Annotated in this window: 54 protein-coding genes (2 of these 54 cut by a window edge); 19 read left to right on the forward strand and 35 right to left on the reverse strand. The window is 40.1% G+C overall.

Annotation, left to right across the window (positions count from 1 at the left end; translation table 11 throughout):
- The 3 genes in view from ACRRSQ_RS19025 to ACRRSQ_RS19035 are tightly spaced (at most 14 nt apart) and all read left to right on the forward strand, a layout consistent with a single transcriptional unit that may run on beyond the window.
- Positions 1-566, forward strand: partial view of a metalloregulator ArsR/SmtB family transcription factor gene (locus ACRRSQ_RS19025; RefSeq protein ID WP_440877362.1) — the 3' portion only. It extends 196 nt beyond the left edge of the window; only the last 566 of its 762 coding nucleotides appear in the window; its start codon lies off the left edge, out of view; its stop codon occupies positions 564-566.
- A 10-nt stretch (positions 567-576) separates the two neighbouring features.
- Complete coding sequence (gene arsB, locus ACRRSQ_RS19030) at positions 577-1,599, forward strand: ACR3 family arsenite efflux transporter (RefSeq protein ID WP_440877363.1); 1,023 nt, start codon at positions 577-579, stop codon at positions 1,597-1,599.
- Between the two features lie 14 nt (positions 1,600-1,613).
- On the forward strand, positions 1,614-2,117 hold the full coding sequence (locus ACRRSQ_RS19035) for a phosphatase domain-containing protein (protein ID WP_440877364.1): 504 nt from the start codon (positions 1,614-1,616) through the stop codon (positions 2,115-2,117).
- A 204-nt stretch (positions 2,118-2,321) separates the two neighbouring features.
- On the opposite strand, the gene glmS is transcribed toward ACRRSQ_RS19035, so the two are convergent.
- The 27 genes from glmS to rpmH form a co-directional block, all read right to left on the reverse strand.
- Positions 2,322-4,154, reverse strand: a complete 1,833-nt coding sequence (glmS, locus tag ACRRSQ_RS19040; protein ID WP_440877365.1) for a glutamine--fructose-6-phosphate transaminase (isomerizing) — start codon at positions 4,152-4,154, stop codon at positions 2,322-2,324.
- 15 nt (positions 4,155-4,169) lie between these two features.
- Positions 4,170-4,937, reverse strand: a complete 768-nt coding sequence (locus ACRRSQ_RS19045) for a DeoR/GlpR family DNA-binding transcription regulator (protein ID WP_440877366.1) — start codon at positions 4,935-4,937, stop codon at positions 4,170-4,172.
- A gap of 94 nt (positions 4,938-5,031) precedes the next feature.
- Entirely contained in the window at positions 5,032-5,784 is a 753-nt protein-coding gene (locus tag ACRRSQ_RS19050) for a substrate-binding periplasmic protein (protein ID WP_440877367.1), read from the reverse strand.
- Positions 5,785-5,792: 8 nt separating this feature from the next.
- Entirely contained in the window at positions 5,793-7,154 is a 1,362-nt protein-coding gene (glmU, locus tag ACRRSQ_RS19055; RefSeq protein ID WP_440877368.1) for a bifunctional UDP-N-acetylglucosamine diphosphorylase/glucosamine-1-phosphate N-acetyltransferase GlmU, read from the reverse strand.
- Between the two features lie 113 nt (positions 7,155-7,267).
- Entirely contained in the window at positions 7,268-7,993 is a 726-nt protein-coding gene (locus ACRRSQ_RS19060) for a hypothetical protein (protein ID WP_440877369.1), read from the reverse strand.
- Positions 7,994-8,085: 92 nt separating this feature from the next.
- Positions 8,086-9,993, reverse strand: a complete 1,908-nt coding sequence (locus ACRRSQ_RS19065; RefSeq protein ID WP_440877370.1) for an alkaline phosphatase — start codon at positions 9,991-9,993, stop codon at positions 8,086-8,088.
- 36 nt (positions 9,994-10,029) lie between these two features.
- On the reverse strand, positions 10,030-11,610 hold the full coding sequence (locus tag ACRRSQ_RS19070; RefSeq protein ID WP_440877371.1) for an alkaline phosphatase: 1,581 nt from the start codon (positions 11,608-11,610) through the stop codon (positions 10,030-10,032).
- Between the two features lie 214 nt (positions 11,611-11,824).
- Positions 11,825-12,754, reverse strand: coding sequence for a hypothetical protein (locus ACRRSQ_RS19075; RefSeq protein ID WP_440877372.1), 930 nt, complete (start codon positions 12,752-12,754; stop codon positions 11,825-11,827).
- Between the two features lie 150 nt (positions 12,755-12,904).
- Complete coding sequence (locus ACRRSQ_RS19080) at positions 12,905-13,327, reverse strand: F0F1 ATP synthase subunit epsilon (RefSeq protein ID WP_440877373.1); 423 nt, start codon at positions 13,325-13,327, stop codon at positions 12,905-12,907.
- 55 nt (positions 13,328-13,382) lie between these two features.
- On the reverse strand, positions 13,383-14,768 hold the full coding sequence (gene atpD, locus ACRRSQ_RS19085; protein WP_440877374.1) for a F0F1 ATP synthase subunit beta: 1,386 nt from the start codon (positions 14,766-14,768) through the stop codon (positions 13,383-13,385).
- Between the two features lie 44 nt (positions 14,769-14,812).
- A complete protein-coding gene (gene atpG / locus ACRRSQ_RS19090; protein ID WP_440877375.1) occupies positions 14,813-15,673 on the reverse strand; it encodes a F0F1 ATP synthase subunit gamma in 861 nt (286 codons plus the stop codon).
- Positions 15,674-15,702: 29 nt separating this feature from the next.
- Positions 15,703-17,244: a F0F1 ATP synthase subunit alpha gene (atpA, locus tag ACRRSQ_RS19095; RefSeq protein ID WP_440877376.1), complete on the reverse strand. Its 1,542-nt coding sequence runs from the start codon at positions 17,242-17,244 to the stop codon at positions 15,703-15,705.
- Between the two features lie 13 nt (positions 17,245-17,257).
- The gene (gene atpH, locus ACRRSQ_RS19100) at positions 17,258-17,791 is read right to left on the reverse strand and encodes a F0F1 ATP synthase subunit delta (RefSeq protein WP_440877377.1); all 534 of its coding nucleotides are present in this window, start codon (positions 17,789-17,791) and stop codon (positions 17,258-17,260) included.
- A 14-nt stretch (positions 17,792-17,805) separates the two neighbouring features.
- On the reverse strand, positions 17,806-18,276 hold the full coding sequence (atpF, locus tag ACRRSQ_RS19105) for a F0F1 ATP synthase subunit B (RefSeq protein ID WP_440877378.1): 471 nt from the start codon (positions 18,274-18,276) through the stop codon (positions 17,806-17,808).
- A 48-nt stretch (positions 18,277-18,324) separates the two neighbouring features.
- A complete protein-coding gene (atpE, locus tag ACRRSQ_RS19110) occupies positions 18,325-18,546 on the reverse strand; it encodes a F0F1 ATP synthase subunit C (protein ID WP_076417406.1) in 222 nt (73 codons plus the stop codon).
- Between the two features lie 52 nt (positions 18,547-18,598).
- Positions 18,599-19,369 (reverse strand): F0F1 ATP synthase subunit A, encoded by a 771-nt coding sequence (gene atpB / locus ACRRSQ_RS19115; RefSeq protein WP_440877379.1) that lies wholly within the window; start codon positions 19,367-19,369, stop codon positions 18,599-18,601.
- 24 nt (positions 19,370-19,393) lie between these two features.
- The gene (locus ACRRSQ_RS19120; protein ID WP_440877380.1) at positions 19,394-19,786 is read right to left on the reverse strand and encodes an ATP synthase subunit I; all 393 of its coding nucleotides are present in this window, start codon (positions 19,784-19,786) and stop codon (positions 19,394-19,396) included.
- Between the two features lie 303 nt (positions 19,787-20,089).
- Entirely contained in the window at positions 20,090-20,977 is an 888-nt protein-coding gene (locus ACRRSQ_RS19125) for a ParB/RepB/Spo0J family partition protein (RefSeq protein ID WP_440877381.1), read from the reverse strand.
- A 14-nt stretch (positions 20,978-20,991) separates the two neighbouring features.
- Entirely contained in the window at positions 20,992-21,786 is a 795-nt protein-coding gene (locus tag ACRRSQ_RS19130; RefSeq protein ID WP_440877382.1) for a ParA family protein, read from the reverse strand.
- 26 nt (positions 21,787-21,812) lie between these two features.
- Positions 21,813-22,439, reverse strand: a complete 627-nt coding sequence (gene rsmG / locus ACRRSQ_RS19135) for a 16S rRNA (guanine(527)-N(7))-methyltransferase RsmG (RefSeq protein ID WP_440877383.1) — start codon at positions 22,437-22,439, stop codon at positions 21,813-21,815.
- Between the two features lie 18 nt (positions 22,440-22,457).
- The gene (gene mnmG / locus ACRRSQ_RS19140; protein WP_440877384.1) at positions 22,458-24,347 is read right to left on the reverse strand and encodes a tRNA uridine-5-carboxymethylaminomethyl(34) synthesis enzyme MnmG; all 1,890 of its coding nucleotides are present in this window, start codon (positions 24,345-24,347) and stop codon (positions 22,458-22,460) included.
- A 451-nt stretch (positions 24,348-24,798) separates the two neighbouring features.
- Positions 24,799-25,242, reverse strand: a complete 444-nt coding sequence (locus tag ACRRSQ_RS19145) for a flavodoxin domain-containing protein (protein ID WP_440877385.1) — start codon at positions 25,240-25,242, stop codon at positions 24,799-24,801.
- A 93-nt stretch (positions 25,243-25,335) separates the two neighbouring features.
- Positions 25,336-26,721 carry a tRNA uridine-5-carboxymethylaminomethyl(34) synthesis GTPase MnmE gene (gene mnmE, locus ACRRSQ_RS19150; protein WP_440877386.1) on the reverse strand — a complete coding sequence of 462 codons (1,386 nt, stop codon included), beginning with the start codon at positions 26,719-26,721 and terminating at the stop codon, positions 25,336-25,338.
- A 143-nt stretch (positions 26,722-26,864) separates the two neighbouring features.
- Positions 26,865-28,493, reverse strand: coding sequence for a membrane protein insertase YidC (gene yidC, locus ACRRSQ_RS19155; RefSeq protein ID WP_440877387.1), 1,629 nt, complete (start codon positions 28,491-28,493; stop codon positions 26,865-26,867).
- Between the two features lie 5 nt (positions 28,494-28,498).
- Positions 28,499-28,747, reverse strand: a complete 249-nt coding sequence (gene yidD / locus ACRRSQ_RS19160) for a membrane protein insertion efficiency factor YidD (RefSeq protein WP_440877388.1) — start codon at positions 28,745-28,747, stop codon at positions 28,499-28,501.
- On the reverse strand, positions 28,714-29,070 hold the full coding sequence (rnpA, locus tag ACRRSQ_RS19165) for a ribonuclease P protein component (protein WP_440877389.1): 357 nt from the start codon (positions 29,068-29,070) through the stop codon (positions 28,714-28,716). The genes yidD and rnpA overlap by 34 nt, the downstream gene beginning before the upstream one ends.
- A 38-nt stretch (positions 29,071-29,108) precedes the next feature.
- A complete protein-coding gene (gene rpmH, locus ACRRSQ_RS19170; RefSeq protein ID WP_033080930.1) occupies positions 29,109-29,243 on the reverse strand; it encodes a 50S ribosomal protein L34 in 135 nt (44 codons plus the stop codon).
- Between the two features lie 473 nt (positions 29,244-29,716).
- Here rpmH and dnaA point away from each other — a divergent pair, with 473 nt between their 5' ends.
- The 6 genes from dnaA (at position 29,717) to glyS (ending at position 38,966) form a co-directional block, all read left to right on the forward strand.
- A complete protein-coding gene (dnaA, locus tag ACRRSQ_RS19175) occupies positions 29,717-31,078 on the forward strand; it encodes a chromosomal replication initiator protein DnaA (protein ID WP_440877390.1) in 1,362 nt (453 codons plus the stop codon).
- A gap of 37 nt (positions 31,079-31,115) precedes the next feature.
- Complete coding sequence (gene dnaN / locus ACRRSQ_RS19180; RefSeq protein WP_440877391.1) at positions 31,116-32,219, forward strand: DNA polymerase III subunit beta; 1,104 nt, start codon at positions 31,116-31,118, stop codon at positions 32,217-32,219.
- 8 nt (positions 32,220-32,227) lie between these two features.
- Positions 32,228-33,316: a DNA replication/repair protein RecF gene (gene recF, locus ACRRSQ_RS19185; protein WP_440877392.1), complete on the forward strand. Its 1,089-nt coding sequence runs from the start codon at positions 32,228-32,230 to the stop codon at positions 33,314-33,316.
- 10 nt (positions 33,317-33,326) lie between these two features.
- Positions 33,327-35,768, forward strand: a complete 2,442-nt coding sequence (gene gyrB / locus ACRRSQ_RS19190) for a DNA topoisomerase (ATP-hydrolyzing) subunit B (RefSeq protein WP_440877393.1) — start codon at positions 33,327-33,329, stop codon at positions 35,766-35,768.
- 205 nt (positions 35,769-35,973) lie between these two features.
- Positions 35,974-36,900, forward strand: coding sequence for a glycine--tRNA ligase subunit alpha (gene glyQ, locus ACRRSQ_RS19195; RefSeq protein WP_440877394.1), 927 nt, complete (start codon positions 35,974-35,976; stop codon positions 36,898-36,900).
- Positions 36,900-38,966, forward strand: a complete 2,067-nt coding sequence (glyS, locus tag ACRRSQ_RS19200) for a glycine--tRNA ligase subunit beta (RefSeq protein WP_440877395.1) — start codon at positions 36,900-36,902, stop codon at positions 38,964-38,966. Before glyQ ends, glyS begins: the two co-directional genes overlap by 1 nt.
- A gap of 79 nt (positions 38,967-39,045) precedes the next feature.
- Here glyS and ACRRSQ_RS19205 read toward each other — a convergent pair whose 3' ends face one another.
- Positions 39,046-40,014: a porin gene (locus ACRRSQ_RS19205; protein WP_440877396.1), complete on the reverse strand. Its 969-nt coding sequence runs from the start codon at positions 40,012-40,014 to the stop codon at positions 39,046-39,048.
- 180 nt (positions 40,015-40,194) lie between these two features.
- Positions 40,195-40,443, reverse strand: a complete 249-nt coding sequence (gene tusA, locus ACRRSQ_RS19210; RefSeq protein WP_440877397.1) for a sulfurtransferase TusA — start codon at positions 40,441-40,443, stop codon at positions 40,195-40,197.
- Between the two features lie 428 nt (positions 40,444-40,871).
- Here tusA and ACRRSQ_RS19215 point away from each other — a divergent pair, with 428 nt between their 5' ends.
- The 4 genes from ACRRSQ_RS19215 to ACRRSQ_RS19230 all read left to right on the forward strand — a co-directional run bounded on the left by ACRRSQ_RS19215 (position 40,872) and on the right by ACRRSQ_RS19230 (position 46,350).
- On the forward strand, positions 40,872-42,782 hold the full coding sequence (locus ACRRSQ_RS19215; RefSeq protein ID WP_440877398.1) for a transglycosylase SLT domain-containing protein: 1,911 nt from the start codon (positions 40,872-40,874) through the stop codon (positions 42,780-42,782).
- Between the two features lie 106 nt (positions 42,783-42,888).
- Positions 42,889-44,208, forward strand: a complete 1,320-nt coding sequence (gene pepQ / locus ACRRSQ_RS19220; protein ID WP_440877399.1) for a Xaa-Pro dipeptidase — start codon at positions 42,889-42,891, stop codon at positions 44,206-44,208.
- Entirely contained in the window at positions 44,209-44,826 is a 618-nt protein-coding gene (locus ACRRSQ_RS19225; RefSeq protein ID WP_440877400.1) for a YigZ family protein, read from the forward strand.
- A gap of 72 nt (positions 44,827-44,898) precedes the next feature.
- Complete coding sequence (locus ACRRSQ_RS19230; protein ID WP_440877401.1) at positions 44,899-46,350, forward strand: TrkH family potassium uptake protein; 1,452 nt, start codon at positions 44,899-44,901, stop codon at positions 46,348-46,350.
- A 317-nt stretch (positions 46,351-46,667) separates the two neighbouring features.
- Here the strand turns inward: ACRRSQ_RS19230 and trkA are convergent, their stop codons facing one another.
- From trkA to def, 4 genes are read right to left on the reverse strand one after another with little or no spacing between them, the layout of a single operon-like run.
- Positions 46,668-48,047, reverse strand: a complete 1,380-nt coding sequence (gene trkA / locus ACRRSQ_RS19235; RefSeq protein ID WP_440877402.1) for a Trk system potassium transporter TrkA — start codon at positions 48,045-48,047, stop codon at positions 46,668-46,670.
- Positions 48,048-48,072: 25 nt separating this feature from the next.
- Complete coding sequence (gene rsmB / locus ACRRSQ_RS19240) at positions 48,073-49,377, reverse strand: 16S rRNA (cytosine(967)-C(5))-methyltransferase RsmB (RefSeq protein WP_440877403.1); 1,305 nt, start codon at positions 49,375-49,377, stop codon at positions 48,073-48,075.
- A gap of 2 nt (positions 49,378-49,379) precedes the next feature.
- The gene (gene fmt / locus ACRRSQ_RS19245) at positions 49,380-50,360 is read right to left on the reverse strand and encodes a methionyl-tRNA formyltransferase (RefSeq protein WP_440877404.1); all 981 of its coding nucleotides are present in this window, start codon (positions 50,358-50,360) and stop codon (positions 49,380-49,382) included.
- Between the two features lie 22 nt (positions 50,361-50,382).
- A complete protein-coding gene (gene def, locus ACRRSQ_RS19250; RefSeq protein ID WP_440877405.1) occupies positions 50,383-50,898 on the reverse strand; it encodes a peptide deformylase in 516 nt (171 codons plus the stop codon).
- 116 nt (positions 50,899-51,014) lie between these two features.
- Here def and ACRRSQ_RS19255 point away from each other — a divergent pair, with 116 nt between their 5' ends.
- From ACRRSQ_RS19255 to ACRRSQ_RS19270, 4 genes are all read left to right on the forward strand, one after another.
- A complete protein-coding gene (locus ACRRSQ_RS19255; protein ID WP_440877406.1) occupies positions 51,015-52,106 on the forward strand; it encodes a LysM peptidoglycan-binding domain-containing protein in 1,092 nt (363 codons plus the stop codon).
- Positions 52,107-52,169: 63 nt separating this feature from the next.
- A complete protein-coding gene (gene dprA, locus ACRRSQ_RS19260; RefSeq protein ID WP_440877407.1) occupies positions 52,170-53,294 on the forward strand; it encodes a DNA-processing protein DprA in 1,125 nt (374 codons plus the stop codon).
- Positions 53,295-53,304: 10 nt separating this feature from the next.
- Entirely contained in the window at positions 53,305-53,778 is a 474-nt protein-coding gene (locus tag ACRRSQ_RS19265; protein WP_440877408.1) for a DUF494 family protein, read from the forward strand.
- Between the two features lie 163 nt (positions 53,779-53,941).
- Positions 53,942-54,499, forward strand: a complete 558-nt coding sequence (locus ACRRSQ_RS19270) for a topoisomerase DNA-binding C4 zinc finger domain-containing protein (RefSeq protein WP_440877409.1) — start codon at positions 53,942-53,944, stop codon at positions 54,497-54,499.
- Positions 54,500-54,546: 47 nt separating this feature from the next.
- Here ACRRSQ_RS19270 and ACRRSQ_RS19275 read toward each other — a convergent pair whose 3' ends face one another.
- A complete protein-coding gene (locus ACRRSQ_RS19275; protein WP_440877410.1) occupies positions 54,547-55,689 on the reverse strand; it encodes a 5-(carboxyamino)imidazole ribonucleotide synthase in 1,143 nt (380 codons plus the stop codon).
- A gap of 9 nt (positions 55,690-55,698) precedes the next feature.
- Entirely contained in the window at positions 55,699-56,181 is a 483-nt protein-coding gene (purE, locus tag ACRRSQ_RS19280) for a 5-(carboxyamino)imidazole ribonucleotide mutase (RefSeq protein ID WP_440877411.1), read from the reverse strand.
- 223 nt (positions 56,182-56,404) lie between these two features.
- Between purE and ACRRSQ_RS19285 the strand changes: the two genes are divergently transcribed.
- Together ACRRSQ_RS19285 and ACRRSQ_RS19290 are read left to right on the forward strand one after the other, a co-directional pair.
- Positions 56,405-56,953 carry an L-threonylcarbamoyladenylate synthase gene (locus ACRRSQ_RS19285; RefSeq protein WP_440877412.1) on the forward strand — a complete coding sequence of 183 codons (549 nt, stop codon included), beginning with the start codon at positions 56,405-56,407 and terminating at the stop codon, positions 56,951-56,953.
- 141 nt (positions 56,954-57,094) lie between these two features.
- Positions 57,095-57,671: the 5' portion of an OmpW/AlkL family protein gene (locus ACRRSQ_RS19290; protein WP_440877413.1), read on the forward strand. Its footprint extends 107 nt past the window's final position; 577 of the gene's 684 nt are visible here — the first part of the coding sequence; its start codon is at positions 57,095-57,097; its stop codon lies off the right edge, out of view.

Raw genomic sequence — 57,671 nt, forward strand, 5'->3', positions numbered from 1 at the left:
AAATAAGCAGTATTCATTTCGACTTTGTGATCACGCTGTGTGATAAAGCAGCAAAAGAATGCCATAACCAAGTTAGCGGCACAAATAGCATCGCTTGGGATTTTCCTGAGCCTCGTTCTCGCAAAGATGCCAACCCGTTTGAAAAAACACTACAAGAGTTAAACGCGCGAATAAAAATGTTTTTACTGATACAGGAAAAGCAAAAACCCGCACCGATAACACCCACAACATTTTACAAAGCACTGGCAGATGATATTCGCTTGAAAACGCTATTGATAATTGCCGTTGAAAAAGAGGCATGTGTTTGTGAGCTAATGACCGCACTTGATGAAGAAAGCCAACCTAAAGTATCTCGTCATCTAGCACAGCTTCGAAAAACAGGTATTTTGTCTGGTAGAAAGCACCAACAATGGGTATTTTATTCAATCAATCCAACACTACCTGAGTGGATGAAGCAAACGATTACTTCAACGGTAGTCAATGAACCTATTTTTATTGAACAAGAATTGGCAAAGCTAAACGCAATGGGTGATCGCCCAACGCGCGTAGCAAGCTGCTGTAATTAAGGTATTAACCATGGGAATTTTTGAACGTTATTTAACACTTTGGGTCGCAATAGCTATTGCTGCTGGTGTCGCGCTAGGTGTTGTTTATCCGCCGCTTTTTGAAACGGTTGCAATGCTTGAGGTTGCCCATGTTAACGTGGTGGTTGCGGTGTTCATCTGGGTGATGATCTACCCCATGATGGTACAAGTGGATTTTTCAACTATCAAAGAAGTGGGCAAAAACCCACAAGGGTTAGTACTAACATTAGTGATCAACTGGCTTATTAAACCATTTTCTATGGCGGCATTAGGCTGGCTTTTCTTTGAAGGATTATTTGCCGACTTTGTTTCACCTGAAACTGCGCAAGAATATATTGCAGGCATGATTTTACTTGGTGTCGCTCCTTGTACGGCGATGGTATTTGTTTGGTCGCAACTAACAAAAGGCGATGCTAATTACACCTTGGTTCAGGTTTCGGTTAACGACATTATCATGATTTTTGCCTTCGCCCCAATTGCAGGATTATTGCTAGGGGTATCAGACATTCATGTCCCTTGGGGAACCTTGGTAATATCTGTGGTACTTTACGTATTGTTGCCTTTAATTGCAGGAATAATCACGCGAAAAACGTTAAATAGATCAGGTCGTGATGAAGCGGCTATCACTAGCTTGTTAGAGAAGTTAAAACCTTTTTCTGTTATTGGTTTACTAGCGACTGTGGTGCTGCTGTTTGGGTTTCAAGCGAATACCATTTTAGCGCAACCGATAAATATTGTCTTAATTGCTATCCCGCTGATTATTCAATCGTATGGTATTTTCATTATTGCTTATTTTATCGCTGTTAAACTTAAACTCAAACACAACATCGCTGCCCCTGCTAGTTTAATTGGTACATCAAACTTCTTTGAAATGGCAGTTGCTGTGGCAATTTCCCTTTTTGGCCTTCATTCAGGAGCGGCGTTAGCAACGGTGGTTGGCGTACTTGTTGAAGTACCCGTTATGCTGTCTCTTGTGGCGATAGTGAACAGAACAACACATTGGTTTAACGAATAATTAAGAGGTTTTTTATGCAAACTCACCCATATGACACATTATCGCTTGATAATGGCGCAAGCTTTATTTTTACACCTTGCCCTGGCACGAAAGGCGTTGATTTAACAACCTCTGTAGAGCAATTAAAAGCTGCAGGGGCACGCGCTATTGTCACGCTTATGTACGAAGCCGAGATGAAGAAAAATGCAGCCAATGCACTTCCAAACATCTGTAACGAGCAAGGAGTAAAATGGTTTCAATTACCCATTTTAGATGACGATGCACCCAATGAAGATTTTGCCGCAGCACTCAAATCTCACCTTGAAGACCTGCTAGCTATTTTGCGTGATCAAGGCACTATTGCTGTACATTGCAAAGGCGGCTCAGGTCGCACGGGATTGGTGATTGGCATACTGATGTATGAGCTAGGTTACAGCAAAGCAGAAATAATTAAGCAAGTGCAGAAAATTCGCCCTAAGGCGCTTTCCCATTCTGTACAACTTTCATTTTTCAATGGCTTTCAAAAAGTAGGGGCATAAATAAGCCCCTTAAAATTGGTATTAACGATTTTAGCTGCATGGGTATTTAACACTCATGCGGCTTTTCGTTGACTAGAAATTGAGCTTGTCAAATTGTAGAAGTTTTTAGGACGGGTCAGATTAAATAAAAAAGGCACTAAACTAAGTTTAGTGCCTTTAAAGTTTCGAACTTTATTTTAGAATTCAAAAAATCTAAGTTTTTGATTATTCTACAGTTACTGACTTGGCAAGGTTACGAGGTTGGTCAACATCAGTACCTTTAATTATCGCCACATAATAAGAAAGTAATTGTAATGGCAAGGTGTAAACGATTGGTGCGATCACTTCGTCACATAGTGGCACGTTTATCACTTTCATGGTTTCATCGCTGGTAAATTTGGCGTTGCTATCGGCAAAAACATACATTAAACCGCCACGAGCACGCACTTCTTCAACGTTTGATTTTAATTTTTCAATTAAGTCGTTTTGCGGCGCAACAACAATTACTGGCATTTCAGCGTCGATTAGCGCTAGTGGGCCATGTTTTAACTCGCCAGCTGCGTATGCTTCAGCGTGAATGTATGAAATTTCTTTTAGTTTAAGCGCGCCTTCCATTGCGATAGGGTATTGATCGCCACGACCTAAAAATAAAGCGTGATGTTTATCGGCAAAATCTTCTGCTAAATCTTCAATCGAATCAGCAAGCGCTAACACTTCTTCTAATTTGTTAGGCAGCGTCATTAATGATTGTGAAATGCTAGTTTGTTGTTCATCGCTCATGCCTTTGTGCTTACCAAGGGCTAAGGTCATCATTAATAAACCAACCAATTGCGTGGTAAAGGCTTTAGTTGATGCAACACCAATTTCAGCGCCAGCTTTGGTCATAAACGCCAGATCAGATTCACGAACGAGTGATGAACCCGGTACATTACAAATCGTTAAGCTTGAGCGATAACCTAGCTCTTTTGCTAATCGTAATGCGGCAAGTGTATCGGCAGTTTCACCTGATTGAGAAATAGTCACTAATAAGGCATTTTTGGGGACAAACGATTTACGGTATCTAAATTCACTCGCAATTTCGATATTACATGAAACGCCAGCCAATGCTTCTAACCAATAGCGTGCCACCATGCCTGAGTGATAACTGGTACCACAAGCGATAATTTGCACGTGCTCGATGTCTTTGAAGATTTCATCTGCACCTTCGCCAAAGGTATTAATATCTAATACGTTGTTGGTTAAACGACCTTCTAATGAGTTACGAATAGCAGTAGGTTGTTCGTAAGTTTCTTTGAGCATGTAATGGCGGTATTCACCTTTATCGCCAGCGTCGTGGCTCACTTCCGACTCTTTCGCTTCACGCTCTACTTTTAAGCCATTTTTATCAACAATGTTAACTTCAAAACGAGTAACTTCAGCAACATCACCTTCTTCAAGGTAAGAGAATTTACGGGTAACCGGTAATAGTGCCATTAAGTCTGAAGCTATAAAATTCTCGCCTAAGCCGTAACCAATCACTAATGGGCTACCAGAACGTGCGACAACCACACGATCTTTATCACGAGTATCCATCACAACAGTGCCGTAAGCACCTTCAAGTTGTTTTACTGTGGTTTGTACAGCAGCAAGCAAGGTATCAGCACTTTTTAGTTCATGATGAACAAGGTGGGCAATAACTTCCGTATCGGTTTCAGATACAAATTCATACCCTAAACCTTGTAGTTGGCTGCGTAATTCTTCGTGGTTTTCAATAATGCCGTTATGAACAACAGCAATGGTATTAGAAGATACATGTGGGTGAGCGTTTACTTCGCTTGGTGCACCGTGTGTTGCCCAACGTGTATGCGCAATACCTGTACCACCGGCTAATGGCGTTTCGGTTAACGCATCGGCTAGTTCTTGTACTTTACCTAAACGACGGGCGCGATTTAATTGGTTATTGCTATCAATAATCGCAACACCAGCTGAATCGTAACCTCGATATTCCAATCGTTTTAGTCCTTCGACTAAAATGTCTGCCACGTCACGTTGCGCTACTGCACCTACAATGCCACACATACTCTTATCCTTTATTTATTGGGTTTGGGCGCATATTAAGTTTACGCCTTGTTCAATGAGTTTTGTTTTTAATGACGATGCTAAATCATCATCGGTAATTAGGGTATTAATTTTTTGCCAAGGTATTTCCAAATTTGGAATTTTACGACCTATTTTGTCTGACTCGACCATCACAATTACTTCACGAGATACTTCTGCCATCACTTGGCTTAAACCGATAAGCTCGTTGAAAGTTGTGGTGCCGCGCTCAATATCAATGCCGTCTGCACCGATAAAAAGCTGGTCAAAGTCATACGATTTAATCACTTGCTCTGCCACTTGCCCTTTAAATGATTCCGATTGCGGATCCCATGTGCCTCCGGTCATCAAAAGGGTAGGCTCATTTTCTAAATTTTGAATGTCATTGGCGATGGCAAGTGAATTAACCATCACTACTAAGCCTTTTTTGTCCGTTAGGTATTGGCTAAGGGCTGATGTGGTTCTGCCACTGTCAATAATAATGCGGTTATGATCTTTGATAAGTTCAGCGGCTTTTTGCGCGATAGCTAACTTTCGTTTTGAAACTTTACTCGGATTAGCTTCAATAATTTCTGCCGGTAAAGAGATTGCTCCGCCATATCGACGCAGTAATAGACCACTTTGTTCAAGCGCGGCAAGATCTTTTCGAATAGTAACTTCTGAAGTTTCAAACTGTTTGGCTAAATGCTCAACACTCACTTTCCCCATTTTATTGAGCTCAGTAATAATGGTATGACGTCGCTGTTGGGTATTTCTTTTCGACATAACTTTCGTTTGAAACTTAAACTTTCGTTTTAAAAGATAGCGTATTAAAACAGATTATTAATGCACAGGCAAATTTGATTGTTATTCAAGCAGCTTATAAATCAATATGAGCAAATAAACGTTTATATTCAGCAGTGTTTTTAACCTCACTGGCAGCGCGCATTAGCAAAGAGGTGAGTGTGCTGTCAGAGTTTTTGTTTATCGCGATGTAGCTTTTACGAATGGCTTTTTCAAGCAAGGGTGCTGCGACTAAATCACCTTTAGTCATTTGGTATTTGCCCATTTCTGCACGAATTACATTAGGTTCAGTAAAAACAAAGTCGACTTTATCTTCAAAAAACAACTTGGTTGCCACTTCCATCGAACTGGCAACATAAAGGTTGCGGGTTTCCAGAAAGCCTTCTTTTATCAACAGTTGATGACCATAGGTATTTCTTACCACCGCAGTAACACGCTCTCGAATAAAGGGTAGGGAATATTGCGCTTTGCTATAGCGACTTTTTTTACCAACAAAGGTTTGAAATAGCTGGCTAACAGGCAGAAGCCAATGAAATTGCTGCTCACGTTCATCGGTTCTAATAAGGCTGAAAATAAGGGTATTAGGGGTAGTTTGCGCTTTTTGAAAAGCGCGTGCCCAAGGCATAAAATCTACCGGAATTGACAGCTGACTTTGCTTCATCAGCATTTTGTATATTTGCGCACTTGGGCCTTTTAGCTGGCCATTTACTTGATACTGCAGCAACTTACGTTCGGTTGAGACAACTTGTACTGGATTTGCCTTAACGCTTAGCGATAAAACAAACACAGCAACAATTGTTATCCACTTCAGCCAAACATGGTTTGCCACAATAACACTTATTTATTTTTTGTTGGACGCGGCCAACCTTGAATATTGCGCTGCTTACCACGTGCTACCGCTAACTCTTCATCGGCAACATCTTTAGCAACCACAGAGCCTGCCCCAACTGTCGCAGTATTGCCAATGTTCACTGGTGCAACTAACGAGCTGTTTGAGCCAATAAAAGCATTGTCGCCAATGATGGTTTGAAACTTGTTCACGCCATCGTAGTTACAAGTAATCGTACCGGCACCAATATTTGAATAAGTGCCTACGGTGGTATCACCCAAATACGTTAAATGACCGGCTTTGCTGCCTTCACCTAAAGTTGATTTTTTCATTTCAACAAAGTTGCCAACATGAGCATTTTTTTCAATAACTGAGCCAGGGCGGATACGGGCAAATGGGCCTGCCGAGCTATCTTGTGCAAGGCTTGCTTGTTCAATAATTGAATTAGGTTTTATTTCTGCATTTTCACCGATAGTGCAGTCTTTTAAGATACAGTTAGCGCCAATTTTTACGCCATCAGCTAAGGTGACTTTACCTTCAAAAATACAGTTAACATCAATTTGCACTTCTTGACCAACGGTGAGTTCGCCGCGAATATCAATACGCGCAGGATCGCGCAAACTTGCGCCAGCGATCATTAATGCTTCTGCTTGGCGAGCTTGATAAGCGCGCTCTAACGCAGCAAGTTGCACGCGGTTATTCGCGCCTTCGACTTCAATTTCAGTGTCAGGATGCGCGGTTGCGATCACTTTTCCTTCAGCGTGACAAGCGGCAATAATATCAGTTAAATAATATTCACCTTGCGCGTTATCATTTGAAAGGTTGGCTAACCAACGTTTTAAATCGCCACCATTGGCCAATAAAATGCCAGTATTTGCTTCGTTAATTTTAAGTTGCTCTGGTGATGCATCTTTTTGTTCAATAATGCCAACAACGGTATTGTTGTCACGCACGATACGACCATAGCCAGTAGGGTTTGATAAATGTACAGTTAACAAGCCCATGCCATTATCTGGTTTTACCGCCAGCAAGCTTTCAAGGGTTGATACTTTGGTTAATGGCACGTCACCGTATAACACCAATACATCTTCATCATCTTTAAGAAAAGGCGATGCTTGGTCGACCGCATGACCGGTTCCCAATTGTTCGGTTTGTTCAACAAAAGTTAAATCATCACCAGTTATTTGCTCTTTTAAAACGTCGCCACCAAAGCCATAAACTAGGTAAATATTCTCAGCACCTAATTGGCGCGCACTGTCGATAACATGACCCACCATAGGTTTGTCTGCAACAGGGTGAAGTACTTTAGGAAGTGAAGAACGCATACGGGTGCCTTTACCCGCGGCAAGAATAACAACTGAAAGGCTCATGATATATCCATGTTAACTATGATGGGGTTATTGTAACTGGCTTTTACACTATTTTACCAATCGAAAATGAGCCTTAATTAAAATTTATTCAATGCATGCTAATCAACGAGTTATTAGTGTTGATGACCACCTGAAAGTGAATGACCTTGGCTATCGTAAAAACCACTAGCACCATGTTCAACAAAACCAAGATTAATCATTTTCACTAAAAAGGGATCTGACTCGTTATCACCAATATCGGCATAATCTGTCGCGTGGTAGTCATGCAGTTTAGCGACTATCGATTTAAAGCCTTGCTCTGCGGTGATTACCTTTTTTGCTTGCCATAAGGTTTTATCCGAAGCGGTAATTCGTTCTAACTTTTGCACTAACTGCTGGCTCGGTTGCCACCAAACCTTAAGCTTGATATTTTTATCAGTTAACTCTAGTTGCTGAACCTGTTCGCACCCTGTACCCGCAGTTGCCACTAAAGTCATCTTGTTACGTACATCATAGGTAATAATGTGAAAATTTCGCTCAAACGTTGCTAAAAGCGCAGCACTTGGCTCATATTCAATCGCACGTTCAAACTCATCAAAATAGCTGACTTTACGGATGCGGTTATTGGCGGTTTTTTGCCATTTTGTTGAAGTCGCACTTTGATGGTTAATATAAATAACCTGCTGCTGATTGCGCCAAAGCGATAATTCAAAGGTATTGCGTTTGTGCGGTTTTGACTGTGATATTTTCGAAATGACATAGTCGACGCCATAAACAGTGTCGCACTCGGCCGCAATACTAAACTGCGATACGCTCGCCATTAGCATGGCTGATAAAATAATGAATAGCTGTTTTTTCATGTTGTTCTACTTATTTCAATTTGCTTTTTTGACGAAACAAAGTTGCACAAAAGGGGAGTAATAACTCCCCATTTAAATCGTGCTGATCAAGCTTAATTAATGCTTTCAGAAGCGCTCGTTAAGCCTGCCGCATAATCCATAATATGGAAGATTAAGCTTTGCTCATTGGTGCCATTTACCAATTGCGCACCTGGGCCGCTAGCATAAACACCAACATCTTCACCGGCGTGAGTTTCAGACGATCTTGGTACTAAAGCTTCTTGGTGAAAACCCGCTGATTCAGTATCAACATCAGTTAAGTCAACTCGACCTGTGATAGGGTCACTACCGTAAACGGTATCAGCATTGGTTTCATCGCCAAAATCTCGGAAACCTCGACCATTGGTATAACCTAATGTGGTGTACGGCATACCGTCTTTTGCTAATGCTGGCTCTTCGGAGCCAATGCCAACCACTTTACCAAGAATAGGATTACCACGTTTGGGATAACCGGCAATGGTAAATACATGACTATGGTCAGCAGTTACTATGATTAAGGTATCGCTAGGGTCGGTTGCATCAATAGCTACTTGCACCGCTTTGGCAAACTCTATGGTATCGTTTAAAGCGTTATACGCGTTGCCTGCGTGATGGGCGTGGTCAATGCGACCAGACTCAACTGATAAGAAAAAACCTTGCTCGTTATTATCTAAAATATCAATCGCTTTAGACGTCATTTCACTTAAGCTCGGCTCGCCAGCAATGTCATTGCCGCGATCTGCTTCGTATTGCATATGCGATTCGTTAAACAACGCAAAAACACGCTCAGTAGTGTCTGCCGAAATTGCATCAAAACCATCTTGGTCAATAATGTATTCACCTTCTGGGTAAGCAACTTGCCATTGTGCGGTTAAGTCTTGTCCGTCTGTGCGATCACCTTCAATATCACTTTGGGCATCAATACTGTTGTACATGGCATCTTTGGGTAAGAAGTGACGACGACCGCCGCCCATCACCACTTCAATGCCATCAACATCAATACCGCTATAACGCGCTTCTAAGTTTTGTTCAAAGTTCACTAGTTGTGAGGCGATATCTTGACAACCTTCATCAATAGCATCGTCAGACATATCGGAAATATCTTCCCAATTACGATCGGCTGATTTTGCATAAGTTGCCGCAGGAGTTGCGTGAGTGATACGTGCAGTTGAAACGACACCAGTGGATTTACCGGCAATTTCAGCAAGTTCAAGTGCGGTGATCATTTCGTTGCCGGCAACGCTATTACAATCGCCGCGCACGATATTCTCATCAACACCTAATACGCCCACATCGGTTTTAACACCTGATACCATCGCCGTCATTGTACCGGCAGAATCCGGCGTTTGTGCGTCAACATTGTAGGTTTTTGCTAAACCCGCAAATGGAAAGCTTTCAAAGCTTAAGCGGTTTTCTTCACCCATCATACCTTTTTGCTGACCTTCAAGAATACGAGCAGCAGTAACGGTAGAAACACCCATGCCGTCGCCAACAAACAAGATGACGTTTTTGGCGCTACCTTTGAGTGCTTCAATATCTTTAGCTGAATGAGCAACTGCAATATTTACGTTAGCACTATTAACATTCGCTGAAGCTTGTATACCAGCATCAATATTTTGCCAAGCTTGCTCTGCTTTTTCGACACTGGCTTCGCCGGCAACATACCAAGAGTTGTTGGTGTTAGTGGCAATGTCAGACGCCTTTAGTTCTTTAACCAGTGGCGCACAAACGTATTCAGTAGCACTAAATTCATCGTCAGATAACGTACCGTCACTATTTGCATCAATACCTGAGTCGACGCGTATACCGCCATTTTTACACTCGTCATTACCAACAGCTAATTCGGTTTGTTTAATTAAACTGGTTAAGCCGTTGCTACCGTCAACACCATTTGTGCCGTTAGCACCATCGTCGCCATCATCACAACCTGTTAGCGCAACTAAAACCGACGCAGCTAATGCAGATACAATTAATTTTTTCATTATAAATTCCTTAATTTATTTGTTAGCTACACGCTATTAGTCGTTAACCAGTGAAAGTGAACGATTGATCAGGTGAAAAATAACACTTTGCTCAACACTGCCTTGGACAAGGTGGGCGCTTGGTCCCATGGCATGAACTGAAATATCTTCACCGGCATGAGTTTCGCTACTAAGCGGAACGGTCACTTCTTGGTGAAAACCAACAGTTTCAGTATCAATCGCAGTTAAATCGATACGACCAGCGACAGCATCATCAGCGTAAGTTGCATCAGCATTAGTTTCTTGGCCTAAATCACGAAAGCCACGGCCATTGGTATAACCAACCGTTGTATAAGGTAGGTCATCTGAACCAAGTGCCGGCTCAGTTTGATTTACTTCAACCACTTTACCTAGAATTGGATTACCACGTTTTGGGTAGCCTGCAATGGTAAATACATGACTATGATCAGCTGTGACGATAATAAGGGTTTCTTCAGGGTCGGTGGCGTCGACAGCTGCTTGAACCGCTTTGGCAAATTCGATGGTATCGGTCAGCGCATTACTTGCGTTACCCGCATGGTGACCATGATCAATGCGACCAGACTCAACCGTTAAGAAAAAGCCGTTGTCGTTATCTTCCATAATATCAATCGCCTTCGCTGTCATTTCACTTAGGCTAGGCTCGCCGGCGATATCATTTTCACGATCAGCTTCATACTGCATATGGGATTCATTAAATAAACCAAACACTCGGCTAGTGCTGTCGTCTAACGCATCGAAACCAGCTTGGTCAGTGATATAGGCGCCATCAGGGTAGGTGGTTTGCCATTGCGCAGTTAAATCGAGATTATCGGTGCGGTCGCCTTCAATATCGCTTTGTGCGTCGCTGCTGTTAAAGGCTGCATCTTTAGGTAAAAAGTGGCGACGACCACCGCCCATCACCACTTCAATGCCGTCAATATCAACGCCTGCGTAACGTGCTTCAACATTTTTTTCAAACTCAACCAGTTGTAAAGCTATGTCTTGGCAGTCGGCGCGTTCTGGATTTTCGTCAATCGCCATATCTGAGATATCTTCCCAGTTACGGTCGGCCGATTTTGCATAGGTTGCTGCAGGGGTTGCGTGAGTAATACGGGCAGTAGAAACAATACCTGTGGCAATACCTTTTATTTCCGCTAATTCTAATGCGGTAACGACTTCATTACCTTTGGTTGAAGCACAGTTGCCACGGACAACATCTTCATCAACACCAATTACACCAGCATCGGTTTTAAGGCCTGAAATCATCGCTGTCATCGTACCGGCAGAGTCAGGGGTTTGAGCATCAACATTGTAAGTTTTGACTAAGGCTGAATAAGGGAAAGTTTCAAAGCTTAAGTAGCCTTCTTCACCACTATTACCGGCCATTTGACCTTCAAGAATTCTTGCCGCGGTTAAGGTGGATACGCCCATGCCGTCACCGACAAATAGAATGACATTTTTTGCTTTAGTGGTTCGTTGTTGCGCTAGTTTTTCTTGAATTATTGTTTGGCCTTGACTGTACCATGCATTGGCTGTTTGGTTGCTTGGCACAGGTGCAGCAACTGCATTTGATAAAATCAAGCTGGTAATGGCTAGTGAGAGCCCTTGCTTAATCATAAACTTTTCTCCAGGTTAAATAGGGATAAATCAACGAGAGATAAGTTAGAGGTCTTAGATGACAGACCAGTTACATACTTGTTACAAGTTTTTGATGCTTATATGAAAAAGTTTTTTATTAAATTTGTACAATAAAAAAGCGACTCTCCTTGCGGATAAGTCGCTTCTAGTCACTAAAACTTAGTGTGATTTTATGAAGTTAAGTACATTATTTTTAGTTAGTGCAGCTAAAATAAAATGCACATTGGCCATCGGCACGACAAATGACTTTTTTAACTCGGCATTGAGTAGAGTCATACCCTTCAGTACTTGTGATAGTAGCTCCAATTTCAATTAAATGATCAAGTAAAAAGTTAAGTTCATTACCACTACCACTTGCTTCAGCACTAAAATTTGCTGTGCTAAATCGAGATAACGGAATACTTGAACCGCCGGAAGTTGTCATTTTATCTTTAATTAACTCAGCTCTAGCCTGAATTTGATCATTAATCATCACAAAATTTATATCAATTTCAATACTTGTATCATCAGCAAAATTTACCTGCCAAGTACTTTTTTTAACTAAATTACCTGGTATAAAAGACAAAAACTCGTAACCAACGGAAGTAAAGCTGTTAAGAAGTTCAATTTGATTTTGTAGCCTGCTAATTATTTCAACCATCTGATGATTTGCTGAATTGTTTAATTCTAGGCCAATTACGCGCTTCATATCTTTAAAAGCATTGTCGCTATCGAAACCTAAATATACAGAAGTAAAACCCGAACTTTCAGGTAAGCTAATCAGTTTTTGAGGTTTAGACTGTATTTCTATATTCAACTGCCTAATATTTATTAAAGCTTGGTTTATTGCTGCTAAATAAGATTTACGACTATCTATATTAATAATGACTTTGCTAGATTTATCTCCATTTTCTTCACTTGTGGCTAAATGGGAAACAGTTACTTCTCTAGCTGTTGCCATTATTCTATCAATAACAAGAACTTTCGCAGTATTATTCTTTGCATAATTTCTGACCAAACTTTTTATTTGATCAGTAGAACAGCCTTCACAAAACAAAAAACTTTCTTTTGTTTCCGCAGCTACTGTTTGTGAAGCAAATAAAAAAGATAATAGAGATAAATAATAAAATTTTTTGATAAGCATGATAAATCCATTTATTTAAAGAGAACACATCCATGTTATACACAACATAACACAGTGATTGTTTAAAATTCAAACAATAAAAAAGCGACTCTCCTTGCGGATAAGTCGCTTTTAGTCACTAAAACTTAGTGTAATGTTGTTTCTAACTGGCTAGAGCTTCTTCTTAGCCGCTTGAATAACACGTAATTGCGCAACAGCGCGTGCTAATTCAGCTGCAGCTTCTGCGTAATTAACATCGTCGCCATGAGCATTTAAGTGCTCTTCAGCGCGTTGTTTCGCTTCTTCTGCGGCTTGTTCATCTAAGTCACCACCACGTGTTGCTACATCAGCAAGCACAGTGACGTGATTCGGTTGAACTTCAAGCATACCGCCAGAAATGTAGATAACTTCTTCGTCTCCACCTTTCTTAACGATTCTTGCCATACCAGGTTTTAGTGAGGTCAGCAAAGGTGCGTGACCAGGCATAATACCTAATTCACCTTCGCTACCTGTGATCTGTAATGATTCGATAGCGCCAGAGAATAAGCTCTCTTCAGCACTTACCACATTCAGATTTACAGAAAGTATTGCCATGTTGACCTCCAAATAGGCGACTAATTTACCTTAAGCAGTTAGTCGCCAGCCTTCATTACATGTTTTTAGCTTTTTCAGCTGCTTCTTCAATAGAACCAACCATGTAGAAAGCTTGCTCTGGTAAATCATCATACTCACCAGCAAGAATACCTTTAAAGCCACTGATAGTGTCTTTAAGTGATACGTACTTACCAGGTGAACCTGTGAATACTTCAGCAACGAAGAACGGTTGAGATAAGAAACGTTGAATCTTACGTGCACGGTCTACAGTTTGCTTATCTTCTTCAGAAAGCTCGTCCATACCTAAGATTGCAATGATATCTTTAAGTTCTTTGTAGCGTTGTAGTGTTGATTGAACACCACGAGCTGTTTCATAGTGCTCTGCACCTACTACTAATGGATCTAATTGACGCGAAGTTGAGTCAAGTGGATCAATCGCAGGGTAGATACCTTGAGACGCGATATCACGGCTAAGTACAACAGTTGCATCTAAGTGAGCAAAGGTTGTTGCAGGTGATGGATCGGTCAAATCATCCGCTGGTACGTATACCGCTTGAATTGACGTGATTGAACCTGTCTTAGTTGATGTGATACGTTCTTGAAGTACACCCATTTCTTCAGCAAGTGTAGGTTGGTAACCTACCGCAGAAGGCATACGACCTAGAAGTGCTGATACTTCAGTACCCGCAAGTGTATAACGGTAAATGTTATCAACGAAGAAAAGTACATCGCGACCTTCGTCACGGAACTTCTCAGCCATTGTTAAACCAGTCATCGCAACACGAAGACGGTTTCCTGGAGGCTCGTTCATTTGACCGTAAACAAGCGATACTTTATCAAGTACGTTTGAATCGTTCATTTCATGGTAGAAATCGTTACCTTCACGAGTACGCTCACCTACACCAGCAAATACTGAGTAGCCGCTATGCTCGATCGCGATGTTACGAATAAGTTCCATCATGTTAACGGTTTTACCAACACCAGCACCACCGAATAAACCAACTTTACCACCCTTAGCGAATGGACATACTAAGTCGATTACTTTGATACCAGTTTCAAGAAGTTCATTAGACATCGCTTGCTCAGCATATGCTGGCGCTTCACGGTGAATTGCCCACTTCTCTTCTTCGCCGATTGGGCCAGCTTCATCGATAGGCTCACCCAATACGTTCATAATACGACCCAAAGTTGCAGTACCTACTGGAACTTGGATGTTATTACCTGTGTTTTCTACGTTCAGACCACGACGCAAACCGTCAGATGAACCCATAGCAATGGCACGAACTACGCCACCACCTAGTTGCTGTTGTACTTCTAGTACTAAACCAGCAAGATCACCTTCAGTTACATTTAATGCGTCATATACCTGAGGTACAGCATCTTGTGGGAATTCTACATCCACAACTGCGCCAATGATTTGGACGACTTTACCTGTACTCATGTTTAATCCTCTAATCTTGTGCTCTTAAAGTTAAGAACCTTTGCTTATACCGCTGCTGCGCCGGCACAAATTTCACTCAATTCTTGAGTAATACTTGCTTGACGAGCTTTGTTATATACCAATTGTAAATCATCGATTAAGTCACCCGCGTTATCTGTTGCAGCTTTCATTGCAACCATACGAGCAGCTTGTTCACATGCGAGATTTTCAACTACACCTTGATATACTTGAGACTCTGTATAACGAACTAATAACTGTTCAAGCAATGCTTGAGCGTCTGGTTCGTATAAGTAATCCCAGCGATGCTTAATTGCGTCATCATCTGACTTAGGCAAAGGTAAAAGTTGATCGATTGTCGGTTGTTGCGTCATTGTATTTACAAACTTGTTGTAAACGATGAACAACTTATCTATCTCACCATTATCGTAGGCATCTAGCATTACTTTCACACTACCAACTAAGTCAGTAAGTGAAGGGCTATCACCTAAACCAGAAACTTGTGAAACGACTTTAGCGCCCATGTTGTTGAAAAAGGCAGTGGCTTTTGAACCCACTACGGCTAAATCAACTTCAGCGCCTTCTGATTGCCATTTACCGGCATCAGCAAGTACTTGTTTAAATAAGTTAATATTTAAACCACCACACAAACCTCGGTCTGTTGAGACAACGATATAACCTACGCGCTTAACTTCACGTTCTTCCATATAAGGATGACGATATTCTAAGTTACCAAGCGCGATGTGACCGATCACATTTCGCATATTTTCAGCGTATGGGCGAGATGCAGCCATGCTATCTTGCGCTCTGCGCATTTTACTAGCTGCAACCATTTCCATCGCGCTGGTGATCTTCTGTGTATTTTGTACACTTCCGATCTTTGATTTAATCTCTTTACCACCAGCCATGACTAATTCTCCGCGAAAAGGTTAACTAATTACCAAGTTTGGGTAGCTTTGAAAGCTTCAATCGCTTTAGCTAAACCAGACTCGATATCTTTGTTATAGTCACCCTTTTCGTTGATAGTAGCCATCAACTCAGCGTGGTCATTGTTTACGTATGAACGTAATGCGTCTTCAAAATCAACAACTTTGTTGATCTCAACATCGTTTAAGTAGCCTTTTTCAGCGGCAAATAACGATACTGCAGTTTCAGCAATTGACAATGGGCTGTATTGCTTTTGCTTCATCAATTCTGTTACACGTTGACCATGCTCTAATTGAGCACGAGTTGCATCGTCTAAGTCAGAAGCGAATTGAGCGAAAGCGGCAAGCTCTGCATATTGAGCTAATGCTAAACGGATACCACCACCAAGTTTCTTGATGATTTTCGTTTGAGCAGCACCACCAACACGAGATACAGAAATACCAGCGTTAACCGCAGGACGAATACCTGAGTTAAATAGGTTAGATTCTAAGAAGATCTGACCATCGGTAATTGAGATTACGTTAGTTGGTACGAAAGCAGATACGTCACCCGCTTGCGTTTCGATGATAGGTAATGCAGTTAATGAACCTGTTTTACCTTTAACTTCACCGTTAGTGAATTTCTCAACATAGTCTTCGTTTACACGAGCAGCACGCTCTAGTAGACGACTGTGAAGATAGAAAACGTCACCTGGGTATGCTTCACGGCCTGGCGGACGACGTAAAAGTAATGAGATTTGACGGTAAGCAACAGCTTGCTTAGATAAATCATCATATACGATTAGTGCATCTTCACCGCGGTCACGGAAGTATTCACCCATAGTACAACCAGAGTAAGCTGATAAGTACTGTAATGCAGCAGCTTCAGAAGCAGAAGCAACAACAACGATAGTATTATCTAACGCGCCGTGCTCTTCTAATGAACGAACTAAGTTCGCAACAGTAGAAGCTTTCTGACCGATTGCTACGTATACACACTTAATGCCAGTGTTTTTCTGGTTAATAATTGCGTCTAGTGCGATCGCTGATTTACCGATTTGACGGTCACCGATGATAAGTTCACGTTGACCACGACCGATTGGAATCATTGAGTCAATTGATTTGATACCAGTTTGAACTGGCTCATCAACTGATTTACGATCGATAACACCTGGTGCTACAACTTCAACTGGTGCGAAACCATCGTTGTCGATTGGGCCTTTGCCATCAATCGGCTCACCTAGAGTGTTTACTACGCGGCCTAATAAGCCACGACCTACTGGTACTTCCAAAATACGGCCAGTACCTTTAACTTTTACGCCTTCAGCTAGATCCGCATATGGACCCATAACTACCGCACCTACCGAATCACGGTCAAGGTTCAACGCGATAGCGAAGCGGTTGCCAGGAAGTTCGATCATTTCACCTTGCATTACATCGGCAAGGCCATGGATACGAATGATACCGTCTGTTACAGAAACGATAGTACCTTCGTTACGAGCTTCACTAACTACGTCAAACTGTTCAATACGATTCTTGATCAGTTCAGCGATTTCAGTGGAATTCAGTTGCATGCTCTGTTCCCCGTTAAGATTGCATTGTTGTTGCTAAGCGGTTCAATTTACCTCGTACTGAACCATCTATTACCATGTCACCAGCTTTGATTACTAAGCCAGAAACGACGTTTGCGTCTACAACACAATTGAGCTTTACTTTTCGAGCCAAACGCTTTTCAAGCGCGGCGCTTAATGTAGTTACTTGTTCCGCTGCTAATTCAACAGCAGACGTTACATCCACAGCAATTTCTTTCTCATATTCAGCTTTTAATTGGCTAAATTGAGCAAGAACTTGTGGTAGCACCAACAAACGTTGATTTTCAGCCATTACTTTAACTAAGTTTTGGCCATTGCTGTCGAGTTGATCTTCACAAACTTTTAAGAAAAGGTCTGTGGCTTGTTCAACTGACGCACCACCTGAAAGGTAGTTAGTCATGGTTTCATTTTCAGAAACCTCTGCAGCAAATACTAACATTGATAACCAGTTATCAACGGCATTTGCTTCAACAGCAAAATCAAACGCTGCTTTAGCGTAGGGACGAGCGACGGTTGTCAATTCAGACATAGCTCTATTCCCTCTTAAAGTTCAGCTACAAGTTTATCTAAAATGTCGCTATGTGCAGCGGCATCAATTGAACGCTCAAGAATTTTCTCGGCACCAGCTACCGCAAGAACAGCCACTTGTTGGCGTAATTCTTCTTTAGCTTGGTTACGTTCAGTCTCTATTTCTGCATGGCCAGCAGCGATGATTTTCGCCTTCTCTGCTTGCGCTTTTTCTGCAGCTTCTTCAACAATTTGCGTTTCACGCTTTTTAGCAGCTTCTACAATTTCAGCTGCTTGCGCTTTCGCTTCTTTAAGTTGAGCCGTGGCTTTTTCTTGAGCAAGCTCAAGATCTTTAGCAGCACGGTCAGAAGCCGCAAGTCCGTCAGCAATAGTTGCTTGACGAGCTTCGATGGCGCCAATAATTGGTGGCCATACGTACTTCATGCAAAAAATTACGAATACAACAAATGCAATTAATTCACCAAAAAGGGTCACATTAATATTCATTTTTGTATCTCCTATTCAAATTCGCGGTTAAAAAACAACTTAAAAAAATTAAGCACCAACTGCGAATAATAGGTATAAGCCGATAGCAACACCGATCATCGCGATAGCATCGATAAGACCCGCTACGATGAACATTTTCACTTGTAATTGAGGTGCTAATTCTGGTTGACGAGCAGCAGATTCTAGGAATTTGCCACCAAGTAGACCGAAACCAATCGCAGTACCAAGAGCACCTAGACCGATTAATAAAGCAACAGCGATATATAACATATTTATCTCCGATTATTTAAAGTTATAAAGTTAAAAATTTAAGGTTAAAAAATTAATGATCTTCGTGAGCGAGACTCAAATATAGAATCGTTAGCATCATAAAGATAAACGCTTGTAATGGGATAACCAGCAAGTGGAACGCTGCCCATAAAAAGTGTACTGGCAACTGGAATAAACCAATTGTCGCAATCAGTAAGAATATCAACTCACCTGCATATAAGTTACCGAACAAACGTAAGGCAAGTGACAACGGACGAGCTAATAAGGTAACCATTTCAAGAATAAAGTTAACTGGGTATAAAGACCAGTGACCGAAAGGCTGTGTGGTAAGTTCTTTAATGAAACCGCCAATGCCTTTAACTTTAATTGAATAGTAAATAATAAGAATAAATACACCTAACGCTAGTGCGAAAGTCATATTTGGATCGGTTGTTGGTACAGCTTTCATGTAGTCAACACCCATTAATGAGAAGATTTTAGGAATTAAATCAACCGGTACCCAATCCATTGCGTTCATTAGTAATACCCATACAAAAATGGTTAACGCTAATGGTGCGATTACTGGGTTATTGCCATGGAAAGTACTTTTGACACTATCATCAACAAACTCGACGATCATCTCAACTGCACATTGCAATTTACCTGGAACACCCGTTTCTGCTTTTTTCGCCACAGAACGGAAAATGGTTAAAAAGACTAAGCCTAAAAATATTGACCATCCTAGCGTATCTATGTGTAAAGCCCAAAAGCCTTCGCCCACAGTCAGATTATGCAAGTGATGTTTAATATATTCTTGGCTGGTTAATTCAGCACCTGAAGCCATATTAATTATCCTAATGATTAAAGTTTAAATTTTTATAAAAAATGGTGTTAATAACGGCAATGCCATTACCAAGCAAAACATTCCAAAAAATGGCAGTGGCACTATGACTAAAAACTTAAATGCCAAGGCAAATAATAGTGCGGCTAACGCCATTTTTAATTTTACGCCGCTAAAAAAGGACTCAACCACTAATTTAGACGACTTAGCCCCTGCATATTTAAATGCTTTATAGGCAAATACAATATTGGGGATTATACCAATAGCGCCACCAGCCAATGCTGAAACCGCGTAGGTTAACCCCCAACAAAAATACGTTACTAATACACATATGCTTACGACGGAAATAGAGAAACCTATTTGGTAATAGGCAAACTTTCTACCGGTTTTTGTTAATGGGTTACTGGTTAAAAAATTCACCCTAAACTCCAACGAAAGTTTTCGTAATACACATGCTTTATTTAAAGTAAAAACTTCAATATCAAAAAGTCAGCGCAAGTATACTGATTTATGTCACTAATGCAACAAAATAGGGCACTGGTCGCGCCAATATAATACGAAAGTTTGCGACATTTATTACCAATTTACCGAGTGGTTAGGCAGTCTATGATATTAAATTTATTTTAGTTATTTTTATTATGCATTTGTAGAAAAAAAACAGAATGCTAAAGATTCAATATTATCGGCGGCTAATTGAAAAATAACCGCCTTATAAATCAAAGCTTAAAAAGAATTAAAACGAGATACTATACCGTCAAGTTCATCAAGGTTAGTGTATGAGATCACCAATTTTCCTTTACCTTTTTTGTTATGACTTATGGTGACTTGCGAGCCAAACTTTTCTGATAAATTTTGTTCTAGTACTTTAGTATTAGGGTCAACTTCTTTAACTTTTTTCTCTTGCTCAGGTTCTTGAACTTTTTTAATTAACGCTTCGGTTTCACGCACGGTTAATTCTTTAGCAGCAACAATACGCGCCGTGGTATTTTGCAAGTCATCTTCAAGTGCTAACAGGGCACGCGCATGGCCCATTTCAATATCGCCATGCTCAAGCAAGGTTTTCACTTCATCGTTTAAATTATTTAACCGTAATAGGTTGGTTACCGTTGTTCTTGATTTACCTACTGCTTGTGCCACTTCTTGATGAGTTAATTCAAATTCTGTTAATAAACGATCTAGTGCAATGGCTTCTTCCATGGCATTTAAGTCTTCACGTTGAATATTTTCAATTAAGGCGATGGCAACGGCAGCTTCGTCAGGTACGTTTTTAACTAAACAAGGAACGGTATCAATTTCCGCTATTTGCGCAGCACGCCAACGGCGTTCACCGGCAATGATTTCAAAACGTCCATTTTCAATACTGCGAACAACAATTGGCTGAATAATGCCTTGTGAGCGAATCGAATTTGATAAATCTTCTAACGCGTCAGCCGACATATCTTTACGTGGCTGGTATTTGCCCGGTTCAAGCAAGTCGATAGGTAAGTTTTGTAACTCGCTTTGTGAGTCTGCAGTTGCTTCTTGTGCTGTGTCATTTGTTGGTGCTGATGGAGCAGAAGTTAATAAGGCATCAAGACCTCGACCTAACCCTCTTTTTTTAGACGGACTCATAATATTCCTTGCGCTTACTCAGTAATTTTCTGTTTAGATGGGGTTTGCTCGCTACGACGTAATATTTCACCGGCTAACGCTAAATACGCTTTGGCGCCTGTAGATGATTTGTCGTAATACATGGCCGGAGCGCCAAAACTAGGAGCTTCTGCCAAACGAACATTTCTTGGAATGACTGTTCGATAGACTTTATCACCAAAATGACGTTTTAATTGTTCTGATACATCGTTAGCCAACCTATTTCGCGGATCGTACATGGTACGTAAAATACCTTCAATATGTAGATCGCTATTCACTACCGACGTTAGTTTAGAAATGGTATCCATTAATGCGGTTAATCCTTCAAGCGCATAATATTCACACTGCATTGGCACTAAGACAGAATCTGCAGCGGTCATTGCATTCACTGTTAACATGTTTAGTGACGGCGGGCAGTCAATAATAATAAAGTCGTATTTATTTTTAACCGGTGCTAAGGCTGTTTTTAACCGTTGTTCGCGAGCAAAAACTTCCATTAATTTAATTTCGGCAGCGGTTACATCGGTATTGGCAGCGATAAGGTCATAAATACCCGAAGTTTCTTTGCAAACAACCTCGTCAAATGGCTTTTCTTCAATCAGTAATTCATAACAAGTGCCATGAACTTCATATTTGTCGATGCCACTGCCCATGGTTGCATTGCCTTGTGGATCTAAATCAATCAGCAATATTTTTCGTTTGGTTGCTGCCAATGATGCAGCTAGATTAACCGAAGTGGTGGTTTTACCGACACCACCTTTTTGATTTGCAACCGCAATGATTTTTCCCACAATAACCTCTAATGCTATTATTTTTATTAGACTTTTTTCAATTCAATTAAGTGGCGTTCACCAGCTAATTGAGGCACTGAAATTTCATAACTTGTCACCAGTTTAATATTTTCTGGCAAGAGTGCAATTTCATCTTGAGGATATTGGCCTTTTAATGCAAAAAAACGGCCTTGTTCGTTCGAAATTAAGTGTTGGCACCAAGTAACCATATCATTTAACGAAGCAAAAGCACGACTTAATACTCCATCAAACGGTTGTTCTGGTTGATATTTTTCTACGCGAGATAATACCGGTGTTACATTTTTTAGTTTTAATTGAAAAACTACTTGGCGTAAAAAGGTAATGCGCTTGCCTAAACTGTCTAACAAGACAAAATCGAGCTCAGGAAATAAAATCGCCAAGGGAATGCCCGGTAAACCTGGACCCGTTCCAACATCAATAAAGTGTTGACCTTCAAGTACCTTACCTACCATTAGGCTGTCCATAATATGTTTAACTAACATATCTTTAGGTTCACGAACAGAAGTAAGATTATACGCTTTGTTCCACTTATTCAGCATTTCAACATACTGAATAAGTAGCGCTATTTGCTCATCGGTCACTGATAAATCAGCGTCTTGAATTAAAGATTCAAGTTGAGTTTGTAAGGTCATTAATTGTATCGTCGTGGTTTAAGCCGACTTTCTAAGTAAGCCGTGTTTTTTCAAGTAAACCAATAATAACGAAATTGCGGCAGGAGTAATACCAGAAATACGTGATGCTTTACCAATTGTTTCAGGTTTAGCTTCTGTTAGCTTAGCAACAACTTCGTTAGATAAACCTGAAATTTGATCATAAGCAAAGCTTGCAGGGATCAAAGTGTCTTCATGGCGTTTCTTTTTGGCGATATCTTCTAGCTGTCGTTCAATATAACCGGCGTATTTGGTTTGAATTTCAATTTGTTCAGACGCTTGTTGATCGTTTAAAGCTGGGCCAAAACCTTCAATTTTCATTAAATCATCGTAACGAACTTCTGGGCGACGTAGCAGATCTTCTAAACTATTCTCTTTATTCACTGGATTTTTCAATAAAGCATTGAGTTGATCAATATTCTGATGATCCTTTTGAATCCAGGTTGATTTTAAACGCTGACGTTCAAGTTCAACATTTTCCATTTTTTCATTAAAACGCTGCCAACGGGCATCATCAACTAAGCCTAGCTTGCGGCCTTGCTCGGTTAAACGAATATCAGCGTTATCTTCACGAAGCAGTAAACGATATTCGGCGCGAGAAGTAAACATACGGTACGGTTCTTTAGTACCTAAGGTAGCAAGATCGTCGATCAATACGCCCATGTAAGCTTGGTCACGGCCAAGAATTAACTCATCTTTGCCTTGTACACGTGCAGCGGCATTAGTGGCTGCAATTAGGCCCTGAGCACCTGCTTCTTCATAACCTGTGGTACCGTTGATTTGACCAGCAAAGTACAAGTTGTTGATAAATTTGCTTTCTAAGGTTTGTTTAAGATCGCGCGGATCGAAATAATCGTATTCAATCGCATAACCTGGGCGTGTTATATGTGCATTTTCAAAGCCTTTGATCGAACGCACTAGATCCATTTGTACATCAAACGGCAGACTGGTTGAAATGCCATTTGGATAAACTTCATGGGTGGTTAAACCCTCTGGTTCAACAAATATTTGGTGGCTAGCTTTATCTGCAAAACGATTAATTTTATCTTCAATTGACGGGCAGTAGCGCGGGCCAATGCCCTCGATAACGCCAGTATACATTGGCGATCTATCTAAACCACGTTTAATAATTTCATGCGTATTTTCATTGGTATGCGTGATGTAACAAGGAATTTGTTCCGGATGATCATCTTGTGAACCTAGGAATGAAAACACCGGTCGATCTTTATCGCCTGGTTGTGGTTCCATTACAGAAAAATCAAGTGTTCTTGCATCTAATCTTGGTGGAGTACCAGTTTTAAGACGATCCATTCTAAACGGAAGATCACGTAAACTTTTTGCTAAATTATTTGACGCAGGATCACCGGCTCGACCACCTTGATAGTTATTTAAACCAATGTGTATCTGGCCTGCAAGGAAAGTACCTACGGTGAGTACTACGGTTTGGCCTTTGAACTTTAAGCCCATTTGTGTTGAAACACCAACGACTTGATCATTTTCTAAAATAAGATCGTCACAAGGTTGTTGGAAAATGGTTAAATTCTCTTGGTTTTCAAGAAAACTTCTGACATAGGCCTTGTACAAAGCACGATCCGCTTGAACACGTGTTGCTCGAACAGCAGGACCTTTACTGGCATTTAAAGTTTTAAATTGAATACCTGAATGATCAATCGCAGTGGCCATTAAACCACCGAGTGCATCGATCTCTTTCACTAAGTGACCTTTGCCAATACCACCGATGGCAGGGTTGCACGACATTTGGCCTAAGGTGTCGATGTTATGAGTTAACAATAACGTTTTACAGCCCATGCGCGCAGACGCCAACGCAGCTTCTGTGCCTGCATGACCTCCGCCAACAACGATAACTTCAAACGAATCTTGATACCACATAACTTAAAAACCTTTGTAAAAAATAAGAGTTAAATTTTGACGATTTATTTAGAAAACTATTTTTCGTTAAAATTTAAAGGGGGCGTATTTTAACGTGTTTTTATCATCAGGGAAACGATCAAATTGAGAAAAAGATCTTAAGTGCGATCGTTAAATAATATTAAAGATCTATTTAAAGATCTTATTGTTATTACTTACTAGTAAACTCCTTTTCTGTGGATAAGCCATATTTATCCTTATATTTTAAAGTATTACTTGATCTATTAACTTGTGATCAAACATTGATCAACTATCATATAAGCTTTGATCAAAAGGGCTATTTATCCACAAGGATTAAAAATGTTTTTTATGTGCACGGAATAATAACCGAAAATTAATAGTTTTTACCCAGAGTTATTCACAATGCTTATTTATTTATTACCTATCTGTGAATAACTTATGGGTAAGTACTTTATAAATGATCGCTATTTTCTTCGATCCAGTTAGCTGCAACTTCTTCTGGATCTATATCTTGACTCATGTCGATCGTCTTTAAAGGTAATATTTTATTGCAACCTTTTGATAATAGTAGTTTTTCAATATTTTTAGCGGCTTTGCAAAAGGTATCGTAGCTAGTGTCGCCTGTTCCGATCACTAAGGTTTTAACTGAGGATAGATCTTGATCGTTATTTTCAAGATCTGCAGCAAATTGCTGAAAATTGTCTGGGTAGTCACCTGCACCATGTGTTGAGGTACAAATGAGCCAAGTTTGATTGTTGCGGTTTATTTGCTCAAAAACAGGTGGTAAATGTAGCTCTACTTGATGGCCTAGCGCCAATAATTGTTGTTCACACGCTTCAGCGACATACTCTGTTCCGCCTAACATGCTGCCAACAATGATCTGAAATGATGACATTGATACTCCTAATCTCTATTTTTTGTGCTGATCATTGCCTTAAAAAGGGGGAAAATAATCAGCAATGTGACTGTTGAAATGATCGTTTGTTGGTTACTTACCAATGCAAAAAGACGAAAAGATCTCACCAAGTAGATCGTCGTTGGTAAACTCACCGGTAATTTGATTGAGCTCTTCTTGGCAAAGTCGTAACTCTTCAGCCAATATTTCACCCGCGACATAGCTTTCAAGTTGTTCTAAGCCGGTTTTTAGATGATGCTCTGCATTGCTTAATGCGGTTAAATGGCGCCTTCTTGCCATAAAACCACCTTCGTTGCTACCTTGATAGCCCATAATTGTTTTAAGGTGCTCTTTCAACGCGCTGATGCCTTCGCCTGTAGCTGCAGATAACGTAATGGTTGCTTGACCTTGTTCTTCTGTAAACCCTGTTTTAGCTTGGCTAATGTCAGCTTTGTTTTTAATCACAGTTAGCGGAATATTATCAGGCAGTTTTTCAAAAAACTCTGGTAGCAGGGCACGTATATCCTGTTGTTGGGCATTGGATGAGTCTTGCATTAGCAATACACGATCCGCTTGGTTGATTTCTTGCCAAGCGCGTTCAATACCAATTTGCTCCACTTTGTCTGCACTGTCTCGAAGGCCAGCTGTGTCGATAATGTGCAGCGGCATGCCGTCGATATGTATTTGCTCTGACAATACATCACGTGTTGTGCCTTCAATATCTGTGACTATCGCGCTTTCTTTACCACTTAACGCGTTTAGTAGGCTTGATTTACCGGCGTTTGGACGACCGGCAATAACAACCCGCATGCCTTCTCGAATAATACTCCCTTGCTGAGCTTTTTCTCGAACATCAGCTACCTGTGTAATAATGTCTTTTAGGCTTGTTAGGATCTTTTCATCAGCGAGAAAGTCGATCTCTTCTTCAGGAAAATCAATTGCAGCTTCAACATACATGCGTAAGTGAATGGTTTTATCGACAATATTATTGACCAACTTTGAAAAGTCACCTTGCAGTGAGTGCAGGGCGCAACGAGCGGCTTGTTCTGAGCTTGAGTTAATTAAATCGGCAATTGCTTCGGCTTGGGTTAAATCGAGCTTGTCGTTTAAAAAAGCCTGTTCACTAAATTCGCCAGGATTTGCCATACGCACTTTAGGCAGTGCTAAGATCTCTTTAAGTAGCATGTCTAAGATCACTGGACCGCCGTGGCCTTGAAGCTCTAATACGTCTTCGCCAGTAAACGAGTTAGGACCTTTGAAATAAAGTGCAATGCCTTGGTCTAATGGCTGTTGTTTACTATCGAGAAAAGGTAAGTATTCAGCACTTCTTACTTTTGGCACTTTGCCCAATATTTTCTCGGCAATATTTTTTACTTCAGGACCTGAAACCCTAATGATACCCACGCCTCCACGACCCGGTGCAGTGGCTTGTGCGGTGATAGTTTCTTTTTCACCAGAAAATACGTTGTGCTCTGTCATTTATCGACTCATTAAGTAGAAAGTAATTAGCTATTGTCGATATTATAAACTTTTATCTGTAGTTGGTTTTAAATTTTTTGCGAAAAAAAAGCGACTATAAAGTCGCTTTTTGTTATTGAACTAATGACAAGTCATATCAAAAGTTAGTTTTGTTTTGCTTTTTCAATACCAGCAAAAATAATCTTCATTTGAATAATTGAGATCACGTTACTGATGAACCAGTAAAGCACTAAGCCTGACGGGAACCAAGCCATGAATACTGAAAATACCACTGGCATGTATTGCATGATCTTTTGTTGCATTGGATCTTGAATGGTCATTGGCTGCATTTTTTGCATCACAAACATACTGATCCCCATAAAGATAGGTAATACAAAGTATGGGTCCATTGCTGATAAATCTTGGATCCAGAAGAAGAACGGTGCATGACGTAATTCAACACTTTCTAAAAATACCCAATAAAGTGCTAAGAAAATTGGCATTTGAAGTAAAAGAGGTAAACAACCGCCAGCTGGGTTAACTTTCTCTTTACGGTACATGTCCATAGTCGCTTGCGACATTTTCTGACGGTCGTCGCCATAACGCTCTTTTAGCTGTGCCATTTTAGGCGCTAACTCACGCATTTTAGCCATAGAGGTGTATTGCGCTTTAGTTAGTGGGTACATCGCACCTTTAACGATTAAGGTGATGATAATAATTGCTACACCCCAGTTACTCACTAGCGATTGAATTTGTAGAAGTAACCAAAACAATGGTTTAGAGATCATCCACAAGAAACCGTAATCTATCGTTAAACCTAGGTTCTCAGCAATATCATCTAATACATACTGATCTTTAGGACCGACATAGAAAATGCCCGAAGCGGTTGCTTGAGTATTAGGTTCAATAGTTAACATTGGTGCTTTATAACCAATAGTTGCTTCTTGATTATTAGCGTTGTAAAGCGTGTAGATTTGGTTATTGTCAGCTTTATTAGGTACCCAAGCCGAAACAAAATAATGTTCTAACATTGCAACCCAGCCACCTTGGGTTGTTACATTAAGCTTTTTATCTTGAATGTCGTCAAAGTCGTATTTTTCGTAACGATCTTCAGTTGTTGAATAAGCTGTGCCACGGTATGTAGGCATAAATGCTGAGCCACCTTCAACAATTGTAGATTGTTTTAGCTGTGCGTACATTTGCACACTTGCAACAGTAGGTGTGTTGTTGTTGATAATATAATCAACCTTTACGCTGTAGTCGCTTTTAGTGAAAGTGAAGCGTTTAGTAACGCTTAAACCATCTTCAGTGACAAACTCTAAATCAACAACTAATGGCGTATCACCTTCTTGTTGATAAGATTTAGCTGAAGTTGAATATATTGGGCGACCCGGAATAACGCGGTCAATACCTTGTGCACCAGTTAAACCACTTTGTGCAATATATTTGTTATGGCCATTTTGCATAATGGTAAATGGAATGCCATTACCTTGCTCTGTATCGAACTGGTGTAATTTAGCATCAACAATGTCACCACCACGGGTATTAATCTTTACTGATAATACGTCAGTTTCAACGCTTATTAGCCCTGCGCTTGCAGCGGTTGTTTGCGTTGCAGGCATATTTCCAGCAGAAGACTCTGGTACGAAATCACCGTTTGAATCAATAGCTGTTGAAGTTTGAGCTTGGGTTGGTTGCTCAAGAATTGGGGCGTTTTCTTTTTGCCATTGCGTAAATAACAAATATGTTACAACCATTAGCGCAATAAAAAGCAAACTGCGTTGGGATTCCATAAAATTTATTTCTCTTTATTTGAAGGTGGCACGGGATCATATCCTCCCGCATTCAGTGGGTGGCATTTTAGTATACGTTTGCTTGCTAACCAACAACCTTTTATCACACCAAAGCGATTTATTGCTTCTATGGTATAAGTTGAACAGGTTGGATCGAATCGACAATTGTTGCCAAGCAGAGGGCTGATAAAGCGTTGGTAGCTTTTTACTAGACCAATTACTAGCTTTTGTGGCGTTGAATTATTTTTCGCCATATTTTTTCTAATTGTTGATTAATCGCTTTGTTTTCGAGTTTATCTGTACCAGACTTTACCATTACCACCATATCTATATGGGGTAGGTTATGTTGATTTAAACGAAAACTTTCTCGTATTTGTCGTTTAATACGATTTCTTTGCACAGCTAATTTAACTCGTTTTTTAGCAATAGCTAAACCTAAACGAGGTTTATTAGAGTCATTGTGAGTAATGAGGATGGTGATGTGGCTAGAGCCAAAACGAACAGGTTTAGAAAAGACTGTTTGAAATTGACCGGGAGTCAGCAAACGCGAATCCCGGTTAAATTCTAATGTAACCATTTGGCTACCTTATTTCTTAAAAGAAGACTTAAAAGAAATTATGCGCTTAAGCTAGCACGACCTTTAGCACGACGACGAGCAATTACTGCACGACCGTTTTTAGTTGCCATACGAGCACGAAAACCGTGGTTACGTTTACGCTTTAATACACTAGGTTGAAATGTTCTTTTCATTACGTTTAATCCGTCTGTTGTTGTTGCCCTGGCAAACAGCCGTAATGAGCACACTGGGTATAAAAATGAGCGCAAATTCTATATAAGCTAAAGATGAATGTCAACGTTTTATCTCTATCTATTTAATTAAGATCGTAGAGGATCGTTGCGATCACTAAAATATCCACAGTTTTATAACAATTGCCAACACGAACGGATCAAAATGGCAATATTTTTGTCATTCTAAAAACGTATAACGAATTTATTTTAGAATTATTTCAGTCTATAAATTAATTTAAAAGCCTTATATTCAGTAGATTAAAAACTATCTGATAAATTTTTTCATAAATTCGATTTGTCAATATTGCACTTGTGGATAACTAGATAGATAATAGTGCTCGATAAAAATAAAATTTACCTATAATGTCGTCTAATTAATTTTTTCACTGACTGGTGTATAAATTTAGACACCTGTAGTCTTTAGGAGACTTTGGTTGGATCATTCTCTTTGGCAACGTTGCCTTTCTGTTCTTCAAGAAGAATTACCTGCACAACAATTTAGTATGTGGATCCGCCCACTACAATGTGTTGTTGAAGACAATATCATGACTTTGTACGCACCTAATCGTTTTGTTCTTGATTGGGTAAGAGATAAATACGTTAATCGCATTAACGAACTTGTTTCAATGCATGACACCAATAATCCGCCATTATTACGTTTCGATGTTGGTAGTAAACCGTTAGCGGCAGTTCAAACAGAAGACAATCAAGCCGTTGCACCAATTGCCGCAACTATTACCCAAAAGGTTGCTGCGCCAGAATCTAATTTACCTAAAACGACGAACGTGCGCGTTAAATATACTTTTGACAATTTTGTTGAAGGTAAATCAAACCAGTTAGCCCGAGCTGCAGCATCACAAGTTGCCGATAATCCTGGTACGGCTTATAACCCATTATTTATTTATGGTGGCACTGGTTTAGGTAAAACCCATTTACTTCACGCTGTGGGTAATGGCATTTTGCTTAACAACCCAAAAGCTAAGATTGCTTATATGCATTCTGAGCGTTTTGTGCAAGATATGGTGCGAGCGCTGCAAAATAATGCCATAGAGAAATTTAAACAGTATTACCGCTCAGTTGATGCGTTATTAATTGATGATATTCAGTTTTTTGCTAAAAAAGAGCGTACTCAAGAAGAATTTTTCCATACTTTCAATGCATTACTTGAAGGTAATCAGCAAATTATTCTTACCAGTGATCGCTATCCGAAAGAAATTGACGGTGTTGAAGACCGCTTAAAATCTCGTTTTGGTTGGGGCTTAACAATTGCCATAGAACCGCCTGAACTAGAAACTCGCGTTGCTATTTTGAAGCGCAAAGCTCAAGAGAGTCAGATTAACTTAGCTGATGAAGTTGCATTTTTTATTGCTAAACGATTACGTTCGAATGTTCGTGAATTAGAAGGGGCATTAAATCGTGTTATTGCAAATGCTAACTTCACGGGTCGAGCAATAACAATCGATTTTGTGCGCGAAGCATTACGAGACTTGCTCGCGCTACAAGATAAATTAGTCACAATAGATAATATTCAACGCACTGTTGCTGAATATTACAAAATTAAAGTCGCTGACTTACTTTCTAAACGAAGAAATCGATCTGTTGCTAGACCTAGACAAATAGCAATGGCATTATCTAAAGAATTAACGAATCATAGTTTACCTGAAATAGGTGAAGCGTTTGGTGGTAGAGACCATACAACAGTGCTACATGCGTGTCGCAAAGTTAAGGCGCTTCGAGAAGAAACACATGACATTAAAGAAGATTACTCCAATCTAATAAGAACACTATCTTCTTAAAATAAATATTTAAAACAAAGGCTTACGGGAAATTAGAATGAAATTTTCATTGAATAGGGAATCTCTATTAAAACCTTTATTATTGGTTTCTGGTGCGGTAGAACGTAAAAGTACGTTACCTATCTTAAGTAATATACTGTTTGAAGTAAGTGGGCAGTCACTTACGCTAACAGCTACAGATCTTGAGCTTGAAATGGTTGCCTACGCGCAAGTAGATAATCATGGTGAAGACGGAAAAATTACTATTCCAGCGCGTAAGTTGTTAGATATTTGTAAAAGTTTACCAGACCAATCGGTATTAACATTTAGTTCAGAAAACGACATTATTAAAATCAGTACTGGCCGAAGCAAGTACTCGTTGTCGACATTGCCAGCCACCGATTTTCCTAATATTGAACAGTGGAAAGGTGACGTCGAATTTAAACTGTTAAAGTCAGAGTTGTTACGCTTAATTGAAAGCACTCACTTTTCAATGGCGAACCAAGACGTACGTTATTATTTAAACGGTATGTCTATCGAGAGTGAAAACAATGAAATACGCTCAGTAGCAACAGATGGTCACCGATTAGCTATTTGTAAAATTGGAAATGAGTCGTTAGCACTTCCTGCACGCCAAGTTATTGTGCCAAGAAAAGGGATCTTGGAAATAATCCGTTTATTAGATCCCGTCGACGATGAAGTACAAGTATTTCTTGGCTCGAATCATATTCGTATTATTGATACTGAATTTTCATTTACTAGTAAATTGGTTGATGGTCGTTTCCCTGATTACCGTCGTGTTTTACCGCGTAATGGTGATAAGGTGTTAGAGACAAATAAAGATCAACTTAAGCAAGTTTTGTCTCGCGCATCTATTTTGTCGAACGAAAAGTTTAAAGGTGTTCGTTTAAACTTCTCTAAAACAGAATTGAAAATTACTGCTAATAATCCTGAGCAAGAACAAGCAGAAGAAATTATCGAAATTGATTTTCCCTATGAAGATGTCGAAATTGGTTTCAATGTAAGTTATGTCTTAGATGTTCTAAATGCTTTGAAAGATCAAGTGGTTAAATTCACTTTATCAGATGCAAATAGCAGTGTGGTAATTGAAGGTGCGGAATCTGGCGAAGCTATTTATGTAGTTATGCCTATGCGCTTGTAAACTAGTTTATGAGTATTGCTAAGTTAGTTTTAGTCAATTTTAGAAATTTAGAACAGGGTACAACTAACTTACATCCAAAAATTAATTTTTTTGTTGGTGATAATGGTAGTGGTAAAAGTAGTTTATTAGAGGCAATTTTTTATCTTGGCCATGGTAAATCATTTCGTACCACAAAAGCAGACAGTTTGGTTTGTCATCACCAAAGCAGTTTTGTAATTAGCATAAAAGACGATAAAGAAAATCAGTTAGGGATAAGTCGAGATTTTGTCACGAATGAAGTTTCGATAAAAATTAACGGTCAAAGACATAATCGCTTATCTGAATTAGCAAAAAGCATTGCAGTTCAAATAGTAACACCAGAGAGTTTTAAGCTATTTTTTGGTGGTCCAAAAGAGCGTAGGCGATTTGTTGATTTAGGATTGTTTCACGTGGAACATGAATTTTCTGAACAATGGAAAATATTTTCACGAATACTTAAACAAAGAAATGCTTGTTTAAGATCGCAGTCTAAAGGCGATAATTTAAATTACTGGACGCAAGCTTTTTGTCAGCAGGCAACAGTAATAGCAGAGTTTAGAAAAAAGTATATTGAAACGCTCACCCAAGAATTAGATATTTGGTTAAAAGAGTTGCTTCCTAATATTGAGGATAATATTCAGGTTCAATATCAACAAGGATGGACACAAAAAAAAGATCTCGTTGACGTGCTTAGTGATAATTTAGCACGAGAATATAAGATGGGGTTTAGCCTTTATGGACCACAAAAGTTTGATATAAAATTTTTGATTGAGGGCATACCACTAGAAAATAAGCTGTCTCGAGGACAACAAAAGTTGTTTTTACTGGCATTAACTTTAGCGCAAACAAAGCTAATCGAAAAAGTTAAGCAAGTAAAACCAATTTTATTAATTGATGATATTGGTGCAGAGTTAGATATTAACTCTCGTCGTTTATTAGCTAATGCAATAAACAGACTCGATTGCCAGGTTATGATTACTGCAATTGAAAAAAGTGTGTTGGATGTTCTAGTACCAACCGATAATAATTTTAATATGTTTCACGTGGAACATGGCAAACTATCAGCAATAAGTGAATAGGCTAAAAGCTATGACAGTAGAAAATGAATATGATTCGTCGAGTATTAAGGTTCTAAAAGGCCTTGATGCAGTAAGAAAAAGACCTGGTATGTACATTGGTGATACCGATGATGGCACTGGTTTGCATCATATGGTTTTTGAGGTACTCGATAACTCAATCGATGAAGCTTTAGCAGGGCATTGTAGTGATATTATTGTAAAAATTCACCTAGATGGTTCTGTATCTGTTAAGGATGATGGACGTGGTATTCCGACAGAAATTCATCCTGAAGAAGGTGTGTCAGCAGCCGAAGTTATTATGACCGTACTTCATGCCGGTGGTAAATTTGGTGGTGAAGACTCTGGCTATAAAGTATCAGGTGGTTTGCACGGTGTTGGTATTTCAGTAGTTAATGCCTTAAGTAGCAAACTTAAGCTGAATATTCGCCGTGAAGGTAAGCTATACGAACAGTTTTATAAAATGGGTGAGCCTGAAGCGCCACTCGCTGTTGTAGGCGATAGTGAAAAAACTGGTACTGAAGTACGTTTCTGGCCAAGCGAAGAAACATTTTCTGATACCTTGTTTCACTATGACTTACTAGTAAAACGTATTCGTGAACTATCATTCCTAAACTCTGGCGTATCAATTAAATTAATTGATGAACGTGAAGAAGGTAAAGAAGACCACTTTAAATTTGATGGTGGTATTCAAGCATTTGTTGATTATCTAAATACCAACAAAACGCCAGTAAATGAAGAAATTTTTTACTTCGACTTAACTCGCGATGATGGCATTGTGGTTGAAGTGGCAATGCAATGGAATGATGGTTTCCAAGAGAATATTCATTGTTTTACCAATAATATTCCACAGAAAGATGGTGGAACACATTTAAGTGGTTTTAGAACAGCACTCACCAGAACGCTAAATAGCTATATGGTGAAAGAAGGTTTAAATAAAACCAAAAAAGGTGGTGGTGAAACTAACGCCTCAGGTGATGATGCGCGTGAAGGTTTAACTGCTGTTATTTCAGTGAAAGTACCTGATCCAAAGTTTTCTTCGCAAACGAAAGATAAACTAGTTTCTTCTGAGGTTAAAACCGCAGTTGAACAAGCCATGGGCGAAAAACTAGGTGAATACTTACTAGAGAAACCATCGGTAGCTAGAACGATTATTATGAAGATCGTTGATGCCGCTCGTGCCCGTGAAGCGGCGCGTAAAGCACGTGAAATGACACGCCGTAAAGGCGCATTAGACATTGCTGGATTACCGGGCAAATTAGCAGATTGTCAGGAAAAAGATCCGGCACTTTCTGAACTATATATTGTGGAGGGTGACTCTGCGGGTGGTTCAGCTAAGCAGGGTCGTAACCGTAAAAACCAAGCCATTTTGCCACTTAAAGGTAAAATTCTTAACGTAGAAAAAGCGCGCTTTGACAAAATGATTTCTTCACAAGAAGTCGGTACGCTAATTACTGCGCTTGGTTGTGGTATTGGTCGTGATGAATACGACCCAGAAAAATTGCGTTACCACAATATCATTATCATGACCGATGCGGATGTTGATGGTTCTCACATCAGAACCTTATTATTGACATTCTTCTATCGTCAAATGCCTGAAATTATGGAACGCGGTCACATTTATATTGCACAACCGCCTTTATATAAAGTGAAAAAAGGTAAGCAAGAGCGCTACATTAAAGATGACGATACTTTAACTGAGTACTTAACGACGTTAGCGTTAGAAAATGCAGAACTTCATGTGAATGAATCAGCACCGGCAATTTCAGGTGTTGCATTAGAATCGTTAGTGAATAAGTTCCGTCAAACGCATGAAACGATTAAGCGTTTATCACGTCAGATCCCTGCTGATATTTTAGAAAAAATGATCTACAGCAAAAACATTGCCAAGAGCGATTTTTCAGATAAAGACAAAGTAGATGCTTGGACCAAAGACTTAATTACTCAATTAGAAAACCAAGACGGAAATGGTTCTATTTACACAGTAGAAGTGAAACAAGACCAAGAACGTAATGTTTACTACCCAAGCTTTAATGTACGTAAACATGGTATTGATACCGTTTACAACTGTAGTTACGAGTTTATTGAATCAAATGAATTTGTCAAAATTCTAGATCTAAACGACGCTATTAATGGTTTGATTGAAGAAGGCGGTTACATTAAGCGTGGTGAAAAAGTTAAGCCAGTATCTGACTTTGAAGAAGCACTAAACTGGTTAATGGCTGAATCAAAACGTGGTCAGTACATTCAACGTTATAAAGGGTTAGGCGAGATGAACCCTGATCAATTATGGGAAACCACCATGGACCCAGAAACACGTAGAATGCTACAGGTGACCATTGAAGATGCTATTGCTGCGGATCAACTGTTTAATACCTTAATGGGTGATCACGTTGAGCCACGTAGAAACTTCATTGAAGAAAATGCGCTGAAAGTATCTAACTTAGATATCTAGTTGTAATCAGTCATAGAAAATAAATGCCCGATCATCAAATCGGGCATTTTTCGGTTAAAAAGCCAGTGAAAATAAATCTCACTGGCTTAATTGAAAAATAATTTGTAAATAATATTCGTGTTCAATCAGCTTGCACTAGGTGAAATAAGCGCCAGCAGCTATAATTGGACAAATTTTTAAATCAGAAATTAATTAACGGAAACTCATGAGTACCTTTAATATTAAAACCTTTCAGGGGCTGATCCTTCAGTTGCAAGACTATTGGTCAAGACAAGGTTGTGTCATCATTCAGCCATTAGATTTGGAAGTTGGGGCAGGCACATTTCACCCAATGACCTTTTTAAGAGCCATTGGTCCAGAACCAATGAGCAGTGCTTATGTGCAACCATGTCGTCGTCCAACTGATGGTCGTTATGGGGAAAATCCAAACAGACTTCAACATTACTACCAATTCCAAGTAATGTTGAAGCCGTCGCCTAAGAATATTCAAGAGTTGTACTTAAACTCATTAAAAGAATTAGGCATTGATCCGTTAGTGCATGACATTCGTTTTGTTGAAGACAACTGGGAATCACCAACATTAGGTGCGTGGGGCTTAGGTTGGGAAATTTGGTTGAACGGTATGGAAATTACCCAGTTCACTTATTTCCAGCAAGTAGGTGGCTTAGAGTGTGCACCAGTGACCGGTGAAATCACTTATGGTTTAGAGCGCCTAGCTATGTACATTCAAAATGTTGATAGCATTTACGACCTTGTTTGGACAGACGGCCCAATGGGTAAAGTATTATACGGTGATGTTTTCCATCAAAACGAAGTAGAGCAGTCTGCGTATAACTTTGAACATGCTGATGTTGATGCATTATTTGCTCAGTTTGACCAGTGTGAAAAAGAGAGCCAAAAATTAATTGAAGCAGGTTTAGCCTTACCAGCTTACGAGCAAGTAATGAAAGCCTCTCATGCCTTTAACTTACTTGATGCACGCCATGCTATTTCAGTTACCGAACGCCAGCGTTATATCTTACGTGTGAGAACATTATCAAAAGCATGTGCAGAAGCTTATTACGCTACGCGTGAAGAATTAGGTTTCCCTTTATGCAAAAACCAAGCAGCAACTCAACAGGGAGAATCATAATGACTACCGATACTCTGTTAATTGAATTAGGCACAGAAGAATTGCCACCAGCATCGTTAAAAACGTTAGCGGTAACTTTTTATGACCAGATTAAAAGCCAATTAGATGCTGCCGATCTAGCGTATCAAGACATTACTTGGTTTGCGACGCCACGTCGTTTAGCAATTAAAGTAATTGCTCTACAAGCATGTCAGCAAGACAAGGTTGTTGAAAAACGTGGTCCTGCAGTAAATGTTGCCTTTGACGAAAATGGCGAGCCGAGTCGCGCAGCACAAGGTTGGGCAAAGTCTAATGGCATTACTGTTGAACAAGCACAACGCTTAACAACGGATAAAGGCGAATGGTTATTACATAAAGCCACGGTTGCTGGTAAAACTGTTGCTGAACTTATTCCTGATATGGTCAAGGTTGCGGTAAATAAATTACCTATTCCTAAGCCAATGCGTTGGGGCGCAGGGCGTACTCAGTTTATTCGCCCAGTGCATACACTAACCTTATTATTTGGTGAGCAATTAATTGCTGGTGAAGTATTAAGTGTTAAATCTAATGTTTCTAGCCAAGGTCATCGCTTCCATCATCACGGTTTAGTTACCCTAACACATGCTGATAACTACGAAGCCCAGCTAAAAGAAGCGTTTGTTATGGTTGATTACCATGCGCGCCAAAGTTTAATTAGTGAGCAAATTGAGCAAGCCGCTAAAGCACTAAATGGTGAAGCCTTAGTTGACCAAGCACTACTTGATGAAGTTACTGCTTTAGTTGAATGGCCGGTAGTATTAGTGGGTAGCTTTGATGAAGAGTTCTTACAAGTGCCAGCAGAGCCATTAATTTATTCAATGAAAGATCACCAGAAGTACTTCCCAGTACAGGATGCTAAAGGTAACTTGTTGAATCAATTCATTTTTGTTACTAATATTGAAAGCAAAGACCCAAGCCAAGTGATCAAGGGTAATGAAAAAGTGATTCGCCCTCGCTTAGCTGATGCAGAATTTTTCTTTAAAACTGATAAAAAACAAACACTTGAAAATAGGTTGGCAAGTTTAGAAAGCGTATTGTTCCAAAAGCAGTTAGGTACGTTAAAAGAAAAGTCTGTACGTATTGCTAACTTAAGCTCGTTTATTGCTGCCAAGCTTGAGGAAAATGTTGAACACGCACACCGCGCCGGTTTGTTATGTAAAACAGACCTAATGTCTGACATGGTATTAGAATTTCCACAAGTGCAAGGTACTATGGGGAAATACTACGCACAGCACGATGGCGAGCCAGAAGCTGTTGCTCAAGCATTAGAAGATCAATATCGTCCACGTTTTTCAGGTGACAGTTTGCCACAAGGCAATATTGGCTGTGCAGTCGCAATAGCCGATAAAGTGGATACCTTAGTCGGCATTTTTGGCATTAACCAACCGCCAAAAGGTGATAAAGACCCATTTGCACTACGCCGTGCTGCAATCGGTATTATCCGTATCATTATCGAAAAAGGTTTAGCGTTAGATATAGCAGAAATTGTGCAGCAAGCGATTGATTCATACGCTGATAAATTAAGTAACGATAATACCTTAGCTGATGTTATTGCCTTTGTTATGGGGCGTTTCCGTGCTTATTACCAAGAGCAAGATATTGCTGTTGATATTATTCAAGCGGTATTAGCTAAGTCGCCAACAGCGCCACTTGATTTTGAAAAGCGCATTAAAGCGGTAAGCCACTTTAGAGCACTTGAAGAAGCGAGCGCATTAGCTGCAGCAAACAAACGTGTAGGTAATATTCTTGCCAAGTTTAAAGGCGAATTATTTAGCGAGTTTAATGTTGAATTAGCCACTGAAGATGCTGAAAAAGCATTAGCGCAAGCGTTTACTGAAGTAAATTCGACCGTAGCCCCGTTATTAGCGGCAAAAGATTATCAACAAGCCTTAACAGAGTTAGCGCTGCTTAAAGCGCCAATTGATAACTTCTTTGATAGCGTTATGGTAATGGCAGACGACGAACAAGTGAAAACTAACCGTTTAACCTTGTTAAATGAAATAAGAAATAGCTTCTTTGCGATTGCTGACATTTCAGTACTTCAATAAAGCCACGCTTTAAATAACAAAAAAGGAAGGCATTGCCTTCCTTTTTTTTCGCTGCAAAGTTAAGCAAAACTTAGCTTACTTAGAATTTGTATTTTACACCAAGGCTAATAGTGTCGTGCTTGCTATCTTTTTGGTACTGAGCTGTTTCGACAAAAAGGGCCACATGTTTGTCTAAATTATAACTGGCACTGGCTAGGTATAAACTTTCATCTTTTTCGATGCCGTCTAGATCACGTCTAATTTGTGAGCCAACTTTAAGCGTAATATCATTAAGTTCGTATTGAGCTGAAAGGGCGATAGTTCGGTTATCACCATTTAACTCATCATCAATATGTTCAACTAAACCGGCAATATAAAGGTTATTTAACTGGTAATTAGAAGCAACAGCATAACGAGTTAACTGTTCGGTGATATCGGAGCCTCGATAGCTTTCATCGACAGCTACACGGTTAAATACCAGATTAAAGTTACCTTGGTTATAAAGCGCTCGTAAAACAAAAATATCGACATTTTGATCGTTAGTTACTTTAGGTGTTAATACCGCGGTTTTAAACTGTAAGCCATGCCACTTAGGGGTAATGTAGGCAAATTCGTTATTAGCATGATGTCCTTGATCGAATAAATGCGCATTACTGGTTTCACGCATATTATTGATATCAAAAATATCGACTTTGGCATAAACATCTTTATAAGTACCTGATGTGCCACTGCCGATGAAAATGCCACCGTAGTTGTCGTTAAATACTAAAACATTGGCATCGTAAAGGTTAAATTCATAGTTTGGGTATTCACCTGGTGTTGATTCAACCGTCATGTCTTCACCGTATTCACCTTCAAGTTGAAAGCTTATTTTGGTATCAGAAATTTTATGATTACCGATCACGCCAATACGGGCTGAGTGAATTTCCGCTTGAAAGTCTTGCGTATCGGTTTGGTTTGCATGACCGATCACTTGACCATGGACATCAAGGTTTGGCTCGTCTTGAGCTTGTGAAATAGGTGCAATAAGACCAAGGGCTAATAATGCCGTTATTGAGTATTGTTTCATGTTTGAATTATCTATTGAGGCGTTTACAGTGAAAAACGCATTAAAAGTTCGTGCTAATACTAGCTAACTATGAAACGGCAAAAGTTTGAATTTGTGATCTTGTGTTGGATAACTGTTTACTTGGGCGGCTGTGAGCCCTGAATTTTACATAAACTTTACAGAGGCTTAGGTTTTAGTCGCTTAGCTAAGTTTACGTATTAAATAGTAGTAAGGTTTGGTATCGGTTTGGCTTGCAACAAGCTCGTGATCCATGAATCGACAAAAGCTTGGAATATCGCGCGTGGTTGACGGGTCATCAGCTAATACTAATAAGGTTTGTTCTATTAACAATTTACGGATGGTTTTTCTCACCATCATTACCGGCTCAGGACACCTTAAACCGATAGTGTCGAGTTGCTGATCTGCTTGTTCAAAAATCGATAAGTCCATAAAAGTAAATAACCAGAAAAAGTTGTCGCTATTGTAGGGCGCTAGCCAAGTTTATCAATATGAAATTGTAATTTTAACTAGGGTTTGTTGATCTTTTGAAGTTAAATTTTGTTCAAAGTAAACGTTTTTATTCAAGACGTGAACAACGATGAAGAAATAGCGTTTAGTTGAACCCCAAGGGCAGCGTTTCTAGCCATTTAACCATCATTATTGCACTTTCATGTGGAATAACTACATTGCAATCGCAATACTTTATCTAAATACCGATAAACTGCTGCAAAAATAAACAGGAAAGATCAACAGAGCCTAATAAAGGTAAATATTTTGAAAAAGTCAGAAAAGTTGGCCTTAACCGCTAGTAACTGGGGGAGCGAGTTGCTAAGTTATCTTTATTACAACTGTTCTTCATTATGACGTTGAGTAAATTGATGCTATCAAAATTTTCCCGAGCAAGCTGCTTCTTATTTTCCCTACTTTTTTGTGTGCAAGTATTTGCTGCCAATCAAACCAATATTCGCAAAACCTTCTTATCTGCTGAGAAAAAACTGTGGCAAGCAAGTTCGAGTGAATATCAAAATCTTTATAAGCAGCTTCATTATTACCCGTTGCAGCCTTATCTTGATCAACAAAGATTACTGCACAAAATGTCGGTGAAAAATGCCGGTGAAATTGACACGTTTTTAGCTAAATATAAAGGCACACCATTAGACTGGCCATTGAGAAAAAAGTGGCTCAACTATCTGGTAAAAAGAAATAATAAAACACTTTTTATTAAAGCCTTTCGTCCTACCAGTAGTGCGGAGCTGACTTGTCATTATTACCGCTATCAATTAAGTTTTGGGGCGGACAAAAATACAATTTTGCCTAAAGTAACCAAACTATGGTTGGCAGGAAAGTCCCAACCGAAAGCGTGTGATCCGCTATTTAAACTGTGGCGTGAGTCGGGCTACTTAACTTATGATATTGTTTGGCAACGCATCAGGCTTGCAGCAGATGGTGGCGACCATACCTTACTACGTTACCTTGGCACGTTATTACCGCAAAACGAGCAATATTTAGCGAGTTTATGGAAAAGTGTAAGAGTTAATCCTAGCTATATTGTTAAAACAACGCGTTTCCCAAATAAGTCAGACAAAGAAAGTGAAATTATCACCTATGGCTTAAAACGGCTCATTTGGCGCAAGCCTGATTTAGCGATAAAAACCTACGACAACATCGTCAGCCAACAGCGCATTGATCAAGCACAACAGAAAAAAGTTACCGCTGCCTTTGCCATTGCCTTGGCTAGTAAAAATCATGATCAGGCACAAAGCTGGCTTCATCAAGTCGATAACACGTTAGTTGATAAAAATATTGGCCAATGGCGCATTGCCCATGTGCTTAGAAATAACGACTGGCAAGCGATTAAAGCTGAACTGTTACTTTTCCCACAAACCTTGCAAACACGATTGCAGTGGCAGTATTGGTATGGGCGTAGCTTAATTGAAACGGGGGAAACAGCAGCTGGTACGGCGCTATTAACTAAGTTAGCAGATAACCGCCATTATTACGGCTTTCTAGCGGCTAGCCATATGCAGCAAGCGATGAACTATCAGCACAAACCTGTGCTTATTACCGAACAAGAAAAAATTGCCGTGTTAAGGTTTCCATCGGCGAAACGTGCATTTGAATTATTTCATTTAGGCCGATTTAGTCAGGCGCGCAAAGAATGGAATTACTGGTTAACGAAACTTGATGATCGACAAAAACTGGTCGCCTCGCGTATTGCTTATGAAAATCAATGGTACGACAGAGCGATATTTGCACTTTCCGCTGTCGGTTATCTTAATGATGTAGAGCTTCGTTTTCCGTTAGCGTTTGATGAAGATATTCAAAACTACTCAAGTAACTACAATATTAATCCCGCTTGGGCATTTGCCATTGCCCGCCGGGAAAGTTCTTTTATGAGTGATGCAAATTCACCTGCAGGGGCAAGAGGGTTAATGCAAGTTATGCCCAAAACAGCAGTGCAACTTAAAAAAGCAAAGTTGCCGAGAAAGTACTTATTTGACGCACAAAATAATATTGACCTTGGTACTAAGTACCTTAAAGAACTGCTAGAGAAATTCGATGGCAACAGTGTCTTAGCAACGGCCTCTTACAATGCAGGACCTTATCGCGTATCGCGTTGGTTAGAAGGGGCAGAGGTGTTGCCGGCTGACATGTGGATAGAAACTATCCCTTATAAAGAAACCCGCGAGTACGTAAAAAGCGTGATGGCCTATAAACAAATATATCAGGTAAAAGTCGGCCAAGAGGAAACGGTGTTTGATCAGTTAATTAAGACTACAATAAAGTAAGTGACAAAAAATAGTTACACAGTCAGATCAAAGCATTAATGGCGTAAGCTGCATTAAAAAACAGTGCTATGTTAAGATGAATAAAAATTTACAGGGTGATGATCAAATGACAACATTAACTACGCTATATCCTGCACATATTGCTGAATTACAACAACGCGCGAGCATGGCACTGAGCCGTGAAAACCTAGACACTATTGTCATTCATTCCGGCCAAGATATTCGTGTATTTTTAGATGATCACAATTATCCATTTAAAGTAAATCCACATTTTAAATATTGGTTGCCGGTTGTTGATGTACCTAATAGCTGGCTAATCATCAATGGCGCTGATAAACCGACACTTATTTATTATCAACCAGTTGATTTTTGGCATAAAGTTGTTGAACTAGGTAATGATTATTGGCAAGAGTTTTTTGATATTAAAATTCTAACCAAAGCGACAGATGTCGATAAGTTACTACCGTATGATAAAAAAGGTTGTGCCTATATTGGTGGTCATATTGAAGTGGCGCAAGCGCTTGGTTTTGAAACGATTAATCCTGAAGGTTTATTAAATTATTTACATTACCATCGTGGTTATAAAACCCCTTATGAGCAAATGTGTATGCGCGAGTCTAATCGCATTGCGGTTAATGGGCACAAAGCTGCTAAAGATGCATTTTTAGAAGGTTGCTCTGAATTTGAAATTCAACAAGCGTATTTGCAAGCAACTGAGCATACCGCTAACGATACGCCTTACGGTAATATCGTTGCACTCAATGAGAACGCCTCGATTCTTCACTACACCCATTTAGATCGCAGCGTGCCACAAGCACACCGTTCATTTTTACTGGATGCGGGCGCAAACTTTAACGGTTATGCCGCTGATATTACCCGTACGTATTCTTTTAAGCGCGATCGGTTTGCCGAATTAATCGCCCGTATGGATCAGTTAATGTTAGCGTCAGTTGATGGTTTAAAACCTGGTGCAAGCTATGTAGATTTACATATTGCGACTTATCGCGAAATTGGCCAAGTACTTAACGAGTTTGAATTTATCAAGGTCGATGCCGATACCGCATGTGATGCTGGCATTATTTCAACCTTTTTCCCACATGGGTTAGGGCATCACCTTGGTTTGCAAACACATGATGTTGGTGGTTTTATGGCGGATGAAAGAGGTACGCATGTTAACGCACCTGAACAACACCCGTTTTTAAGAACGTCACGCATAATTGAAGCCAATCAAATTTTTACTATTGAACCTGGTTTGTATTTTATCGATTCATTACTGGCAGAGCTTAAAGCTTCAAAGCATAGTGATATGGTTAACTGGCAAAATGTTGATCAAATGCGTCCGTATGGCGGCATACGTATCGAAGACAACATTATTGTTCATCAATCACATAATGAAAATATGACTCGTGATCTCGAACTAAAATAAGTGAGCAAACCTTACCTAATTGCGGCTGATGAACTCGTTGATGAAACGATTGTCAGCCGTAGTCGATTTATTTGTTATTTGTTTCCATGCCAGTCACTCGAGCAGGCAAAACAGCAGCTAAAGTCTATTCAATCACTTCATCCTCAGGCGTCACACCATTGCCACGCTTTTGTTGCCGGTAAAGCTGATGATAGTCAAAAGTATGGCTTTTCAGATGATGGCGAACCGTCGGGTACCGCAGGAAAACCTATGCTAATTGCCTTGCAAGGCAGTAATATTGGTCAGGTTTGTGCCATCGTTGTGCGTTATTTTGGTGGTACTAAATTAGGCACGGGTGGATTACAGCGTGCTTATGGCGGCAGTGTACGACAAGCGCTGACTAAACTAAAAACAATCACCAAAGTCCCTATGGTCAATAAAACACTGGTTTGCCAATATACTCAAATTAATGATGTTTTATATGTGATCGAGCAAGCAGAGGGCGAAATAATTGAGCAAAATTACGCCGAACAGGTTAATTTAGTGATAGCATTACCTATTAGTAACCAAGATATTGTTGAACAACAATTAAAAACCTTGTCTTGTGGGCAGATAAAACTCAATAAATGTCAAAAGTGATGCTGTTATGCGCAGCGTTTATCTTTGTTTTCATTTAAAATGCTGACAGTAAAAAACTAAAAGAACAATACCGTGCAATATAAAAATATTATTCGAATTCTTGGCTTATTAGTGGCTTTGCTTAGTGTCACCATGTTGCCACCTGCTATCGTGTCTTTGTTATATCGAGATGGTGGTGGTGTGCCATTTTTAATGGCTTTTATATTCTGCCTTATTGCCGGCTTATTATCTTGGTATCCAAACCGCAATGAAAAAAATGATTTAAGAGCCCGAGAAGGCTTTCTTATTGTGGTACTTTTTTGGACGGTACTGGCGAGTTTCTCCGCTATTCCTTTTCTTTTACTTGAACAACCTAACTTTTCAGTCGCTGATGCCTTTTTTGAATCTTTTTCAGGATTAACAACAACAGGGGCAACCATACTCACTAACATTGATAGTTTGCCACATGCGGTTTTGTTTTATCGCCAGCAATTGCAGTGGGTTGGTGGTATGGGGATCATCGTTCTAGCAGTGGCGGTTCTGCCTATGTTAGGTATTGGTGGTATGCAGCTTTATCGTGCGGAAACGCCGGGTCCGGTAAAAGACTCTAAAATGACACCGCGTATTGCCGATACTGCCAAGCACTTATGGTATATCTATTTATCATTAACCATAGCATGTGCTGTAGCTTATTGGCTTGCCGGTATGAGTGCGTTTGATGCCATTTGTCATTCGTTTTCGACGATAGCAATTGGTGGTTTTTCTACGCACGATGAGAGTATTGGTTATTTCAACAGTCCGCAAATTAACTTAGTGTGTGTATTTTTCTTGATCATTGCTGGTATTAACTTTGCGCTTCATTATGCGGTTGTGCAAACAAGGTCGCTGCGCACCTATTTTTATGATCCAGAATTTAAAGTTTTCATCTTAGTGCAAGTAGTTCTGACGCTTATTTGTTTTGTGGTGTTAATGAGTACCGGCACATACGACAACGCCGACCAAGCACTTGATCAGGCGCTGTTTCAGTCAGTATCGATAAGTACAACCGCAGGATTTGCCACCACATCGTTTGCTGATTGGCCAACCTTGTTGCCTATTTTGCTCATTTTTTCTAGCTTCATTGGCGGCTGTGCGGGTAGTACGGGTGGCGGCATGAAAGTGGTTAGGGTACTGCTGTTATACCTACAAGGTATTCGTGAATTGAATAAATTAGTGCACCCAAAGGCAGTATTTAATATTAAATTAGGTAATAAACCTTTGCCTAATCGCGTAGTTGAAGCGATTTGGGGATTCTTTTCTGCTTATGCTGCGGTATTTGTTATTTGTATGTTGTTGCTACTTGCTGACGGCATGGATGATATTACTGCGTTTACGGCAGTGGCAGCTTGTTTAAATAATTTAGGTCCGGGCCTTGGTGAAGTGGCAGCAAACTTTGCTAGCATTGACGATTTTAGTAAGTGGGTACTTATTACCGCAATGCTATTTGGTCGTTTGGAAGTGTTTACTTTGTTAGTCTTATTTACACCGGCGTTCTGGCGTTCATAAACAAGCTAATGTAATAGCCAAAAGAAGGGCATTCTTTTGGCTAAGGTTGCTAGGGTCTGTTGAACTTTCGAGGTTAAATTTTGTTCAAAGTAAACGCTTTTTGTTCAAGGCGTGAACAACACAGCATGGTTGTTCCATGTAAGTTGTGAACAACGATGAAGAAATAGCGTTTAGTTGAACCCCAAGGGCAGCGTTTCTAGGCATTTAACCATCATTATTGCGCTTTCATGTGGAATAACCACATAGCAATCACAATGCTTTGTCTAAATACCTATAAACTGCTGCAAAAACAAACACGAAAGATCAACAGACCCTAGTTAGAAATAACTTAATGCGCTGACTTGGAATAATTTTTCCACTTCCGAGATATAGCGTTTGTTAACCATGAATAAAATGACATGATCTTCTTCCATCACCATGGTATTTGAATGGGCGATTAGTACTTGCTCGCCACGTACAATTGCACCAATTGACGTACCTGGCGGTAATTTTAATGACTGAATGGTTCGGCCAACAACTTTTGATGAGTTTTTATCGCCTTTGGCGACAATTTCAATCGCTTCAGCAGCGCCGCCACGTAAACTATATACGTTATCTATAGCGCCTTTACGTACATGGGTTAATAGCGCTGAAATAGTGGCATGTTGTGGTGATATGGCAATATCGATATTGCTACCATGAACAAGATCTATATAGGCACTTCGTTGAATAAGTACCATAGTTTTACGTACACCTAAACGTTTAGCTAATAATGACGACATGATATTGGCTTCGTCATCATTAGTTACCGCAATAAATACATCAAATTGATCAATATGCTCATCAACCAATAATTCTTGATCTGAAGAGTCGCCGGTAAATACTAAGGTTTTGTTGAGTTCTGAAGCTAGGTGATAAGCACGTTTTGCCGAATGTTCAATTAGCTTAACTTCATGATTATTTTCTAATAATCTTGCTAAACCTGCGCCAATATTACCGCCACCTGCGATCATAATGCGTTTGTATGCAGGCTCAAGTTTTTGCAGTTCATTCATCACCGCGCGAATATGAATACTTGCCGCAATAAAAAATACTTCATCATCCGCTTCGATAACGGTAGTACCTAACGGACGAATAGGTTTACCGTTACGATATATAGCAGCAACACGGGTATCAACATTAGGAATATGCTCCTTTAAGGTTGATAGTGCGTGGCCTACCAATAAACCGCCATAATAAGCTTTTACTGCCACTAAGCTAACTTTACCGCCAGCAAATTCTAGCACCTGCAGTGCGCCGGGGTAGTCAATTAAGCGGGCAATATCGCGGGTAACTAATTGTTCAGGCGCAATAATGTGATCAATAGGAATGTGTTTGTTATTAAACAATTCGTCTTTGAACTTTAAAATACGTCCAGAGCGAATACGGGCAATCTTGCTGGTGGTATTAAATAATGAATAACAAATTTGGCAGGCGATCATATTGGTGGCGTCGTCGCTAGTTACGGCAATAACCATATCTGCATCTTCTGCGCCGGCTTTTTGTAAAATATCAGGATGACAACCTTGGCCGGGTACCACTTGTAAATCGAGTTTATCTTGTAGCTCGCGTAACATTTCGGTATTGGTATCGATTAAGGTAATTTCGTTGCGCTCACCAACGAGATTTTCTGCTAATGTGCCACCAACTTGACCCGCACCTATAATTATTATTTTCATTATATTTAATCAGTAACCTTGTTGTTTACGTTGCTTCGCGTTTGATCAGTTTTGCATAATAAAAGCCGTCCATCGCGCTTTCATCCGGTAAAATCTGCCAACCTATGCTGTCGGTTTTATCGTCTATAGGCACGAGCTGAGCATCATCATAGTCAGCAAGAAACTGGCTGACTTGTTCGCTGTTTTCTTGTGGCAAAATACTGCAAGTTGCATAAATTAACGTACCACCAGGTTTAAGCAAAGACCATGTCTTTCTGAGTATTTGTTGTTGTAGCTCAGCTAATGCCTCTATATCGTTAGCTTTACGCAACCACTTTATATCTGGATGGCGACGAATAACGCCTGTGGCCGAGCAGGGTGCATCAAGCAAAATGCGGTCAAAGTGCTTTCCGTCCCACCAGTTTTCAGGATGAGCAGCATCGCCAGCGATCACTTTGGCTGACAAGTGTAAGCGCTGTAAATTTTCTTCCACGCGCAATAAACGTTTTTCTTCAATATCAATTGCGGTCATGGTAATTGCTGGCGTAAGTTCAAGTACGTGACAGGTTTTTCCGCCAGGTGCGGCGCAGCAATCTAAAATATTTTCGCCGGTTTGGCTACCCAGTAACCGCGCCGCTTGCTGGGCTGCGCCATCTTGTATTGATACCCAACCTTGTTCAAACCCTGGTAGTGTATTTACATCAACCGCTTGGCTAAGCAAAATGGCACCAGAAGCTTGGTCGACGCGTTGATGTGAGATATCGGCATTATCTAGCAGTTTTAGATAAGCACTCACACTATGATGTTGCTGATTAACGCGCAGCCACATCGGTGGCTTTTGTTGGTTTGCGACTAAAATGTTTTGCCATTGCTCTGGATAGGCTGTTTGTAGCTTTTTAATAAACCAACTTGGGTGGTTGTATTTAACTGCTGCAGGTAATTGTGGTTGGTCGTTTGTGGCTTTTTCATCGGCCTTACGTTGAAAGCTGCGTAGCACTGCGTTAACCACACCTTTTAAATGCTTACAGCGTAGCGGACTTGTCGCAGCGACCGTTTCACTTACTGCGGCATGATCAGGGATGCGGGTGTAACGTATTTGATATAAGCCCACTAAAACTAAAAAGTGACCGACACGTTGTTTGCCCACTAAAGGTTTGCTGATAAATTGTCGCGCTTCGAATTCTAATTCAGGCAAGTAACGCAATACGCCATAGCAAAGTTCTTGCAATAAACCTTTGTCTTTACCAACGAGTTTTTCCTGATGCTTTGGTAATTCATCTGCTAAGCTTTTGCCTTTATCAACCACATTAAAAGTACAGGTTGCCGCTAATGCGCGTAAATTAATAGCCATGTTTATCGGCTTCCATTAATTGCTTGGCTGGCTTTAAACCATGCCGCACGTGCATTTAATATATCGCTCGCTGGCATCGCTTTTTTGCCTGGCAGTTGCATCATTTCAATACGCAAAGCATTTTTTGCGGTTGCGACAATAATGCCATTCTTATCAGCTGAAATAATCGTACCAGGTTGCTCGCTAGCATCTGTTTCGATAACACTGGCTTGCCAAATACGAATTCGGTGTTCTTTAGATTTATCACCATTAACTTCATTAAAGGTAAATTGCGCAACCGGCCATGGAATATAGGCTCTTACTTTGCGGTGCAATACCTCAGCACTTTGCTGCCAATCGAGTTCGGCTTCGGTTTTGGTAAGTTTTGCAGCATAGCTGGCAAGGTTGTCGTCTTGTGGTGTTTGTGGGTAATCACCTTGCGCCATTAATGCTAACGTGTCTAATAACGCAGAAGGGCCAAGTTCTGCTAACTTTTCATATAAGGTAGCACTTGTATCAGTTAAGGTGATAGGGCAAGTCGCTTTTAAGATCATCGCACCAGTATCTAAACCTTTGTCCATTTGCATTATAGTAACGCCCGTTTCAGCGTCACCTTGTTCAAGCGAACGTTGAATAGGAGCTGCGCCACGCCATTTAGGCAAAATAGAACCATGCACATTAATACAACCTAATCTTGGTGTTTCTAAAATGACTGTCGGCAATAACAAACCGTAAGCCACCACCACCATAACGTCAGCTTGGTAGCTGGCGAGTTTTTCTTGATCAGCCTTGTCTTTAAAATTCACCGGTTGTTCAACGGTAATGCCATGTTCAAGCGCAACATTTTTTGTTGCACAAGCGGTTAACTTGTTACCTCGCCCAGCAGGTTTATCTGGCGGACAATAAACGGCGACCACATTATGCTCTGAGTTAAGTAAGGCTTGTAAGTGCTTGGCGGCAAAATCTGGTGTGCCGGCAAAAATAATATTCAATGAGTTAGACAAGTGCTTGGGTATCCTGCAATGATTAAGCGTCGTTTTTAGCTAAACGGGCTTCTTTTTCTAATTTGGTTTTAATGCGTTGACGTTTTAACGGCGAAAGGTAATCAATGAATAACACCCCATTTAAGTGGTCAAGCTCGTGTTGAATGCAAATAGCCAGCAACTCTTGAGCGTCTAGGGTGAATTCTTTCCCATTTTTATCGAGCGCTTTCACGGTAACTTCAGCATGACGGTCAACTTTTGCATATTGGCCAGGAACCGACAAACAGCCTTCTTCATTAATAAAAGTATCGTCACTTTTAGCAATAATTTCAGGGTTAACTAAAACAATTGGTTGATTACTTTCTTCTGAAACGTCGATAACGACAATGCGTTGATGAATATTGACTTGGGTAGCGGCTAAACCGACACCTTTTTCAGCATACATAGTTTCGATCATGTTGCTGATAATTGTTTGAGTTTCCTCAGTAACTTCTGTTACTGGTTGAGCTTTTGTTCGTAATCTTTCATCAGGAAAGCGTAATACAGTTAAAATAGACATAATTTACCAAAAGAATTCGCGAAAATTTACATACAGTGTTATGTTCAATTTTAGCTACTAAATAAAATTAATAATAGTGGTTTAGGATAAATGCGTGAATTTTAAGGTAGGTTATCATGCTTAACAAATTTGTTGTCGTCGTTTTTAGCATAATGTGCTCTGCAATAGCACTTGCTGACGAACTTAAGCTTAATGAAAATGCTCCAAAAACGTATGTCGTTAAAAAGGGAGATACATTATGGGATATTTCAGAGGTTTTTCTTAATCAGCCGTGGCTATGGCCAAAATTGTGGCGATTAAATCCAGAAGTTAATAACCCTCATTTAATTTATCCGGGCGATGTTTTGCGCTTGGTATTTGATGAGCAAGGGCGTCCGATGCTGGTTAAAGGTAAACCAGAATTAAAATGGACACCTAAAGTTAGAACCCAGTTAAAAGATTTATCACCTATTAGTACCTTACCGCTGCATGTTATTGCACCTTATATTAAATATGACAGCTTATTAACAGATGAACAAATTGAAAAGCTGCCATATGTTCTTGGTAGTGAAGACGGCTATAAATCGAGCTTAGACCACATTAAAGTTTATGTGAATGGCGACTTAACTGTTGGACAAAGTTACGCTGTGTACGAGCAGGGCGATGAAATAACCGATCCAGAAACTCAAGAAGTTTTAGGTCGCCATGTTATTTTAGTTGGTTCAGGTAAGGCAGTGGCTAGTGGTAATAAAGAAGCGAGTGAACCTGCAACCTTATACCTTGACGGTGTGAAACGAGAAGTACGTGCCGGTACAATCGTCGTGCCGGTAAATGACGGTCAATTATTTCCTTCTTATTTTACCATGCAAGCGGCAAACGCATCGGTGCGCGGTGCAATTATCAAGTCAGCCATAGATGTTCGTGAATTTGGTAAACTTGATATCGTAATGATTAACCGCGGCCTTGAGCATTCAGTAAAGCAGGGCGATGTTATGATGGTTAAACGTACTAGCCCAAGTGTTATCGAAACTGGCAGTGGTCCAGTTTATACTGAAGATGCCTCGAAATGGAATCGATTAGGTGGCAACGATAGCTCTGATTATAAAATGCCAGAAGAGCCAATTGGTGAAATGATGGTATTTAAAGTCTACGAGCAAGTGAGTTTAGCCTTGGTATTAAGCTCTCGTAAGCCGTTGCGTTTAGAGGATATTATAGCCTCACCAAGATAATTTAAATGAAAAGCCATTACTTGTTAATGGCTTTTTTTATAGCCAGTTCTTAAGGAGGAGACCATGGCTAACGCAAATAAAACCACTCAGCAACTGTGGTTGGCACTTAAATTTGTTCCTCGCTTAAATGTGCAAAAGAAAATAGCGCTAGCCGATGAGGTTGGCTTACAAAAGCTATTTTCTGGAAATTTTGCGCTTTCTTCTCTAGGTTTAACTCAAAACCAAGCTAACGCGATTATTCAACCTAATTGGCAGCGTATCGATCAAATCATAGAGCAAAGCCGTTTGTGTCAAAGTGAGATAATTACTTTTGATGACCAGCATTATCCGCAGCTATTAAAAGAAATTTACGACCCGCCTTTAATATTGTTTGCGAAGGGAAATATTCGCTTATTCAATAGTCATCAACTTGCGGTTGTTGGTAGTCGTTATGCCAGTGTTGGCGGTAGAGAAAACGCGCAACGTTTTTCCAAGCAACTTGCCCAAGCGGGGTTAACAATCACTAGTGGTTTAGCGCTAGGTATAGATGCTTATGCGCACAAAGGTGCTTTGTCGTCTGGAAAAACCGTGGCGGTTGTTGCTACAGGCTTAGATCGGGTGTATCCAAGCCGTCATAAAGCATTGGTAAAATCATTACTTGATGCTGGCGGGTTAATCGTTAGTGAGTTTCCCCCCGGTACCTTGCCTAAACCTGGGCATTTTCCCAAAAGAAATCGAATTATTAGCGGTATGAGCCTAGGTGTTTTAGTGGTTGAGGCAACAATAAAAAGCGGTTCTCTTATTACCGCTAGGTGCGCAATTGAGCAAAACCGAGAGGTGTTTGCTATACCTGGCTCAGTTGCTAATGAGCAAGTTAAGGGTTGTCACTGGTTAATTAAACAAGGCGCTAAACTTGTCGACTGTAGTGCCGATATAATAGAAGAACTCGAAAGTATGTCGATATCTGGTCTACACTTTAATTATCAGCAAAATTTTGAAGGGGTAGCGACTGATAAAATTGTAAAAAGTGAAAAACAAGACTTGTGTATCGATTCATTGTTGGCTAGTGTGGGATATGAAATCACACCAATTGACGCTGTGGTTTCTCGGAGCAAACTACCAACAGACGTAGTTTTGACTCGGCTAATGATGCTAGAACTTCAGGGATTAGTATCTGCAGTACCCGGTGGTTATCTTCGATTAAAATAAGGGGCTAGTTATGTTTGATATCTTGATGTACCTTTTTGAAAACTATATTCATAGTGAAGCCGAAGTCATGGTTGACCATGACATACTTACCGACGAACTTACGCGCGCAGGATTTCATCAAGAAGAAATCTATAAAGCGCTGACTTGGCTTGAAAAACTCGCCGCGCTACAAGACACCGATGCCTATCCGTACTTTACGCGTGTTGGCCGTAAGTCTGTACGCGTATACACTGAAGAAGAAACCAAACTATTAGACATTGAATGTCGTGGTTTTCTGATGTTTTTAGAGCAAGTGAATGTGTTAGATTTCACCACCCGAGAAATGGTGATTGATCGTGTAATGGAGCTTGATACGAATTATTTTTCCATGGAAGATTTAAAATGGGTCGTACTCATGGTGCTCTTTAATGTGCCAGGTAAAGAAACAGCTTATTCGCAAATGGAAGACCTTATTTTTGATGAGCAAGAAGGGCCACTGCATTAATAATGCGTAAAATGCATGATGTGCTGAATAACTAGTCAATACTTACACTTTTACTCACCTTTATCAGGCCATTACTACTATAAATGGCCTGCAGTTTAATGTCATAATAGCGCCTAAATATTGAACATCAATATTGTTATTTTCATAAGGTTAAGTGAACGCTGTGTCAAAGTCAGATAAACCTCTTTTTAGTCACCATGAGCATGCGCTTGAAAAGGCGTATGAGGTATGCCCCGAGTGTGGCTCAGAACTCAGTATTAAGCGTGGTAAGGCAGGTGCTTTTTGGGGCTGCGAAAACTTTCCTAATTGTAATTATACTCGAGCGATTATTGAGCATGAACGGGTAGACGATCAAGAATTGCCAGGTAGCGAATGTCCATTATGTCAAAGCACGCTGGCGGTAAAACAAGGGCGTTATGGTATGTTTATCGGCTGCACTAATTACCCTGAATGTCACCATATTGAACATGAAGAGCATGCTGCGGTTGCTGATGTGAAATGTCCAGCTTGTCACAAAGGCAACCTGCAAGAGCGCCAAAGTCGGTTTGGTAAAAAGTTCTATGCCTGTGATGGCTATCCTAAGTGTAAATTTGCGGTTAACCATGAACCCGTTGCAGGCAGCTGCCAACATTGCGGTTTTGCCTTGTTATTAAAAAGGCAAATGGCAAGCGGTGAAAAATACCAGTGTGCCAATAAAAAGTGCAGTGAATTTCAAACATAAAAAAAGGCGCTATTAGTAGCGCCTTTTACGTAAGAGCCAAATGACATTTATGCTTTGGCTGTTACATACGACAAAACTTCAGGAAAGTCTTGGCTTGGCAGAAGCTTAGCAAGTGCTATTAAACGCTCAAACAATTCTTCTTTATTGCTACCCGAAACATTTATATGGCCCATTTTACGGCCAGCTCTTTGTGTTTTACCGTACCAGTGCATGCTGACACTTGGTATTGATAAAATCTCGTCAGGCAAGGTATCAATACCTAAAACGTTCACCATCGCACTCGGGCGAATAAGCTCAGTATTACCTAGCGGTAAATCACACACAGCGCGTAAATGATTTTCAAATTGACAGACATCAGCACCTTGTTGTGTCCAGTGACCTGAGTTATGAACACGTGGGGCGATTTCATTAACAAGTAATTGTTCACCCACTTGGAAAAATTCAATCGCTAAAACACCGACATAATTTAAGCCGTTGGCTACCTTATCAAAAATTTCAGCAGCTTGGTTTTGAAGTGTTTGATTTGATGCTAATGCTAAAGAAACGCTCAGCACGCCATTAGTATGGTGGTTTTCAGTTAACGGATAGGCGAGTGTACTGCCATCGGCTTTTCTGACACCAACCATAGATACTTCACGATCAAATGGTACCATTTGCTCGGCAATAATCGCCTGTGGCTTTTCTGGATTTGCTGACTTAAGAAAGTCTGCAATATCTTGCCAAATAGTCTCTACTTGGTCTGCCGATTTTATTCGCCACTGACCTTTACCGTCGTAACCTTCGAGCGCACTTTTGAAAATAATAGGCAACTCAAGCGTTGCCATCGCCTTATCAAAGCTTTGTTTGCAAGTGACAATGGCGTGTTTGGCATTAGCAACGTTATTGTTTGAGAGTAATTGCTTTTCTAAACGGCGATCACCACCTGTTTTAATCGCGTTGCTGCTCGGCTTCAGTTTGCCAGAAGCTTCACATTGGGCAAGCACTTGATGGTCGATATGTTCAAACTCTGCGGTGATCACGTCAGCATCGTTAATGCCGGCACTAAGATCGCCATAAACAACACGGGTGTTTAATGGGTCAACAACCTGCAATGAGCCAACATCATAGGCTTTTACACTAATGTTTAATGGTTTACCTGCTAAGGCCATCATACGTGCTAGCTGACCTGCGCCTAAAACTAATACCTTCATCAGTGTTTCCTATTGTGCAGGATCTGGATTGTCTAAAATGGTTTGTGTTTGCTCTGCGCGGAATTTTTCAATAGCAGCTTGTACTTTGCTGTCGAATGTACCAATAATTTGTGCCGCTAATAAACCAGCGTTAGCTGCACCGGCAGTGCCGATAGCTAAAGTGCCAACGGCAATGCCTTTTGGCATTTGTACAATAGAAAGTAGAGAGTCTTGACCACTTAGTGCTTTAGATTGCACAGGTACACCAAGTACCGGCAAGCTAGTATAAGCTGCAGTCATGCCTGGCAAATGTGCAGCGCCACCTGCGCCACCAATAATGACTTTAATACCACGATCTTTGGCACCTTGCGCATATTCAGCTAATAAATGTGGCGTTCTGTGAGCTGAAACAACCTTGGTTTCGTATGGAACACCAAGTAAATCTAACATGTCTGCTGCATGTTGCATTGTTGGCCAATCTGACTTTGACCCCATAATAATGCCCACTGTCATTGATAAAACACCCTTATATAAAAATTAGAAAATTCCCTGAATCTTCAGGCAATGCAAGTTAATGCGACATTATACCTATGTTTTTACAAATTCGAAATGTTCATAGCTATTTTCACTTGTTGAGTATTCTTTAAGGGAATTTCATCTACTGTTAGGTTCTAGGCGGAAGTTATTTAAGCTGTTAAAATATGAATCATTATCAGTTAGTACAACAGAGAGAATCGTGTCATATTCATCAGCTCAGCAAGCATTTGAACAAGGTGGGGTAATAGCTTACCCAACAGAAGCTGTTTTTGGTTTAGGGTGTGATCCTGATAATGCCGATGCGGTACAAAAGTTATTAACCATTAAATCACGCCCTCAAGATAAAGGTTTGATATTACTGGCAAGTGACTATCAACAACTTCGCCCCTATATTGATGATGAAATACTTAGTGACCAGCAACGCCAGCAAATATTATCACGTTGGCCAAATGGCATTACTCAAGTATTGCCTGCTAACAAAAACACCCCAGTTTTTCTTACCGGTAAGTTTTCTTCAATCGCGGTGCGCCTAACCACACAACCTGATGTTGTTGCCTTGTGTGAAAGCACAAATAAACCGATAGTTTCGACAAGTGCCAATATTTCAGGTCAAGCACCCGCAATTACATGGCAACAAGCACAACAAACGCTAGGCGCTTTGGTAGATTACATTGTGAAAGGAGAAACACTGGGGTTTGAGAAGCCTTCAACTATTATTGACGGCTTAACGGGTCAAGTGTTTAGATAAATAAAAGAAAGCTTAGTAATAAATTTATTCAGCAAAAAGAATAAAGTGCTACTATGAGCCAAGTTATTTTAGAAACAAAAAATTTTGATTAAGTTTTACTTGTTGGAAAATTTAATCTCTTTTATCAATAGGACTAAATAAATGAAAAAATTGTTGTTGGCAACGGTTGGATTATTCCCACTATTATTTTCTGCCATAGCCTCTGCTGAACCGCATCATCCTGGTGATATGATCTTTCGTGCTGGTATATCGTCAGTTGCTGTAAAAAGTGGCCATTCAGACATATATGTTGATGATTCATCGTTAGTAAATACCTTATCACCTGAAAATGGCGAGCAAGTAAGTTTAAGCTACATTTATTTTATTGATCGCAGTTGGGCTTTAGAGTTTTTAACAGCAACACCCTCTAAACATGAATTAATGCTTAATGGCGAAAGCGGTACGAATCTTCATATTGCTGAAGCATCTCAAATTCCGTTGAGCTTTAGTGTTTTATATTACCCTGATAAAGCGTGGGACTTTAAACCTTATATAGGTGCCGGCTTTAACTATTCGTTTTTTGTTAGTGAAAAATTTACCGCGGCAGCGAGTGATCTAAATTATGAAAATTTAGACTTCGACAATGCTTTAGACTTTTCTTTTCAAGTCGGGGCTGATTATCAAATCTCAAAACAATGGTCAGTCAACTTTTCAGCACGATGGATAGGGCTAAATAGTA

The sequence above is a fragment of the Thalassotalea sp. PLHSN55 genome (assembly GCF_052030545.1).
In the GTDB taxonomy this organism is placed as follows: Bacteria; Pseudomonadota; Gammaproteobacteria; order Enterobacterales; family Alteromonadaceae; genus CANMXU01.

What these genes read in the sequence shown, in the direction of transcription:
- ACRRSQ_RS19060 (WP_440877369.1), bottom strand. Translation starts at nt 7,993, where the DNA reads ATGAAAAAACAGCTATTCATTATTTTATCAGCCATGCTAATGGCGAGC.
- dprA (WP_440877407.1), top strand. Translation starts at nt 52,170, where the DNA reads ATGGCTAACGCAAATAAAACCACTCAGCAACTGTGGTTGGCACTTAAA.
- ACRRSQ_RS19145 (WP_440877385.1), bottom strand. Translation starts at nt 25,242, where the DNA reads ATGTCATCATTTCAGATCATTGTTGGCAGCATGTTAGGCGGAACAGAG.
- ACRRSQ_RS19080 (WP_440877373.1), bottom strand. Translation starts at nt 13,327, where the DNA reads ATGGCAATACTTTCTGTAAATCTGAATGTGGTAAGTGCTGAAGAGAGC.
- purE (WP_440877411.1), bottom strand. Translation starts at nt 56,181, where the DNA reads ATGACAGTGGGCATTATTATGGGGTCAAAGTCAGATTGGCCAACAATG.
- yidD (WP_440877388.1), bottom strand. Translation starts at nt 28,747, where the DNA reads ATGGCGAAAAATAATTCAACGCCACAAAAGCTAGTAATTGGTCTAGTA.
- atpD (WP_440877374.1), bottom strand. Translation starts at nt 14,768, where the DNA reads ATGAGTACAGGTAAAGTCGTCCAAATCATTGGCGCAGTTGTGGATGTA.
- mnmE (WP_440877386.1), bottom strand. Translation starts at nt 26,721, where the DNA reads ATGACAGAGCACAACGTATTTTCTGGTGAAAAAGAAACTATCACCGCA.
- ACRRSQ_RS19255 (WP_440877406.1), top strand. Translation starts at nt 51,015, where the DNA reads ATGCTTAACAAATTTGTTGTCGTCGTTTTTAGCATAATGTGCTCTGCA.
- glyS (WP_440877395.1), top strand. Translation starts at nt 36,900, where the DNA reads ATGACTACCGATACTCTGTTAATTGAATTAGGCACAGAAGAATTGCCA.
- trkA (WP_440877402.1), bottom strand. Translation starts at nt 48,047, where the DNA reads ATGAAAATAATAATTATAGGTGCGGGTCAAGTTGGTGGCACATTAGCA.
- pepQ (WP_440877399.1), top strand. Translation starts at nt 42,889, where the DNA reads ATGACAACATTAACTACGCTATATCCTGCACATATTGCTGAATTACAA.
- atpF (WP_440877378.1), bottom strand. Translation starts at nt 18,276, where the DNA reads ATGAATATTAATGTGACCCTTTTTGGTGAATTAATTGCATTTGTTGTA.
- atpG (WP_440877375.1), bottom strand. Translation starts at nt 15,673, where the DNA reads ATGGCTGGTGGTAAAGAGATTAAATCAAAGATCGGAAGTGTACAAAAT.
- ACRRSQ_RS19265 (WP_440877408.1), top strand. Translation starts at nt 53,305, where the DNA reads ATGTTTGATATCTTGATGTACCTTTTTGAAAACTATATTCATAGTGAA.
- atpA (WP_440877376.1), bottom strand. Translation starts at nt 17,244, where the DNA reads ATGCAACTGAATTCCACTGAAATCGCTGAACTGATCAAGAATCGTATT.
- ACRRSQ_RS19045 (WP_440877366.1), bottom strand. Translation starts at nt 4,937, where the DNA reads ATGTCGAAAAGAAATACCCAACAGCGACGTCATACCATTATTACTGAG.
- arsB (WP_440877363.1), top strand. Translation starts at nt 577, where the DNA reads ATGGGAATTTTTGAACGTTATTTAACACTTTGGGTCGCAATAGCTATT.
- rpmH (WP_033080930.1), bottom strand. Translation starts at nt 29,243, where the DNA reads ATGAAAAGAACATTTCAACCTAGTGTATTAAAGCGTAAACGTAACCAC.
- ACRRSQ_RS19070 (WP_440877371.1), bottom strand. Translation starts at nt 11,610, where the DNA reads ATGATTAAGCAAGGGCTCTCACTAGCCATTACCAGCTTGATTTTATCA.
- glmU (WP_440877368.1), bottom strand. Translation starts at nt 7,154, where the DNA reads ATGAGCCTTTCAGTTGTTATTCTTGCCGCGGGTAAAGGCACCCGTATG.
- ACRRSQ_RS19215 (WP_440877398.1), top strand. Translation starts at nt 40,872, where the DNA reads ATGCTATCAAAATTTTCCCGAGCAAGCTGCTTCTTATTTTCCCTACTT.
- mnmG (WP_440877384.1), bottom strand. Translation starts at nt 24,347, where the DNA reads ATGTGGTATCAAGATTCGTTTGAAGTTATCGTTGTTGGCGGAGGTCAT.
- atpB (WP_440877379.1), bottom strand. Translation starts at nt 19,369, where the DNA reads ATGGCTTCAGGTGCTGAATTAACCAGCCAAGAATATATTAAACATCAC.
- yidC (WP_440877387.1), bottom strand. Translation starts at nt 28,493, where the DNA reads ATGGAATCCCAACGCAGTTTGCTTTTTATTGCGCTAATGGTTGTAACA.
- glyQ (WP_440877394.1), top strand. Translation starts at nt 35,974, where the DNA reads ATGAGTACCTTTAATATTAAAACCTTTCAGGGGCTGATCCTTCAGTTG.
- ACRRSQ_RS19065 (WP_440877370.1), bottom strand. Translation starts at nt 9,993, where the DNA reads ATGAAAAAATTAATTGTATCTGCATTAGCTGCGTCGGTTTTAGTTGCG.
- atpH (WP_440877377.1), bottom strand. Translation starts at nt 17,791, where the DNA reads ATGTCTGAATTGACAACCGTCGCTCGTCCCTACGCTAAAGCAGCGTTT.
- recF (WP_440877392.1), top strand. Translation starts at nt 32,228, where the DNA reads ATGAGTATTGCTAAGTTAGTTTTAGTCAATTTTAGAAATTTAGAACAG.
- atpE (WP_076417406.1), bottom strand. Translation starts at nt 18,546, where the DNA reads ATGTTATATATCGCTGTTGCTTTATTAATCGGTCTAGGTGCTCTTGGT.
- tusA (WP_440877397.1), bottom strand. Translation starts at nt 40,443, where the DNA reads ATGGACTTATCGATTTTTGAACAAGCAGATCAGCAACTCGACACTATC.
- ACRRSQ_RS19275 (WP_440877410.1), bottom strand. Translation starts at nt 55,689, where the DNA reads ATGAAGGTATTAGTTTTAGGCGCAGGTCAGCTAGCACGTATGATGGCC.
- ACRRSQ_RS19035 (WP_440877364.1), top strand. Translation starts at nt 1,614, where the DNA reads ATGCAAACTCACCCATATGACACATTATCGCTTGATAATGGCGCAAGC.
- ACRRSQ_RS19125 (WP_440877381.1), bottom strand. Translation starts at nt 20,977, where the DNA reads ATGAGTCCGTCTAAAAAAAGAGGGTTAGGTCGAGGTCTTGATGCCTTA.
- dnaN (WP_440877391.1), top strand. Translation starts at nt 31,116, where the DNA reads ATGAAATTTTCATTGAATAGGGAATCTCTATTAAAACCTTTATTATTG.
- ACRRSQ_RS19075 (WP_440877372.1), bottom strand. Translation starts at nt 12,754, where the DNA reads ATGCTTATCAAAAAATTTTATTATTTATCTCTATTATCTTTTTTATTT.
- rsmG (WP_440877383.1), bottom strand. Translation starts at nt 22,439, where the DNA reads ATGACCTTACAAACTCAACTTGAATCTTTAATTCAAGACGCTGATTTA.
- ACRRSQ_RS19205 (WP_440877396.1), bottom strand. Translation starts at nt 40,014, where the DNA reads ATGAAACAATACTCAATAACGGCATTATTAGCCCTTGGTCTTATTGCA.
- gyrB (WP_440877393.1), top strand. Translation starts at nt 33,327, where the DNA reads ATGACAGTAGAAAATGAATATGATTCGTCGAGTATTAAGGTTCTAAAA.
- rnpA (WP_440877389.1), bottom strand. Translation starts at nt 29,070, where the DNA reads ATGGTTACATTAGAATTTAACCGGGATTCGCGTTTGCTGACTCCCGGT.
- def (WP_440877405.1), bottom strand. Translation starts at nt 50,898, where the DNA reads ATGTCTATTTTAACTGTATTACGCTTTCCTGATGAAAGATTACGAACA.
- rsmB (WP_440877403.1), bottom strand. Translation starts at nt 49,377, where the DNA reads ATGGCTATTAATTTACGCGCATTAGCGGCAACCTGTACTTTTAATGTG.
- glmS (WP_440877365.1), bottom strand. Translation starts at nt 4,154, where the DNA reads ATGTGTGGCATTGTAGGTGCAGTAGCGCAACGTGACGTGGCAGACATT.